At 69.7% G+C, this 57,056-nt stretch carries 47 protein-coding genes (1 of these 47 cut by a window edge); 23 read left to right on the top strand and 24 right to left on the bottom strand.

The window, feature by feature from the left end; translation table 11 throughout:
- Positions 1-124: 124 nt before the first annotated feature.
- Positions 125-1,351 (bottom strand): multifunctional CCA addition/repair protein, encoded by a 1,227-nt coding sequence (locus tag U8331_RS13760; protein WP_481131568.1) that lies wholly within the window; start codon positions 1,349-1,351, stop codon positions 125-127.
- 261 nt (positions 1,352-1,612) lie between these two features.
- Positions 1,613-3,538 carry a lytic transglycosylase domain-containing protein gene (locus U8331_RS13755; protein WP_481133002.1) on the bottom strand — a complete coding sequence of 642 codons (1,926 nt, stop codon included), beginning with the start codon at positions 3,536-3,538 and terminating at the stop codon, positions 1,613-1,615.
- Between the two features lie 350 nt (positions 3,539-3,888).
- On the opposite strand from U8331_RS13755, the gene U8331_RS13750 reads away from it, so the two are divergent.
- Together U8331_RS13750 and U8331_RS13745 are read left to right on the top strand one after the other, a co-directional pair.
- The gene (locus U8331_RS13750) at positions 3,889-4,686 is read left to right on the top strand and encodes a sulfite exporter TauE/SafE family protein (protein ID WP_481131567.1); all 798 of its coding nucleotides are present in this window, start codon (positions 3,889-3,891) and stop codon (positions 4,684-4,686) included.
- Positions 4,687-4,804: 118 nt separating this feature from the next.
- The gene (locus U8331_RS13745) at positions 4,805-7,744 is read left to right on the top strand and encodes a TonB-dependent receptor (protein ID WP_481131566.1); all 2,940 of its coding nucleotides are present in this window, start codon (positions 4,805-4,807) and stop codon (positions 7,742-7,744) included.
- A gap of 183 nt (positions 7,745-7,927) precedes the next feature.
- On the opposite strand, the gene U8331_RS13740 is transcribed toward U8331_RS13745, so the two are convergent.
- The 4 genes from U8331_RS13740 to U8331_RS13725 form a co-directional block, all read right to left on the bottom strand.
- A complete protein-coding gene (locus U8331_RS13740; protein ID WP_481133001.1) occupies positions 7,928-8,665 on the bottom strand; it encodes an endonuclease/exonuclease/phosphatase family protein in 738 nt (245 codons plus the stop codon).
- Between the two features lie 83 nt (positions 8,666-8,748).
- Positions 8,749-9,612: a thiol:disulfide interchange protein DsbA/DsbL gene (locus tag U8331_RS13735; RefSeq protein ID WP_481131565.1), complete on the bottom strand. Its 864-nt coding sequence runs from the start codon at positions 9,610-9,612 to the stop codon at positions 8,749-8,751.
- A gap of 94 nt (positions 9,613-9,706) precedes the next feature.
- A complete protein-coding gene (locus U8331_RS13730) occupies positions 9,707-10,369 on the bottom strand; it encodes a thiol:disulfide interchange protein DsbA/DsbL (protein ID WP_481131564.1) in 663 nt (220 codons plus the stop codon).
- 137 nt (positions 10,370-10,506) lie between these two features.
- Positions 10,507-11,433 (bottom strand): c-type cytochrome, encoded by a 927-nt coding sequence (locus tag U8331_RS13725; protein ID WP_481131563.1) that lies wholly within the window; start codon positions 11,431-11,433, stop codon positions 10,507-10,509.
- A gap of 114 nt (positions 11,434-11,547) precedes the next feature.
- Here U8331_RS13725 and yihA point away from each other — a divergent pair, with 114 nt between their 5' ends.
- The 3 genes from yihA (at position 11,548) to ppc (ending at position 16,635) form a co-directional block, all read left to right on the top strand.
- Positions 11,548-12,153 carry a ribosome biogenesis GTP-binding protein YihA/YsxC gene (gene yihA / locus U8331_RS13720; protein ID WP_481131562.1) on the top strand — a complete coding sequence of 202 codons (606 nt, stop codon included), beginning with the start codon at positions 11,548-11,550 and terminating at the stop codon, positions 12,151-12,153.
- Positions 12,154-12,289: 136 nt separating this feature from the next.
- Complete coding sequence (locus U8331_RS13715; protein ID WP_481131561.1) at positions 12,290-13,666, top strand: glutamate--cysteine ligase; 1,377 nt, start codon at positions 12,290-12,292, stop codon at positions 13,664-13,666.
- Positions 13,667-13,878: 212 nt separating this feature from the next.
- Entirely contained in the window at positions 13,879-16,635 is a 2,757-nt protein-coding gene (ppc, locus tag U8331_RS13710) for a phosphoenolpyruvate carboxylase (protein ID WP_481131560.1), read from the top strand.
- 33 nt (positions 16,636-16,668) lie between these two features.
- Here the strand turns inward: ppc and U8331_RS13705 are convergent, their stop codons facing one another.
- The gene (locus tag U8331_RS13705) at positions 16,669-17,055 is read right to left on the bottom strand and encodes a DUF6165 family protein (protein WP_481131559.1); all 387 of its coding nucleotides are present in this window, start codon (positions 17,053-17,055) and stop codon (positions 16,669-16,671) included.
- A gap of 115 nt (positions 17,056-17,170) precedes the next feature.
- On the opposite strand from U8331_RS13705, the gene U8331_RS13700 reads away from it, so the two are divergent.
- The 4 genes from U8331_RS13700 to U8331_RS13685 are packed head-to-tail and all read left to right on the top strand — an operon-like array spanning position 17,171 to position 19,903.
- Positions 17,171-17,446 carry a metal/formaldehyde-sensitive transcriptional repressor gene (locus U8331_RS13700; RefSeq protein ID WP_481131558.1) on the top strand — a complete coding sequence of 92 codons (276 nt, stop codon included), beginning with the start codon at positions 17,171-17,173 and terminating at the stop codon, positions 17,444-17,446.
- Between the two features lie 22 nt (positions 17,447-17,468).
- On the top strand, positions 17,469-18,578 hold the full coding sequence (locus U8331_RS13695; protein ID WP_481131557.1) for an S-(hydroxymethyl)glutathione dehydrogenase/class III alcohol dehydrogenase: 1,110 nt from the start codon (positions 17,469-17,471) through the stop codon (positions 18,576-18,578).
- 52 nt (positions 18,579-18,630) lie between these two features.
- Positions 18,631-19,461 (top strand): S-formylglutathione hydrolase, encoded by an 831-nt coding sequence (fghA, locus tag U8331_RS13690; RefSeq protein WP_481131556.1) that lies wholly within the window; start codon positions 18,631-18,633, stop codon positions 19,459-19,461.
- Positions 19,462-19,474: 13 nt separating this feature from the next.
- On the top strand, positions 19,475-19,903 hold the full coding sequence (locus tag U8331_RS13685) for a pyrimidine dimer DNA glycosylase/endonuclease V (RefSeq protein ID WP_481131555.1): 429 nt from the start codon (positions 19,475-19,477) through the stop codon (positions 19,901-19,903).
- Positions 19,904-19,933: 30 nt separating this feature from the next.
- Here U8331_RS13685 and U8331_RS13680 read toward each other — a convergent pair whose 3' ends face one another.
- The 5 genes from U8331_RS13680 to U8331_RS13660 all read right to left on the bottom strand — a co-directional run bounded on the left by U8331_RS13680 (position 19,934) and on the right by U8331_RS13660 (position 26,794).
- Positions 19,934-20,608, bottom strand: coding sequence for a Dph6-related ATP pyrophosphatase (locus tag U8331_RS13680; RefSeq protein WP_481131554.1), 675 nt, complete (start codon positions 20,606-20,608; stop codon positions 19,934-19,936).
- Positions 20,609-20,699: 91 nt separating this feature from the next.
- Positions 20,700-21,044, bottom strand: a complete 345-nt coding sequence (locus tag U8331_RS13675; RefSeq protein ID WP_481131553.1) for a hypothetical protein — start codon at positions 21,042-21,044, stop codon at positions 20,700-20,702.
- Between the two features lie 400 nt (positions 21,045-21,444).
- Complete coding sequence (locus U8331_RS13670; protein ID WP_481131552.1) at positions 21,445-24,912, bottom strand: amidohydrolase family protein; 3,468 nt, start codon at positions 24,910-24,912, stop codon at positions 21,445-21,447.
- Positions 24,913-25,240: 328 nt separating this feature from the next.
- Positions 25,241-26,188 carry a DegV family protein gene (locus tag U8331_RS13665; RefSeq protein WP_481131551.1) on the bottom strand — a complete coding sequence of 316 codons (948 nt, stop codon included), beginning with the start codon at positions 26,186-26,188 and terminating at the stop codon, positions 25,241-25,243.
- A gap of 198 nt (positions 26,189-26,386) precedes the next feature.
- A complete protein-coding gene (locus U8331_RS13660) occupies positions 26,387-26,794 on the bottom strand; it encodes a DUF1761 domain-containing protein (RefSeq protein WP_481131550.1) in 408 nt (135 codons plus the stop codon).
- Between U8331_RS13660 and U8331_RS13655 the strand changes: the two genes are divergently transcribed.
- A complete protein-coding gene (locus tag U8331_RS13655; protein ID WP_481131549.1) occupies positions 26,793-26,933 on the top strand; it encodes a hypothetical protein in 141 nt (46 codons plus the stop codon). The genes U8331_RS13660 and U8331_RS13655 overlap by 2 nt on opposite strands.
- A gap of 159 nt (positions 26,934-27,092) precedes the next feature.
- Here the strand turns inward: U8331_RS13655 and U8331_RS13650 are convergent, their stop codons facing one another.
- Together U8331_RS13650 and U8331_RS13645 are read right to left on the bottom strand one after the other, a co-directional pair.
- The gene (locus U8331_RS13650; protein ID WP_481133000.1) at positions 27,093-28,400 is read right to left on the bottom strand and encodes an amidohydrolase family protein; all 1,308 of its coding nucleotides are present in this window, start codon (positions 28,398-28,400) and stop codon (positions 27,093-27,095) included.
- A 26-nt stretch (positions 28,401-28,426) separates the two neighbouring features.
- On the bottom strand, positions 28,427-29,866 hold the full coding sequence (locus U8331_RS13645) for an amidohydrolase (RefSeq protein WP_481131548.1): 1,440 nt from the start codon (positions 29,864-29,866) through the stop codon (positions 28,427-28,429).
- 235 nt (positions 29,867-30,101) lie between these two features.
- Here U8331_RS13645 and U8331_RS13640 point away from each other — a divergent pair, with 235 nt between their 5' ends.
- Positions 30,102-30,689 carry a lysozyme inhibitor LprI family protein gene (locus U8331_RS13640; RefSeq protein ID WP_481131547.1) on the top strand — a complete coding sequence of 196 codons (588 nt, stop codon included), beginning with the start codon at positions 30,102-30,104 and terminating at the stop codon, positions 30,687-30,689.
- 464 nt (positions 30,690-31,153) lie between these two features.
- Positions 31,154-31,696 (top strand): DUF924 family protein, encoded by a 543-nt coding sequence (locus U8331_RS13635; RefSeq protein ID WP_481131546.1) that lies wholly within the window; start codon positions 31,154-31,156, stop codon positions 31,694-31,696.
- 92 nt (positions 31,697-31,788) lie between these two features.
- Here the strand turns inward: U8331_RS13635 and grxD are convergent, their stop codons facing one another.
- A complete protein-coding gene (grxD, locus tag U8331_RS13630; RefSeq protein WP_481131545.1) occupies positions 31,789-32,718 on the bottom strand; it encodes a Grx4 family monothiol glutaredoxin in 930 nt (309 codons plus the stop codon).
- Positions 32,719-32,788: 70 nt separating this feature from the next.
- Between grxD and U8331_RS13625 the strand changes: the two genes are divergently transcribed.
- The gene (locus U8331_RS13625; RefSeq protein WP_481131544.1) at positions 32,789-33,676 is read left to right on the top strand and encodes a polysaccharide deacetylase family protein; all 888 of its coding nucleotides are present in this window, start codon (positions 32,789-32,791) and stop codon (positions 33,674-33,676) included.
- Positions 33,677-33,821: 145 nt separating this feature from the next.
- On the opposite strand, the gene U8331_RS13620 is transcribed toward U8331_RS13625, so the two are convergent.
- Genes U8331_RS13620 through U8331_RS13610 form a run of 3 tightly spaced genes read right to left on the bottom strand, consistent with a single transcriptional unit; the run spans position 33,822 to position 36,418 of the window.
- Entirely contained in the window at positions 33,822-34,511 is a 690-nt protein-coding gene (locus tag U8331_RS13620) for a methyltransferase domain-containing protein (protein ID WP_481132999.1), read from the bottom strand.
- A 20-nt stretch (positions 34,512-34,531) separates the two neighbouring features.
- On the bottom strand, positions 34,532-35,140 hold the full coding sequence (locus U8331_RS13615) for an SGNH/GDSL hydrolase family protein (protein ID WP_481131543.1): 609 nt from the start codon (positions 35,138-35,140) through the stop codon (positions 34,532-34,534).
- Between the two features lie 27 nt (positions 35,141-35,167).
- Entirely contained in the window at positions 35,168-36,418 is a 1,251-nt protein-coding gene (locus U8331_RS13610; RefSeq protein ID WP_481131542.1) for a pyridoxal phosphate-dependent aminotransferase, read from the bottom strand.
- Between the two features lie 339 nt (positions 36,419-36,757).
- On the opposite strand from U8331_RS13610, the gene rsgA reads away from it, so the two are divergent.
- The 3 genes from rsgA (at position 36,758) to U8331_RS13595 (ending at position 41,595) form a co-directional block, all read left to right on the top strand.
- Complete coding sequence (rsgA, locus tag U8331_RS13605) at positions 36,758-37,876, top strand: ribosome small subunit-dependent GTPase A (RefSeq protein ID WP_481131541.1); 1,119 nt, start codon at positions 36,758-36,760, stop codon at positions 37,874-37,876.
- Positions 37,877-37,940: 64 nt separating this feature from the next.
- Positions 37,941-39,206, top strand: a complete 1,266-nt coding sequence (locus U8331_RS13600; protein ID WP_481131540.1) for a flavohemoglobin expression-modulating QEGLA motif protein — start codon at positions 37,941-37,943, stop codon at positions 39,204-39,206.
- Positions 39,207-39,285: 79 nt separating this feature from the next.
- Positions 39,286-41,595 carry an NADP-dependent malic enzyme gene (locus U8331_RS13595; protein WP_481131539.1) on the top strand — a complete coding sequence of 770 codons (2,310 nt, stop codon included), beginning with the start codon at positions 39,286-39,288 and terminating at the stop codon, positions 41,593-41,595.
- Between the two features lie 218 nt (positions 41,596-41,813).
- On the opposite strand, the gene U8331_RS13590 is transcribed toward U8331_RS13595, so the two are convergent.
- Positions 41,814-42,266, bottom strand: a complete 453-nt coding sequence (locus U8331_RS13590) for an REP-associated tyrosine transposase (RefSeq protein WP_481131538.1) — start codon at positions 42,264-42,266, stop codon at positions 41,814-41,816.
- Between the two features lie 303 nt (positions 42,267-42,569).
- Here U8331_RS13590 and aceE point away from each other — a divergent pair, with 303 nt between their 5' ends.
- The 3 genes from aceE (at position 42,570) to U8331_RS13575 (ending at position 46,552) form a co-directional block, all read left to right on the top strand.
- On the top strand, positions 42,570-45,275 hold the full coding sequence (gene aceE / locus U8331_RS13585; RefSeq protein WP_481131537.1) for a pyruvate dehydrogenase (acetyl-transferring), homodimeric type: 2,706 nt from the start codon (positions 42,570-42,572) through the stop codon (positions 45,273-45,275).
- A 210-nt stretch (positions 45,276-45,485) separates the two neighbouring features.
- On the top strand, positions 45,486-45,755 hold the full coding sequence (locus U8331_RS13580; protein ID WP_481131536.1) for a hypothetical protein: 270 nt from the start codon (positions 45,486-45,488) through the stop codon (positions 45,753-45,755).
- A 152-nt stretch (positions 45,756-45,907) separates the two neighbouring features.
- On the top strand, positions 45,908-46,552 hold the full coding sequence (locus U8331_RS13575) for a hypothetical protein (RefSeq protein WP_481132998.1): 645 nt from the start codon (positions 45,908-45,910) through the stop codon (positions 46,550-46,552).
- Between the two features lie 155 nt (positions 46,553-46,707).
- On the opposite strand, the gene U8331_RS13570 is transcribed toward U8331_RS13575, so the two are convergent.
- The 5 genes from U8331_RS13570 to U8331_RS13550 form a co-directional block, all read right to left on the bottom strand.
- Entirely contained in the window at positions 46,708-47,025 is a 318-nt protein-coding gene (locus U8331_RS13570) for a DMT family transporter (protein ID WP_481131535.1), read from the bottom strand.
- Between the two features lie 123 nt (positions 47,026-47,148).
- Positions 47,149-47,730 (bottom strand): TetR/AcrR family transcriptional regulator, encoded by a 582-nt coding sequence (locus U8331_RS13565; RefSeq protein WP_481131534.1) that lies wholly within the window; start codon positions 47,728-47,730, stop codon positions 47,149-47,151.
- A gap of 256 nt (positions 47,731-47,986) precedes the next feature.
- The gene (locus U8331_RS13560) at positions 47,987-48,367 is read right to left on the bottom strand and encodes a T6SS amidase immunity protein Tai4 family protein (protein WP_481131533.1); all 381 of its coding nucleotides are present in this window, start codon (positions 48,365-48,367) and stop codon (positions 47,987-47,989) included.
- 10 nt (positions 48,368-48,377) lie between these two features.
- A complete protein-coding gene (locus U8331_RS13555) occupies positions 48,378-49,091 on the bottom strand; it encodes a hypothetical protein (protein ID WP_481131532.1) in 714 nt (237 codons plus the stop codon).
- The gene (locus tag U8331_RS13550) at positions 49,088-49,675 is read right to left on the bottom strand and encodes a pesticin C-terminus-like muramidase (protein WP_481131531.1); all 588 of its coding nucleotides are present in this window, start codon (positions 49,673-49,675) and stop codon (positions 49,088-49,090) included. The genes U8331_RS13555 and U8331_RS13550 overlap by 4 nt, the downstream gene beginning before the upstream one ends.
- Positions 49,676-49,836: 161 nt before the next feature.
- Here U8331_RS13550 and U8331_RS13545 point away from each other — a divergent pair, with 161 nt between their 5' ends.
- The 4 genes from U8331_RS13545 to U8331_RS13530 all read left to right on the top strand — a co-directional run.
- Positions 49,837-51,438 (top strand): S41 family peptidase, encoded by a 1,602-nt coding sequence (locus tag U8331_RS13545; RefSeq protein ID WP_481131530.1) that lies wholly within the window; start codon positions 49,837-49,839, stop codon positions 51,436-51,438.
- Positions 51,439-51,496: 58 nt separating this feature from the next.
- Positions 51,497-52,303 (top strand): hypothetical protein, encoded by an 807-nt coding sequence (locus U8331_RS13540; RefSeq protein WP_481131529.1) that lies wholly within the window; start codon positions 51,497-51,499, stop codon positions 52,301-52,303.
- Positions 52,304-52,492: 189 nt separating this feature from the next.
- Complete coding sequence (locus U8331_RS13535) at positions 52,493-55,291, top strand: TonB-dependent receptor (RefSeq protein ID WP_481131528.1); 2,799 nt, start codon at positions 52,493-52,495, stop codon at positions 55,289-55,291.
- A gap of 29 nt (positions 55,292-55,320) precedes the next feature.
- Positions 55,321-57,056 carry the 5' portion of a metallophosphoesterase gene (locus U8331_RS13530; protein ID WP_481131527.1) on the top strand. The gene runs 454 nt beyond the window's last position, so the window shows 1,736 of its 2,190 coding nt (coding positions 1-1,736); it begins with the start codon at positions 55,321-55,323; its stop codon lies beyond the right edge, outside the window.

Raw genomic sequence — 57,056 nt, 5'->3', positions numbered from 1 at the left:
GTTCCACGATCGCGGCTGAAGCCGCTCCTGCAAAGGCACGAGCGTCAGCGTAGGAGTCCTTCGCGGATCAACGGCTCGGGATGACCACGTCGGGCCGGAACCGCGCAGAGCCCGTGCTGCGCCCTTACGGCTTCTTCCCGGTCGCCTCGGCCACCGCGCGGATCCGCGCTTTGCGCATCGCCTCGCCGATCGCCGGGCCCTCGAGCCCTTCGGGCAGGTCGGACGCCCGCACCGAGCACGCCGCGGCATGCGCCGCGCGTAACAGGTCGCCCGACCGGTACGGCTCGTCCTGCAACCCCGCACGACCGCGCTTGTCGGCCTCGCAGACGAGGGCCAGCTGACCGATGCGCTCCGGCTTGCGGAACCCGTCGCAGCGCTCGATCAGTTTCACCGCCGTGCTCGCGCGCAACTCGTCGAAGCGATGCACGTTGAGGTGCTCGCGGCAGCAGGTGACCGCCAGCTGACGGTGCGCGGTCGGCACCTTGAGCCGGTCCGACAACTGCCGCACCGGCGCCACGCCGCCCTGCTCATGCCCGATGTGCTTGGGCAGCACCTCCTCCGGCGTGAGCGCCTTGCCCAGGTCATGGGTCAGCGCGGCAAACCCGACCAGATCGTCGCCCGGCGCCAGCCTGGCCGCCATATCGCAGACCAACTCCACGTGCACGCCGGTGTCGACCTCCGGGTGGTACTCCGCGCGCTGCGGCACCCCGTACAGCGCATCGACCTCGGGCAATACCACCGCCAGCGCGCCGCAGTCGTGCAGCGTGCGCAGGAACGCCGACGGCCGTTCGCTCGCGATCGCCCGGCGTAGCTCCTGCCAGACCCGCTCCGGCACCAGCTCGGCCAGCTCGCCGGAGGCGACCATCTCCCGCATCAGCGCCATCGTCTCGCCGGCGACCCGGAATCCCAGTGATCCGAACCGTGCCATGAAGCGCGCCGCCCGCAGTACCCGCAGCGGATCCTCGACGAACGCCTCGCCGACATGCCGCAGCACCCGCGCCTCGACGTCGCGCGCGCCGCCGAACGGATCGACCAGATGGCCGTCCGCGTCCTGCGCGATCGCATTGATCGTGAAGTCCCGTCGCGCCAGGTCCTCCTCCAGCGTCACCGAAGGATCGGCATCCACGACGAAGCCCCGGTAGCCGCGTCCGGATTTCCGCTCGGTCCGCGCCAGCGCGTACTCCTCGCCCGACGCCGGATGCAGGAACACCGGGAAGTCCCGCCCGACCGCCCTGAACCCCGCCGCCTCCATCGACGCCTGTGTTTCGCCGACCACGACCCAGTCACGGTCGCCCGGCTCCAGCCCCAGCAACCGGTCACGCACCGCACCGCCAACGAGAAAGGTCTTCATGACCGCCATCATGCCCGCACCCGCGCGAACATCGGAGCGCCGACACCTCGCAACCGCGCAACCATGCTCCCGTGGCGCGCCGATACCGGCAGAGGACCCACCCATGACGTAGCGCGCGAGGGTGGCGGTGGGGCTGCGGAGAGCCGGCCATGGATGGCCGGCGTCCCGACTTAAAGACAGGATGTCGTCACGAGGGCGGAGCAGCCCCACCGCCACCCTCGTGCGCGGGCCTCACAACCGCAGCGCACCCTCCCAGACGCATCACTCCGCAACCGGACAAACAAATGTCTTCCGCGGCCCGTCCACCCGTCCTTCCATCCGGTCGGTCAACCGCAACGCGTCGCCATCCAGCAACCAGTCGTAGATCACGCTGAACGCCAGCACCCGCGCCACGTAATCCCGCGTCTCCGCGTACGTGATCGTCTCGATCCAGAAATCCGCATCCATCCCCGGCCGGTCGTTCTGCCACCGCCGCAACGGCGACGGCCCCGCGTTGTACCCCGCGATCGCGAAATACGGCTTGCCTCCGTACTCGTCCAGCATCTGCCGCAGATACGCCGTGCCCAGCACGATGTTGGTGTCCGCGTCGTACAGGCTCTCGCCACCGCTCCAGGGCTGTCCGATCCGTCGTGCCACCGCCGCACCGGTCGAGGGCAACACCTGCATCAACCCGCGCGCATCCGCGCCCGAACGCGCCTGCGGATTGAAGATGCTCTCGGCCCGGATCTCCGCCGCCACCCACGCCGGGTCGATCCGGTTGCGCGCCGCCTCGCGGCGGATCGTCTCGTCGTGGTGCAGCTGGAACCGCAGCGTGTAGTAACTGCGCTCGTCCGCCTCCAACCCGAACACACCGCGGTCGAACCAGCCATTGACCTGCGCCACCTCCACCGCGATGCGCCGCTGGCGGTCGTCGAACCGCTCCAGCGCATCGCGCCACTCGGCCGCCGCCCAGCCGTAGCGCTCCAGCCGCGCCAGCCCGATCGCGCGCTGCAACGCGGGATCGCTGGCGACCGCGGCCTTCGCCGCGCCGTCGGCATCCACCTGTTGCGGGCACAGCGCGTACGGCTGGCCGAGCCGGTCGGCGGCGAGGAAACCGTGGAACTCCGGCTCGCGCGCCGCCGCGGCGTAGCGCGCCTGGGCGGTCGCCGCATCGCCGGTCAGCTCCGCCAGCCGGCCCTCGAAGTACTCGTAGGTCGAATCGCTGCGCTGCTTGTCACTCATCCGCCGGATCGCCGCCAGCGCCGCCGGCCAGTCCGAACGCGCCATCGCCTCGCGCACCTGCCACTCGTGCAGCCGCTCGTCATAGCTGGCGTCCGGCACCGCGGCGAGCCGGCGTTCGGACTCCGGCAGCAGCGAGGCCGCGGTCCACAGCGCGATCATGTACAGCGCGCGACCGCGGTCGGCCTCGGTGAACGCCAGCGCGGTGGCGTACCGCGGCAACAGCGCCTCGGCCCGGTCGGGATCGCTCTTGCCGAGTTTCGCCAGCCCGTGCGAGGCGACCAGCCGGCTGCGCGCGGTCTTTGGCCATTGCAGCGCGCGCTCGTGGGGCGCGTCGATGAAAGCAGCGTAATCCCCGGCCAGTGTCCGCTGGTCCGCCGGCAACCCGCGGGCGATCGAACGCATGACGCCGGGTTGCCACGCCGCCGCGGCTTCGTCGAAGCGCTGCCAGCGCATCGCGTCGGTCAGCCCGCCACGTTCGGCCAGTGCGGCGAACACCGGGTCGCAGTCGTCCGGCAGCGACTTGCCCTCGCTGCCGTTCCATATCGCCTGGGCGTCGGTGGTCCATTGCGCATCGGCGCGGCCGAGGTCGAGTTGCGCCTCGAGCTTCGCGCAGCGCAGCTTGGTCGAGTCGACCTCGTCGCTCCAGGCCGCGAGGAACGCGGCATCGTCGTCGCGCCGCGCGCTGGCGGCGAGCCACAGCTCGCGGAAGGCCCCGGCGACCGCGTCGCCACGGTAACGCTGCAGGAAATCGGACGCGCGGTCGGCGCCAACGCTGTCGATATTGCGGCGCAGGCTGGCGTACTCCACCCATCGATACAGCGGGTGGTCGGCGAGGTCACCGTAACGGGCGGCGTCGAACGCGCCGCGTTCGGCCGCGGTGATGGCCGCGCCGACCTGCACCAGGCGCGGGTCGACCTGCGGCGCGACCGGCGTCCCGGGCGCCGGTGCGGCGACCGGCGTGGCCATGGGCTGTACCGCCGCGGGTTCGGCCGGCGGAACGGGGTTGGACTGGGCGCAGGCGGCCGTCGCGAACGACGTGGCCAGCGCGGCGAGGACGAGGGGGAGGGGGCGCGGGTGCATCGTGGAAAGATAGCCGGCGCCGGGTGAACGGTTCAGCGCCTGGCATTCACGTCGCCGTCGTGCCGGACTAACGCGCAGGGACCCCGGCGGGACCGGCCCGGCCGGCACCGCTAAGCTGTCGCACGCCTGCCGCGCGCCTCCGCATCGCGCGGGTCCGGCGGGCATTCCCGTTCCGTTGTCCGATCGACCGGTCGTCGCCTCGCCGCCGGTGGTCGCCCGTCCTGAGAGGAGTCCCGATGTCGATTGCCTGGTTGCTGTTTCCCCTGCTGGGCGTGGTCGCCGGCGTGCTGGCCGGTCTGCTGGGCGTCGGCGGCGGACTGGTGCTGGTGGCGGCGCTGGCATGGCTGCTGCCGCTGCTGGGGATCCCGGTCGAGGCGGCGATGCACGCGGCCCTGGCCAGCTCGCTGGCGAGCATCGTGTTGACCGCGGCGGCGTCCGCCCGCGCCCACGCGCGCCGCGGCAGCGTGTTGTGGCCGACGGTGGCGTGGATGGTGCCGGGCCTGTTGCTGGGCGGCTGGCTCGGCAGCGGCGTGGCGGTGCGGGTCGACGACGACGTGCTGCGGTACGTGGTCGCCGGGTACTGCCTGCTGGCGGCGGCGCAGTTGCATTTCGGGCGGACGCGGGTCGGGGCCGGCGAGGCGGTGGTGCCGCGTGGCCTGCCGATGACCGGCGCCGGCGTCGGCATCGGCGCGCTGTCGGCGGTGGTCGGCATCGGCGGCGGCAGCATGACCGTGCCGCTGCTGGTCTGGCGCGGGGTCGCGCCGGTGCGGGCGGTCGGTACATCGTCGGCCTGCGGGGTCGCGATCGGCCTGGCCAGCGCGCTGGGGTATGCCCTGCATGCCCCCGAAGGCGCCCTGCCGCAGCACGCGGTCGGCTACGTGTACCTGCCGGCCGCCGTCGGGGTGGCGATCGCCTCCGTGCTGGCGGCACCGTTCGGTACGCGCCTGGCCCACCGGCTGCACGGGGACGTGCTCAAGCGGGTGTTCGCCTTCTTCCTGGTCGCCGTGGGGCTGAGTCTGCTGCTGGGCGGGTGAGCGGCAGGGAGGGTGCACTTTGCCGGTTGTGGCGGGATGACGAATTGTTTACAACCAGCAGACGCCGCAAACAGGGGTGCGGCGCCCTTGATCGTTTTTTCTACGGAGAGAGAAGTCGATGAACGCACCCCGTCGCCACCGCCTGGCGAAAGCCGTCTCGTTGTGCCTGATCGCCGCCGCCCCGGGATGGGCCGTCGCGCAGGACGCCGAGCCCGGCGCCACCACTCTGGACACCGTGCAGGTCACCGGTACCCGCATCAAGAAGGCCGAGATCGAGGGCCAGGTGCCGGTGCAGACCCTCAGCCGCGAGGACATCGAGCGCACCGGGCTGACCTCGGTCGGTGACATCCTGCAGGAGCTCACCGGCGCCGGCTCGGCGCTCAACACCAAGTTCAACTCCTCGGGCAACTTCGGCTTCTCGCCCAACGGCGACGGCGTCGGCGCCGGCTCGGCGCAGGTCGACCTGCGCCACCTCGGCGCCAAGCGGGTGCTGGTGCTGGTCGACGGCATGCGCTGGGTCAACGAGTCGTCGGCGTCGGGCGTGGGCGCGACCACCGACCTCAACACCATCCCGCTGGCGATCGTCGAGCGCATCGACGTGCTGGAGGACGGCGCCTCGTCGCTGTACGGCTCCGACGCGATCGCCGGCGTGGTCAACATCATCACCCGGCGCAACTTCGAGGGCGGCCAGGTCAGCGTCAACGTCGGCCAGTACGGCGAGGGCGACGGCACCAGCACCGGCGTCGACCTTGCCTGGGGCATGAACACCGACCGCAGCAACCTGTTCATCGGCGCCAGCTACATCGAGCAGGACGAGATCCTCGCCAACACGCGCGAGCAGGCGAGCGTGCCCATCCCGGGTACCGGGGTGGCGTTCGGCAGCTCCGGCACGCCGCAGGGTCGCTTCATCTTCATCGACCCCGATACCGGTGCCGCGCTCGACCTGACCCCCAACGACGGCGCCACCGATCCCTTCTACGACCCGGGCCAAACCGGCTGCGAGCGCACCGACGACTACCACTGCTTCGGCACGCCGGACCGCTTCAACTTCGCCCAGTACAACATGCTGCTGACGCCGTCCAAGCGCATGGGGCTGTTCGGCCAGTACCGCTTCTACTTCAACGACACCGTCCACGCCTACGCCAAGGCGCTGGTCAACCGCCGCGAGTCGGTCAACCAGGCCGCGCCGGAACCGATCTTCCTCGGCGCCGACGCCGGTACCGGCAACCCGATCTCCGACGGCATGTTCATCTCGGCCGACAACCCGTACAACCCGTTCGGCTTCGACCTGGTCTCGGTCGACGACCCGGCCACCCCGGAGAACGAGCTCAACTTCATCATGCTCGGCCGGCGCCCGGTCGAAGGCGGCGCGCGCGTGTTCGAGCAGGTGGTCGACACGCAGTACTTCGGCGCCGGGCTGGAGGGCAGCTTCGACGCCGCCGACCGCACCTGGTTCTGGGACGTCAACGTCGCCGCCAGCCACAACGAGGCCGAGCAGACCAACTACGGCAGCTACGACATCCGCAACATCGCGCTCGCGCTGGGTGATCCGGACGCCTGCGCCGAGGTGGCGGGCTGCGTGCCGCTGAACCTGTTCGGCGGCGTCGGCACCATCACTCCGGAAATGCTCGCCTTCATCCAGCCGGTCGTGCACGACCGCAGCGAGCAGGATCTGGCGCAGTTCACCGCCAACGTGTCCGGCGACCTGTTCGACCTGTGGGCCGGACCGCTGTCGGCCGCGGCCGGCGTGGAGCATCGTCGCTATGAAGGTTCCTACACCCCCGACCCGCTGACCGTCGCCGGCTTCTACAACGGCGTGCCGTCGCTGCCGACCTCGGGCGAGTACGACGTCAGCGAGGCCTACGTCGAACTCAACGTGCCGCTGATCACCGAAGGCGCATTCGGCAAGAGCCTGGACCTGAGCCTGGCCGGGCGCTACTCGGACTACTCCACCTTCGGCAGCCAGTTCACCCCGAAGTACGGCCTGCGCTGGCAGGTCGCCGACGAGCTGCTGGTGCGTGCGACCTACTCCGAAGGCTTCCGTGCGCCGTCGATCGGCGAGCTGTACGGCTCGCCCAGCCGCGCCGACCTGCAGATCGACGACCCCTGCCTTGTGGGCACCGACGGCAGCCCGGCCACCGGCGACCCCGGCAACTGCGCCGCGCTCGGCGTCCCGCCCGGTACCGAGCAGACCAATTCGCAGATCTCCGTCACCACCGGCGGCAACGAGGATCTGGACCCCGAGACCGCGCGCAGCTTCACCGCCGGATTCGTGTTCAGCCCGTCGTTTGCCAGCGGCACGGCGTGGTCCGACCGGCTCGACCTGGAAGTCACCTACTACCGCCACAGCATCGAGGGCGCGGTGCAGGCGATCGACGCCCAGACCCAGCTCGACCTGTGCGTGGAGACCCTGGATCCGCTGTACTGCGACGGCATCACCCGGTCGCCGGTCGGCGGCATCAACGCCTTCAACAACCGCCTGACCAACCTGGGCTCGATCAAGACCGACGGCTGGGACGCCGACCTGTTCTGGACCCTGCCGGAATCCGACGCCGGGCAGTTCAAGGTGATCTGGCAGAACACCTTCGTGACCCGCTACGAGGCGGTCGGCGCCGCGGGCCAGGTGCAGCCGCGCCGGATCGGCATCGAAGTCAACGACAGCGCGATCCCGGACTGGACCTCCACCGCCACGCTCGACTGGCGCCGCGGTCCGTGGAACGCCTCGTGGAGCGTGCGCCACATCAGCGAACTGACCGAGGACTGCGGCGACGCGGCATCGTTCCCGGTCTGCAGCGACGGAGCGGTGGTAGGGCAGGACGACGATGGCAACGATATCTGGGCCGGCACCAACACGCTCGAAGCGATGACCTATCACGACCTGCAGGTCGGCTACCGGTTCGACATCCTCAAGAGCCTGCAGCTCACCGCGGGCGTCAACAACGTGCTCGACGACGACCCGCCGATCTGCCTGTCGTGCTCGCTCAACGGCTACGACGCCTCGACCTATGACATCCCCGGCGGGCGGTATTTCTACCTGCGCGCCGACCTGCGGTTCTGATCGGGAAGCGGAAAGGAAACGGCCGGTGCAACCACCGGCCGGCTTCCTTTCGTCAGCGCATGTCGGTGCGCCCGTAGGAGCGGCTTCAGCCGCGATCGTGGAGTCGGCGCGGGCGGACCATCATCCAATCGCGGCTGAAGCCGCTCCTACAACGCCCGGAATACGCCACAGGCCATCGAGCGCCTACCGCAACGCCTGCTCCGGCACGTCCAGCTCCAGCGACAGCGCGAGGTGGTCCGACATCGCCGCGGGCATCGCGCAGGCGTCCGAGCAGGCCAGGCCATCGCTGATCAGGATGTGGTCGATCGCGCGCTGCGGGCGCCAGCTCGGGAAGGTCGGCACCACGCACGCGGGCGGCTGCAGGCGGGTGGTGCGGAACAGCACCTGCATCTCCGGTCGCTCGATCGGGCAGTTGAAGTCGCCCATCAGTACCGCATGCGGATGGTCGTGCAGCAGTTCGGCGATGAATCCCAGTTGCGAAGCGCGCGAGGCGGCGCCGAGCGAGAGGTGCGCGACCGCGACCACCAGCCCTTCGTCGCCGTCCCCGAAGCGCGCCATCAGCACGCCGCGGCCGCTGATCCGGCCCGGCAGCGAATGGTCGATCACCTCGCGCGGCTCGAGCTTGCTGAGCAGTCCGTTGGCGCTGGAGGCGACCCCGCCGACGCGGCGGTTGGGCTGGTGGCTCCAGTAGTCGAAGCCGCCGCGCTGGGCGAGGTAGTGGGTCTGGTTGGTGAACCCCGAGCGCAGGCTGCCGGGGTCGCTCTCGTTGAGCCCGACGATGTCGTACCGGCCGGCGAGCTGGGCGATCAGGTCGAGGCTGCCACGCTTGTTGCCGGCCGGCAGCACGTGCGACCAGCTGCGGGCGACGTAGTCGTGGTAGCCGCGGGTGCTGGAGCCGGCCTGGATGTTCGCGCTGAGCAGGCGGAGCCGGCGCGTGCCCCCGGTCGGGGGCACGGCGGGGTCGTGCGGGTCACTGCCGGTGCTGGCCATACCCGCCGCGGTACTCAGTCCGCGCTGCCGTCGGCGGCCGCGGCATCGGCGGCGGGTGCATCGGTGGCGGCCGGTGCCGCTGCGGCGGTGCCTCCGCGCTCCATCGCGATCAGGTGCTCGGCGATGCGCAGGTTGTCCTCGTGGCTGTTGCCGGTGATGCGGTACTTGCCGTCGACGATCAGCACCGGAGTGGAGTCGACCCCGCTGCGCTGCAGGAACTGGCGCGCCTGGTTCATCCGCGCGTTGACCGCGAAGCTCGACATGGTGCTGGCGAACTGGGCCGGATCGACGCCGTACTGGGCGTAGAACTGCCCGAGCTGCTCGGCGGTCGGCAGCGGCTGCACCGGCAGGCTGCGGTCGACATGGACGGCGCGGAACATCGCGTCATGGCTCTGCTCGGCCACGCCCAGCGCCTGCGCGGCGTAGAACGCCTTGGCGTACGGCTCCCAGTAGCCACCGAACGGCGCGGCGACCGGGACGAAGTCGACGTCGGCCGGGAGCTTGGCGGCCCAGCCGCTCACCAGCGGCTCGAAGCTGGCGCAGTGGGGGCAGGTGTAGCCGAACACCTCGACCACCTCGATGTTGCCGGTGCCGGGGCGGAACGGCGTGCCGCCCGGAATCTCGACGTAATCGGTGCCGGCCACCGGGGCGGGGCCGGTCGGCGGGACGATCGGACCCGGCGTGCGCGCCGGGGCCTCGGCAGCGGCGCTGGCGGCGGCCGGCGCGCCGGCAGGCGTCGCGGTCGCGGCGGTGCCGGCCGGGGCGGTCTGGGCGGCCGGGGTGGTCGGGCCCGGGGCGTCCTGCGAGCAGGCGGCGAGGGCAAGGGCGGCCGCGAAGGTCAGGCCGAGGCGGTGCAGCAGGGCCGGGCGGAAGGTCATGGTGGATCTCCGGAGCGGGAAAGAAGCGGATGGGTTGGCCGCGAACGGGCCAAGGATACCGATCGGGGTGGTGGGCCGGGTGACGCCGGCGGCGTCAGCGGGACGGGCGGCGCGCCCGTTCGCGGGCGACCAGCGCGTCGGCGATGCGCAGGCGATCGGCGAAGCTGTCGCCGAGGACGCGATAGCGGCCCGCCACGATCAGCGTCGGCGTGCCCTCGACGCCGCTGCGGCGGATGAAGTCATGGGCGCGGCCCAGCCGGGCATCGGTGTCCGCGCTGGCCATGGCCGCCGCAAACTGCTCCGGATCGGCACCGTAGCCGGCGTAGAACCCGGCGATCTCGGCCGGCGTGGCACGCATGACCGGCAGGCTCCGCTTCTCGTGCAGCGCGCGGAACACGTCGGCATGGGTGCGCTCGACCAGCTCCAGCGACTGCGCGGCATAGAAGGCGCGCGCATACGGAATCCAGTAACCGCCGAACGGCGCGGGCACGAGCACGAACGAGACATCCGCCGGCAGCTTCGCCGCCCAGGCGCTGACCAGCGGCTCGAAGTGCGCGCAGTGCGAGCAGGTGTAGCCGAACACCTCGACCACCTCGATCTGCCCCGGGGCACTGCCGAACGGCTCGCCGCCGGGAATCTCGATGTAGTCCACGCCGGCGACCGGCTCGCCCGCCGGCGCGGCCGCCCGCGCGGGAACAATGGCGAGGACCAGCGACAGCAGGGACAGCAGGGCCACGCGCGACAGCAACGACATCATCAGGAATCCCTCGGTGATGGCGGGCCGAAACGGTAACTCGGGCCCGGAAACAAAAACGCCGACCGTGGGGACACGGCCGGCGCAATGAACAACAGGAGTATGCGGTGGGACCGGCGGCGGTGCCGGAAGTTCCGCCATCAACCCCGGGTCGGTTCGGCCACGGCTCCGGCTTCGGGCTCGACCGGTTCGGCCGCCTCGCTGCCGGTCCCGGCCGATCCGGCGGCCGGAGCCTCCGCCGGCGCCGCGGCGGGCGCCGCCACCGGGCTGGCCGCCGGCGCCACGGCGGCGACCGGGGCATTGGCCGCGGCCACGTCGTTGGCGCGCGGGTGCAGGCCCTGCAGGTAGCTCGACAGCGCACCGATTTCCTCGTCGGTGAGCTCGCTGGCGATCGTCGCCATCACGTTGAACAGGCGCGGATCGTTGCGGGTGGTGTCGCCCGCGCGGTACTCCTCGAGCCGGCGCTGGGTGTAGACCGCCTGCTGGCCGGCCACGTGCGGATAGGCCGGGCCCGGGTTGCCGAGGCCGTCGGGGCCGTGGCACGCCATGCACGCGGGGATGCCGCGCTCGGCGTCGCCCGACAGGAACAGCTGCTCGCCGATCTCGAAGAACTTCATGCCCGCGTACGGACCGGTGGCCACCACGGTGTCGTCGGCCACGCCGGCGCCGGAGGTCTGGGTGGCGTAGTAGGCGCCGACGTCACGGGCGTCCTGCGGGCTCAGCATGTCGGCGAACGGCTTCATCACCGCGGCCATGCCGCTGTTGCGCTCGCCGCTCTTGAACAGGGCGATCTGCTGGGCGATGTAGCGCTCGCTCTGGCCGGCCAGGCGCGGGTACTGCGCATCGGTCGGGTTGCCGTCCAGGCCGTGGCAGGCCGCGCAGGTGCCGGCGAGGGTGGCGCCCTTCTGCGGGTCGCCCCAGGTCGTCTGCTCGACGGTATCGCTCAGCGGTGCGGTCTCGATCGGCGGGCTGTCGGGGATCGGGGTGACCGTGGTCTGGGCGTAGGCGACGGCGGCTGCCGCGAGGGCAGACAGGCCGACGATGCCGAGGACGCGGGCGTGGCTCATTGGGCTGGGCTCCGGGAAAAGCTGGAATGACGGCCATGAAAACGGGCGTCGGAACCGAGGAATTATCGTCGCCGCGGCTAACGGGGTCAACGCGAGCCATGCGATCCTAGGCGCATGGCCAATCCCCTTGCCCGCGCCCAGTACATGCTGGCGGCGCACAATCCCCGCCAGCTGCCGCCCGACGGCGGTTTCGAGGTCGCCTTCGCTGGCCGTTCCAACGCCGGCAAATCCAGCGCACTGAACGCGATCTGCCAGCAGAACGCGCTGGCCCGGGTATCCAAGACCCCCGGACGGACCCAGCAGCTGGTGTTTTTCGACATCCCGCCGACCACCGACCGCTTCCTGGTCGACCTGCCCGGCTACGGCTACGCCAAGGTGCCCAAGGACCTGCAGGCGCACTGGCAGGCATTCATCGATGGCTATTTCCGCACCCGCGAGGCGCTCAAGGGCCTGGTGGTGGTGATGGACATCCGTCATCCGCTGAAGGACTACGACCGCCAGATGCTCGGTTACGCGGTCAGCCGCGGGCTGCCGGCGCACGCCATCCTGACCAAGGCCGACAAGCTCGGCCGGGGTGCGCAGGGCAATGCGCTGCTGGCGGTGCGCAAGGAGATGAAGGCCGAGTACGGCGACGCGGTCAGCGTGCAGCTGTTCTCCGGCGAGTCCAAGCAGGGCGTGGACGAGGCGCGCGCGGTGATCGGCGGCTGGCTGGAGCTGTAGGCCGCGACCATCCCGCCTGCGGGCTGCAGCGTTGCGGGAGACGACGTTTCCCGCACACCCGCGCTCGCTACACTGCGGCGTGCCGGCGATGGCGGGAGTACCCGTCCGTCGCCGCTTCCCGTTCGATGAGGTGTACGTGTCCGGTCCCAGCCAGGTCAAGGATGTTCCGATCGAGTCCGGTCCCGCCGGTCGCGCCCAGTTGCTCGAGTACCTGGTGTGCGGCGCGCGCCTGCGCGATGACTGGAGGATCGGCACCGAGCACGAGAAGTTCGGCTTCCGCACCGACGACCTGCGTCCGCCCGCGTTCGATGGCGAGCGCGGCATCGAGGCGCTGCTGAAGGGGCTGGTGCGGTTCGGCTGGGCGCCGGTCGAGGAGCACGGGCGCGTGATCGCGCTGACCCGAGACGGTGCGTCGGTCTCGCTCGAGCCGGCCGGACAGCTCGAACTGTCGGGCGCTCCGCTGGAGACCCTGCACGAGACCTGCCGCGAGGCGGCCAGCCACCTGCGCGAGGTGCGCGCCGTGGCCGAGCCGCTCGGGCTGGGCTTCCTCGGCATGGGATTCCAGCCCAAGTGGCGACGCGACGAGATGCCGTGGATGCCCAAGGGCCGCTACCGGATCATGCGCGAGTACATGCCCAAAGTCGGCGACCTCGGGCTGGACATGATGACCCGCACCTCGACCGTGCAGGTCAACCTCGATGTATCGGGCGAGGCCGACATGGTGAAGAAGTTCCGCGTCTCGCTCGCGCTGCAGTCGGTCGCCACCGCGCTGTTCGCCGACTCGCCGTTCACCGAGGGGCGGCCCAACGGCTACCTGTCGTACCGCTCGCACATCTGGACCGACACCGACGCCGGCCGCACCGGGCTGCTCGACTTCGTGTTCGAGGACGGCTTCGGCTACGAGCGCTACGTCGACTACCTGCTCGACGTGCCGATGTACTTCGTCTACCGGGACGGCCGCTACATCGACGCCTCCGGCCAGTCATTCCGCGATTACCTCGACGGCCGGCTGCCGGCTTTACCCGGCCAGACGCCGACGCTGCAGGACTGGGCCGACCACAGCACCACCGCGTTCCCCGAGGTGCGGCTGAAGAAGTACCTGGAGATGCGCGGCGCCGACTCCGGGCCGTGGAGCCGGATCTGCGCGCTTCCGGCGTTCTGGACCGGGCTGCTGTACGACGATGCCGCCCTCGATGCCGCCTGGGACCTGGTGCGCGACTTCAGCCTCGGGGAGATCCACGCGCTGCGCGACGGCGTGCCACGGCAGGCGTTCAAGCTGCCGTTCCGGAAGGGCACCGTGCTCGACCTCGCGCGCCGCGCCCTGCAGATCGCGGCCGGCGGCCTGGCGCGCCGCGCCCGCCTCAACGAGAACGGCAGTGACGAGACCCTCTTCCTCGGCCCGCTGATGGAGCTGGTCGAGGCGGGCGTCACCCCTGCCGAACGCAAGCTGGAGCTGTTCCACGGGCCGTGGGGCGGGAGCGTCGACCCGGTGTTCAAGGAATTCGCCTACTAGTCCGTACGCACGGGTGTCTGTAGGAGCGACGTAAGTCGCGACCTGTACATCGCCGGATGAAAGCCCCGACCCATCGGCTGCAACGCCGCTCCCCCGGGGTGGCTCCGGGTCACTCCACAACCGGCGGGTGACGCCGTGCCTTCCAGGTTCGGCGGGTCGCGACTCACGTCGCTCCTACGGTCATCAACGCCCCCTGCGTTACCGTGGGCGGCATGACGAGCCCACGCGAAAACATCCCCGATCCCGCCGAGGAACCCCTGCGCACCGTCGAGTTCGGTGCGACCGACACGCTGCTGCGCGAAGACGTGAAGACCCTCGGCGCGCTGGTCGGCGGCATCCTCGCCGAGCAGCGCGGCGATGCCTTCCTGCAGCAGGTCGAACGCGTGCGCCGCGCGGCGATCACCCGGCGCGAAGCCGATGCCCCGGTGGCGGAACTGGCCGAGGCGCTGGCCGGTACCGGCCTCCCCGCGGCCAGCGATCTGGTGCGCGCGTTCTCGACCTACTTCCAGGCCGTCAACCTGGCCGAGCGGGTGCACCGCATCCGCCGCCGCCGCGACCACGAGCGCGCCGGCGACGGTGCCCAGCCCGGTGGCCTGCGCGCGGTGATCGGCGAGCTGGTCGCGCAGGGCGTCGGGGCCGACGAACTCGCCGCGCTGCTGCCGCGGCTGCGGATCGAACCGGTGTTCACCGCCCACCCGACCGAGGCGGTGCGCCGGGTGCTGCTGCACAAGGAGCGCCAGATCGTCGCCGCGCTGGTCGAGGACATCGACCGCTCGCGCACGCCGGCCGAACGCCGCGCCGGCCAGGAGCGCATCCGCCTGGCACTGACCGCCAGCTGGCAGACCGCCGAAGCCGCGGTTGCCAAGCCGAGCGTCGGCGACGAGTTCGAGCACGTCGGCTTCTATCTGTCCGAAGTGCTGTACCGGGTGCTGCCGGTGTTCCACGAGGCGTTCGAAGCGGCGCTGCGCGAACACTGCGGCGGCGACTGGACGCTGCCGGACGTGCTCGGCTTCGGCAGCTGGGTCGGCGGCGACATGGACGGCAACCCCAACGTCGGCGCCGACACCATTGCCGCGACCCTTGCCGCGCAACGCCGGATGGTGCTCGACGCCTACCGCCACGACCTCGACGCGCTGGCCGAGCTGTTGAGCCAGTCGACCAGCCGGGTCGCGGTCGACGCCGCGGTGATGGCACGGGTCGACGCCTACCGCGCGCAACTGCCGGACGCCGCCGCCAAGCTGCATCCGCGCCATGCCGACATGCCGTACCGCAACCTGCTGGCGCTGATGACGGCGCGCCTGTGGGCGACCAGCCACGACGAACCGGCGGGCTATCCCGATGCGGCCGCGTTCGAGGCCGACCTCGCCTTGATCGCCGACAGCCTGCGCGCGCACGGTGGCGAGCACGCCGGCGGCTTCGCGGTGCGACGGGTGCAGCGGCGCGCGCGCTGCTTCGGCTTCCACCTCGCCAGCCTCGACCTGCGGCAGGATTCGCGCATGCACGACGTCGCGATCGCGGCGCTGCTTGGCGATGCCGGCTGGGCGGACCGCGATGCCGACGACCGCGCCGCACGCCTGCATGCGCTGATCGCCGATCCGGCCGCGGCGCAGCACACCGGCGACGACACGGCGCGCCGCAGCCTCGACGTCTTCCGCACGGTCGCCGCGCTGCGCCCGCGCTACGGCGAGCGCGTGTTCGGCCCTTACATCATCAGCATGAGCCGTACCGCCGCCGACGCGCTGGCGGTGCTGGCGCTGGCGCGCATCGCCGGCTGCACGGAAGGCGGCGAGGTGCCGCTCGACGTGGCGCCGCTGTTCGAAACCGTCGACGACCTGCAGGCCGCCGAGGCAACCCTGCGGGCGCTGTTCGCCGACCCGCTCTACCGCCGCCACCTGGCGTCCCGCGGCGACCGCCAGGTGGTGATGCTCGGCTACTCCGACAGCGCCAAGGACGGCGGCATCATCGCCTCGCGCTGGGCGCTGCAGCAGACCCAGATCGCGCTGGCGGCACTCGCGCGGGAGAGCGGCATCCGGATCGACTTCTTCCACGGCCGCGGCGGTTCGATCAGCCGCGGCGGCGGCAAGACCGAACGCGCGGTGGTCGCCGCGCCGCGCGGTTCGGTCGATGGCCACCTGCGGCTGACCGAGCAGGGCGAAGTGATCCACCGCAAGTACGGCATCCGCGCGATCGCGTTGCGCAACCTCGAGCAGACCACCGGCGCGGTGCTGCGCGCCAGCCTGCGCCCGCGCCCGCCGGAACCGCGCGAGGGGCGCTGGCGCGACATCGCCGCACGGCTCGCGGCCGACTCGCGCGCGCACTACCGCGCGCTGGTGCACGAGCACCCCGATTTCCCGGCGTACTTCCGCGCTGTGACCCCCATCGACGTGATCGAACGGCTGCGGATCGGCTCGCGCCCGAGCAAGCGCGGCGGCAGCGGCGATGTCGACCAGCTGCGCGCGATCCCGTGGGTGTTCTCGTGGGCGCAGAACCGCTCGGGGATGACCGCGTGGTACGGCGTGGGCACCGCGCTGCAGCACGCGATCGACGCGCACGGCTGCGAGGTGCTGGCCGAAATGGCGCGCGACTGGCCGTTCTTCGGCACCCTCGCCGACGACGTCGAGATGGTGCTGGCCAAGTCCGACCCGGCAATCTTCGAGCGCTATTCGCAGCTGGCCGCCGGCCTGCCCGAAGGCGACCTGCACGCGCGCCTGCACCCGGGCATCGCCGCCGAGTTCGCACGCACCCGCGAGGCGATCCTCGCGATCAAGGACGAGGACGACCTGCTCGCCCGTGACCCGCGCCTGCGCCAGTCGATCCGCCTGCGCAATCCCTACGTCGACCCGATCAGCCTGCTGCAGGTGGACCTGCTGGCGCGCTGGCGGACGGGCAACCGCGAGGACGACGGCCAGTTGCAGGTGCTGATGGCGACCGTCAACGGCATCGCCGCCGGGATCCAGAACACCGGCTGAGGCCCGCCGGGCCTGGACGCTGCCGTGCGCCGGCTAGGCCTGGTACTGCTTTTCCTCGACGAACCGCGAGCCGGCCAGCTGGTTGATGCGGTTCTTGGCCGCGACCCGCTCGCCATTGCGCGCCGCCACCGCCCGCGCGAGTTCGACGAACGCCGCATCGAAGGCCCGCACCGCCTCCTTCGCGCGCAGCGCGTCCTGCACGTCCCACATCCGCTCGTTGGCGTCCTTCAGTTCCGCGTACACCGGCGCGAGGTCCGGCCGGGCCGCCAGTTGCGCCTGCCACAGCGGCAGCAGGCCATCGAGTTCGACCCCGACGTGCTCGAGCTTGGCCGCGTCGCGGATGCGTTCGGACTTGATCTGCAGGATCGAGACCTTGTCGGCGAGCTCGCCGACGGAAACGGGGACGAGGATGGTCTGCATGGCGGCCTCACGCGTGGGGTCGCCATGGTAAGCCCGCCCGCCGGAACCGCAGCGGTGATGACGCCGGCGACGGGTCGTCCTATACTCCCCCCCACTATGAAGCCTGGCGGTGCGCATGCCCCACTCAGCCGAGGAAAAGAAGAAGGTCCTCGCCCGCATCCGTCGCGTCCGCGGGCAGTGCGAGGGGCTGGAGCGCGCGCTCGAGGCCGGCGCCGATTGCGGCCCCGTGCTGCAGCAGATCGCCGCCATCCGCGGCGCGGTCAACGGGCTGATGAGCGAGGTGCTCGAATCGCACCTGCGCGAGCAGTTCGGCCAGCCCGCGGCCGACGCCGACGACCGCCAGGCGCGGGTGGCCGAGATGACCGGCCTCATCCGCTCCTATCTCAAATGATTCCCCTTGCAGGAGTAACACCATGAAGACCCGCGCCGCCGTCGCCTTTGCCCCCGGCCAGCCGCTGCAGATCGTCGAGCTTGACCTCGAGGGGCCGAAGCAAGGCGAGGTGCTGGTGAAGATCACCCACACCGCGCTGTGCCACACCGACGCCTTCACCCTGTCGGGTGAGGACCCGGAAGGCGTGTTCCCGGCGGTGCTCGGCCACGAAGGCGCCGGCATCGTGGTCGAGGTCGGCGAGGGCGTCACCAGCGTCAAGCCCGGCGACCACGTGATCCCGCTGTACACCGCCGAGTGCGGCGAGTGCCTGTTCTGCAAGTCGGGCAAGACCAACCTGTGCGTGGCCGTGCGCGCGACCCAGGGCAAGGGCGTGATGCCCGACGGCACCCCGCGCTTCAGCTACAACGGCGAGCCGGTCTACCACTACATGGGCTGCTCGACCTTCAGCGAGTACACCGTCGTCGCCGAGGTCTCGCTGGCCAAGGTAAACCCGGAAGCCAACCCGGAGCACACCTGCCTGCTCGGCTGCGGGGTGACCACCGGCATCGGCGCGGTGCACAACACCGCGAAGGTGGCCGAGGGCGACACGGTCGCGGTGTTTGGCCTCGGCGCCATTGGCCTGGCGGTGATCCAGGGCGCGAAGCAGGCGAAGGCCGGCAGGATCATCGCGATCGACACCAACCCCGACAAGTTCGCGCTGGCGAAGGAGATGGGCGCGACCGACTGCGTCAACCCGAAGGACTTCGACAAGCCGATCCAGCAGGTCGTCGTGGAAATGACCGGCTGGGGCGTCGACCACAGCTTCGAGTGCATCGGCAATGTCGAGGTGATGCGCGCGGCGCTGGAGTGCGCCCACCGTGGCTGGGGCCAGAGCGTGATCATCGGCGTCGCCGGCGCCGGCAAGGAGATCGGCACCCGGCCGTTCCAGCTGGTCACCGGGCGCAAGTGGATGGGCACCGCGTTCGGCGGGGTGAAGGGCCGCAGCCAGCTGCCCGGCATGGTCGAGGACGCGATGCGTGGCGACATCGATCTTGCGCCCTTCGTGACCCACACGCTGCCGCTGGAGCGCATCAACGAAGCCTTCGACCTGATGCACGAGGGCAAGTCGATCCGCGCGGTCATCCACTACTGAGCCGTCACCGGCCGCCGTCGACACTCGGACACGACCGGACATGGAGACACCCATGCAACGCATCGAACAGCACGCCTGCTTCGGCGGCACCCAGGAAGTCTGGCAGCACCCGTCGAGCACGCTCGGCTGCCAGATGCGCTTCGGCGTCTACCTGCCGCCGCAGGCCGCGCAGGGGCCCTGCCCGGTGCTGTACTGGCTGTCGGGGCTGACCTGCAACGAGCAGAACTTCATCACCAAGGCCGGCGCCCAGCGCTACGCGGCCGAGCACGGTCTGGTGCTGGTCGCGCCCGACACCAGCCCGCGCGGCGACGAGGTGCCCGACCAGGAAGGCGCGTGGGACCTCGGCCTCGGCGCCGGGTTCTACCTCAACGCCACCCGTGAGCCGTGGTCGAAGCACTACCGCATGCACGACTACGTGGTCGATGAACTGCCGGCGCTGGTCGACGCGCACTTCCCCACCACCACCGCGCGCGCGATCAGCGGCCACTCGATGGGCGGCCACGGCGCGCTGGTGATCGTCCTGCGCAATCCGGGCCGCTACCGCAGCGTTTCGGCGTTCTCGCCGATCGTCGCCCCGAGCCGGGTGCCGTGGGGCCAGCAGGCATTCGACGCCTACCTCGGCGAGGACCAGAAAACGTGGAAGCAGTGGGACGCCTGCGAACTGCTGCGCGACGCGAAGGAGCGCCTGCCGCTGCTGGTCGATCAGGGTGACGCCGACGAGTTCCTGCAGCGCGAACTGCGGCCGGAGCTGCTGCGCGACGCCTGCGCCGCGGCCGGCCATCCGCTGACCCTGCGCATGCAGCCTGGCTACGACCACAGCTACTACTTCATCGCCAGCTTCATCGGCGACCACATCGCCCACCACGCCGCCGCCCTGAAATAGCAGCAGCATCGCGATGCGCCTGTGGAGCCTGCACCCGCGTCATCTGGATGCCAAGGGACTGGTGGCGCTGTGGCGCGAAGGGCTGCTCGCGCGCAAGGTGCTGCACGGCTGCACCCGCGGCTACACCCGCCATCCGCAGCTCGACCGCTTCCGCGCGCACGCGCAGCCGCAGGCCGCGATCGACGCCTACCTGTCTGCCGTCTGCGACGAGGCCGATGCGCGCGGCTATGCCTTCGCCCGCGACAAGCTCGGCCCGCTGCAGGCGGTCGATCCGATCGCCGTCAACAGCGGCCAGCTCGAGTACGAATGGCGGCACCTGCTGGCCAAGCTCGGGCACCGCAGCCCGGTGCTGTTCGAGCGTTGGAGCGGGATCGATTCGCCCGACTGCCATCCGCTGTTCCGGCCGCGACCGGGGTCGGTGGAACCGTGGGAACGGCTGTAACGCGGCGGGCGGCGGCGCCGGTCCCGGAGGTCAGCGCGCCAGCGCGAAGTCGGTGAAGGCGAAGCGGCGGTCGCGCAGTACGGTTTCGCCGCGCTCCAGCCGCAGCGGCACGGCGAACATCGGGCCGTCGTGCACCAGCGTGTGGAACTCGCCGTCCTCGCCGCAGGGGTCGCAACCGGCGGGCAGCTCGTCCAGCAGCGCGGTATCGAAATCGCGGCCGCTGAAGCCGGCGTCGAGCTGCTCGGTGTCGACGCAGCACAGCGTCGTGCGCAGGCCGGCGGCGATCATGTCGCGCGCGAGCGTGGCGGTGTCGCTGCCGAACAGCGGGGTCTCGATGTGCCAGCCGTGGCGCGCGAGCAGCGCCTCGCGCCAGGCGCGCACGTCGGCCAGCCGCAGGTCGCCGAACGCGATCGTATCGAGCCCGGGCCAACGCTCGCGTGCCTCGGCCAGCGCCGCCGCGAACGCAGCCTCGTAGGTGGCGTTGTCGCAGCGCGAGGGAATGGTCGACTCGACCAGCGGCAGCCCGGTGGCCGCCGCCTGCGCGTGCAGCACCTCGCGCCGGATGCCGTGCATGGCGATGCGGTCGTAGTCGGCGGTGACGGTGGTGAGCAAGCCGAGGACGCGCACGTCGTCGCGCTGGCGCAGGGTGTGCAGGGTCCACGCGGCGTCCTTGCCGCCGCTCCATGCGAGCAGGATGTTCTTCATGCCGGCATTGTGCCGGCGACCGACCGGCACGGCACGTCTTCCACGCCGCATGCGCCCGCCGTAGGAGCGACGTAAGTCGCGACTGCCGGCCTCAGGCCGCGGTCACGTCGCGCAGTTCCCACGCGCTGCCGGCCAGCAGGCGCAGGCGCTGCTTGAGCACGGTGCCGGGGATGGTCGAGGTCACCACCAGGTCGATGTGCAGGTCGTCCTGTTCGCCGTGGACCGTTGCCGCCGGATCGGTCACCCCGAGCGACGGGTCGACCTCGTCCGGCTCGTCCTGCTTCATCCGCCAGCGGTCGAACAGCCGGTCGCTGCGCAGCGCGTCCTGCAATTCGGCAGCGAAGCCGGGGCCGCTTTGCGCGGTGAACGACAGGTCGGGGTCGGCGCCGCGGGCGCGGCTGCCGTCGGGCAGGCTGATGTAGTAGCGGGTGGCCATCGGGGTTCTCCTGGGGACGCCTGCAGTCTGGGCAGCGCCGCATGGCGACTTCGTGAATGGGCGGTTTCGGATCTACGACAATCCGTCCGTAGGAGCGACACAACCGGTCGAGCGTCCACGTCGGCACACGGCTCTTGTAGAGCGGCTTCAGCCGCGATCGTGGAATCGGCGCGGGCGTCCGGTTATCCGATCGCGGCTGAAGTCGCTCCTGCACCCCGGAGGAAGTCCCCTTGGGGGGCAGGAGCCCGGAAGCCCGCTCGGTATGCGCTGGGTACGGGCAAAGCCTGGACGGCCCGGACCAACCACCAGGACCCTTCGGAACATCGCGGCCCAAACCACCACCCTGACCCTCCGGAGCATCCGGACGCGGCCGCACAAGGCGGCCGCGCCGGAGACTCCGTCAATCCAGGTGAACGTGCGCGCCGTGCGCCTTCGGACAGTGACAGACCGCGGTCGGGCCGAACTCCAGGCCGAAGGTCTGGCCGTCGCGGTGGCGCTGCCAGTAGAACTCCGGCGCCGGGGTGGCGTCGTTGCCGATCTCCGCCATGTCGGCATCGACGTCGAACAGGCGGCCGTCGACCATCACGTAGCGGGTCTCGATGGTGTTGCGGATCTCCTCCAGCGGGTTGCCGTCGAGCACCACCAGGTCGGCCTGCTTGCCGACCTCCAGCGAGCCGATTTCATCCGAGAGCCCGAGATAGTCGGCGCCGTCGATCGTCGCCGCGCGCAACGCCTCGAAGTTGCTGAAGCCGCCCTGGGTGAGCATCCAGATCTCCCAGTTCGGGCTCAGACCCTGCAGCTGGCCGTGGCCGCCGACCTGGATCCTGATGCCTTCGTCGCGCAGGTGCTTGGCGGCTTTGGCCACCTCGATGTGGTAGTAGTCCCAGTCCGGCGCGATCTCGCGGCGGATGCTGCGCGCATCGAGCGTCTCGCGCGGGAAGAAGCGGTTGAGCTTGTCGTTTTCCCAGACGTTGTCGCGCGCATACCACCAGTACTCGCCCGACAGGCCGCCGTAGCTGACCACCAGCGTCGGCGTGTTGCGCACATCGGTTTGCTTCCACAGGTTGACCACGTCCTTGTAGAGCGGCGCGACCGGGATGTTGTGCTCGATGCCGGTGACGCCGTCGAGGATCATCGTCATGTTGTGGTGGAAGGTGGAGCCGCCTTCCTCGACCACGAGCATGCCCAGCTCGCGCGCGGCGGTGTTGATCTGCTGGCGCTGCTCGCGGCGCGGCTGGTTGTAGCTCTTCACCGAGAACGCGCCGTTGGCCTGCATCCGGCGCAGGTGGCTGCGGGCGTCGTCGAGCGAATTGACCACCGCCTTGAAGTCGCCGTCGGCGCCGTACAGGATCGTGCCGGTCGAGAAGATCCGCGGGCCGACCATGCGCCCGGCCTTCTGCAGCTCGGCCTCGGAGAACACGAACTCGGTGGTCGCCGACGGGTCGTGCATGGTGGTGATGCCGAACGCGAGGTTGGTGTAGTACGCCCAGTTCTGCTGCGGGACCACGCCCTGGCCGAAGTGCGCCGCGTGGGCGTGGACGTCGACGTAGCCGGGCAGGATGGTCTTGCCGGTGGCGTCGATGACATTCGCACCGGCGGGAACCTCGACCGAACCTGCCGGGCCGACCGCGATGATCTCGTCGCCGCGCAGGACAATGGTGCCGCCCTCGATCACCTCCTCGGTGTTCTCGGCATCGCGCATGGTGACGATGCGCGCGTTGGTGAACGCGACCACCTCGTCCGGCGCGTCGACCGGCACCGTCAGCCCGACCGCGATGCCGCCCCCGTGCACCGGCTTGGCGATCTCCGCCGGCGCGCCGGGCAGGAACGCGAAGCTCTCATCCAGCGCGCGCGAGTGGTAGCGGTCGCCGACCATCCAGTGCAGCGACTGCGAGTCCGCCGCCCAGTGCAGGTAGCTGCCGACGTCGGCGCTGACCTGCGACACCGGGATCGCCTTGCTGTCCTTGGACAGCTCGACCGCCTTGCCGGTCTCCACCATCGGTGCCACGTAGGCGTTGAACAGCTCGGTGAAGGCGACCCACTTGCCGTCGGGGCTGACCTGCACCGAATCGACGTACTTGAGGTCGAACACCTCGCGCGGCTCCTCGCCGTGCAGGCCGACCGACATCAGCTTCTTCTCCAGCCCGCCGCCGGTCAGGTAGTAGACGCGCGAGCCGTCGGCGCTGAACTGCGGCGCCGAACCGCGCTCGGCCACCCGCACCGCCTCGCCACCGCGCGCCGGCATCACGTAGATGCCGCGGTCACCCGACCACAGGCTGCCGGTCAGGCCGCCACCGCCGGACTTGCTGTAGACGATGTGGCGCGCGTCCGGCGAGAACCGCGGGTGGTAGTAGAAGCCCGGGTCGGCGGTGACGCGCGTGCCCTTGCCGCCACCGTTGGCACTGCGCACGTAGATCGCGCCGAGCGCCTCGTCCGACCAGGTGGTGTAGAGCAGCTTGTCGCCGTCGGCACTGAAGCTCGGCTCGTATTCGTACAGGCCCTCGTTGCCGGTCAGGCGCTGCGGCTCTCCGCCGGGCAGCGACTTGCGCCACAGCTTTCCGACCGCGTGGAAGACCAGCGTGTCGCCGTCGGCGGAGGTGGCCACGTCGCGGATCATCTTCGGCGCGAACGTGCCTTCGGCGATGTCCTGGTCGAAGCGCAGCGCCTCGGTGACGGTCTGCTCGACCTGCGCGGTGAACGGGATCCGCGTCGGCTCGCCGCTGGCCATGTCGACCCGCCACAGCTTGCCCTGCGCCCAGATCACCACGGACTTCGAATCGGGCATCCAGTCGAAGCCGGTGTACGGCCCGAAGATCGCCCAGGCTTCCTGCTGATCGTGGCTGAGCCCGTCCCACACCGGCCGCACCTCGCCGCTGTCGAGGTCGAGCACGTGCAGCACCGACTTGTCGCGGATGCGCTTCACGAACGCCAGCGACCTACCGTCGGGCGAGGGCTGCGGCCGCACCGCGCCGCCGGGCGTGGCGATGACGGTGTCGGTCGTGCCGGTCTGGCGGTCGAGCCGCTTGATCGCGTAGATCACGTCGTGCGGGTTCTTGTTGTACTCGAACGACTCGCCGCCGGTGACGTCCTGCGAGTAGTACAGATAGCGGCCGTCGGGCGACAGCGCCGGCTCGCCGAGGTCCTGCTGGTCGTTGATCTTCTCGACCAGTTGCAGGCCGGCGCCGCCGCCGCTGGCGTGGTACATCCACAGTTCGCCGGCGCCGAGCGACCGCTCGGAGGTGAAGTGCTTGCGGCCGATGATGAAGCGCCCGTCCGGCGTCCACGCCGGGTTGTTGAGCAGGCGGAAGTCCTCGTTGGTCACCTGCACCGGGTCGCCGCCGTTGGCATCGACCGTCCACAGGTTGTTGCCGCCGCCGCGGTCGGAGGTGAAGGCGATGCGCGAACCGTCGGGCGACCAGCGCGGCTGGATCTCCCACGCCGGGCCGGACGCGATACGGCGCGCGGCGCCGCCGGTCACCGGCATCCGGTACAGGTCGCCGAGCAGCGAGAACACCAGTTCGCGGCCGTCGGGCGAGACGTCGACGTCCATCCAGGTGCCTTCGTCGGTCTCGAAGCGCACGACCTTGGTGGGGCCGTGCGCGGCGCTGACGTCCCACTTCGCTTCATCGGCCTCTTCGCCCGGACGGCTGACGCCCTTCGCGGTGTCCGGCGCGGCCTGCGCCGGGTCGGTGCCGACCGGGTCGAGCGCGTCCTGTTCGAGCTGGACCGGGTCCTCCCCGGTGTCGCTGGTGTTGCGGTCGACCGGTGGCTGCGGCGCCGGCGGCGGCGGGTCCTGCGCCAGCGCGGGCAGGGCGAACGAGGCGGACAGCGTGGACGACAGCGCGATGGCGAGCAGGCGACGGGTCATGGGCAGGCACGGATGGCGGACGAATCCCGCAGCCTAGCCGCCCCGCCGGCGCCGCACCTAGGCAGAAAGTCCCGGTTCGGCTTTGCCGATGGTGTTGCGTGGGTGCGTGCCGGTGTGCACCGGACGGAACGGCACCCGTAGGAGCGACGTTAGTCGCGACCCGCTGAGCATCGGCACCGGCGGGATAGTACGGGCGGCGGAAATCCGCGGCCGCGCGACCGGAGCCCCGCGTCGATCGCGGCGTGTGTCGCGCGGTCAGTGGGATCGCGACTTACGTCGCTCCTGCATACGTGGGACCACCGTGGATATCGCCCGGCGTCCCTCGGCGTCACTCCTCGAACTTCGCCGCACTTTCGGTGGCGAAGCCCACCACCACCGCGCCCCGGCCGACGTTGACCATGCCGGTCAGGCTCATCACGCTTTCGAACACTTCGATGTTGTGTTCGCTGCAGGCCGCGCGCAGCGTGTCGTAGCCGGGCAGGGCGCGCATCTCGGCGAGCTCGCCGCCGTAGCTCAGGCACACCGTCGGCGTCATCAGCCCGGCCCGCACGCGCTTGGCGGTGAACTCGAACAGCTTCTGCACCGCCGGCTCGAAGCCCTTGATCTTCGCCACCGGGCCGGTCTCGCCGTGCTGGCAGTGCAGCACCGGCTTGATGTCGAGCGCGCTGCCGAGCGCGGCGCTGAGCAGGCCGACGCTGCGGTCGCCCTTCTTGCGGGCACGGGCGCGAAGGTAGTACAGGTCGCGCGGCACCAGGTAGCCGTGGGTGTGCAACGCCAGGTTCTCCAGCCGCGCGCGGATCTTCGGCGCGCCTTCGCCGGCCGCGCGCAGGCGGATCGCCTCGACCGCGGTGATGCCCTGGGCGGCGAACAGGTTCTGGGTATCGACCACCCGCAGCGCGAACGGCGTGGTGTTGCCCGCCGCGGCACGCGCGGCCTTGTAGTCGTTGAGGATCGCGAAGCTGGCCTGCTGCGCGTTCTCGTTGATCGGGCTGCGCGACTTGGTGATCGTCATGCAGAACACGTAGTCGTAGTCGATGACCAGCCGCTCGAGGAACAGGTCGCGGATCTGCTGCACCGTGTAGGGCGTGGTCTCCGCCTCGGCGCCGCGCTCGGCGACGTGGGCGTGCAGGAACTCCAGCGTGGCCTGCTCGTTGCGGTGGTCGGCCAGCACGGCCTCGCCAATGCGCACGGTGATCGGCAGCACCGCTACTTCGTGCTGTTGCAGGTATTCCAGTGGCAGATCACAGGCCGAGTCGACAACCAGTCCAATGCGCATGGCTCCCCCGGGCGGCCGTCAAGGCGCGCAAAACGTGACGCGCAGCATAGCGTCACGTGACGGGTGTCGCACTATGCGAGACCGGAGACCGGAGACCGGAGACCGGAGACCGGAGGCCGGAGACCGGAGGCCGGGCTGGTCCGGCGGTCGCCACCGTCGGCGGGCTACCCGGCGCGGACGCCCGCCGTCCAGGCTCCGTCAGTCCCAGGCGCCGAGGATCAGCCCGTACAGGGCGAACTGCAGGATGTGGTAACCGCTGTCGATCATCCACAGCTTCACGCTGCGCTGGGCGAACGCGTAGTTGATACCGAAGCTCATCGCCACGAAGAACAGTCCGACCACGAACCCCGCCCCGAACCCGTCGGCGGCGCTCGCCGCCGGCGGCAGGGCGACCGAGAACATCAGCGCGGCGAGCAGGCTGCAGACGAACGCGACGGCGAAGATCCGCGCCGGGTGGGGCGGGGCGCTGTCGGCATCCACCCCGGCTTCGCGGCACCAGGCCTTCTTGAACAGCGGCCCGTACCAGAGCCCGCCGAGCAGGAACGCGGACGCCGCGGCGGCGAGGATGGCGAGCCAGTTGAGGTCGAGCAGCGGGAAGGGCGGCATGGTCTTGGTCCCCTGGAAGGTGGGCGCAGCTTACCCGTGGACGCCGCCGGACGGACGGCGGGGCTGGGACGGCTTTCGCGCGGCCGGCGAACTGGCGTCGTCGCTGCAGGCCACCCTGCTGCAGGTGGGGCTCCTGTAGGAGCGGCTTCAGCCGCGATCGTGAATCGTCCGCCCGCACCGGCTCCCGATCGCGGCTGAAGCCGCTCCTACAAGGAGCCGCTGGTCGTGCGGAACAGATAAAACCAGGCCCGCGCGGGGCGGGCCTGGATGCTCGCAGCGGGTCGTCAGCCGCCAGCCCTCAGCGGCTGTCGGCGGCCGGATAGGCCCGCGGCAACCCGCCATTCCCCCGCGGCGCCTGCGCACGCAGGTAGCGGTCGCGCAGTTCGGTCTGGCGGCTGCGCATCCCGATCGCCTGGCCGTCGAGCCAGACCTGGGTCGCCACCGCGTTGACCTCCAGCGGGTCGCCGCTCCACAGCACCAGGTCGGCGCGCTTGCCCGGCGAGATGCTGCCGAGCGTGTCGGCCACGCCGAACGCCCGGGCCGGGACCGAGGTCAGCCCGGCCAGCCCGTCCTCCCACGGCAACCCGTTGGCCACTGCGTTGCCGGCCAGCTGGCGGACCTTGCGCGCGTTGTGGGTGTCGCCGCCCTGGGTGAAGCCGACCGCGACGCCGGCGGCGTCGAGCCGGGCGGCGTTCTCCATGGTCGCGCCGATCTGGTCGAAGCTGGCCGGCAGGTTGGCCAGCGGGTTGACGAACACCGGCACGTCGGCCGCGGCCAGCTGCGGCGCCAGCTTCCAGGCCTCGCCGCCGCCGGCGATCGCGACCTTGACGCCGTGGCGGCCCGACCAGCGCAGCAGTTGGCGGATGTCGGCGGCGCGGTCGACTTCGACCACGATGCGGCCGTTCCCGTCGAGGTACTTCTTCAGCGTGTCGCGGCCGGCAGGCGTCAGCAGCGCCGCGTGCGAGCCGGCCGGGATGCGGCCATGGACCTCGTCGACCAGCTGGTCGAGCAGCATCCACTGCGCCGCGCGGGACCGGCCGCTGAGCTCGGCAGCATCGCTGCCGAGGTCGACGAACAGCACGTCGGGGCCGACCGGGTCGGGGCTGCCGTCGAGCCGCACCACCGCGCCCTGGCCGCCGATGATCGAGCCGCCCTCGGTGGCGCCGGCTTCCAGCAACGTCCAGCCGATGCCTTCGATCCGGGTCACCGGCACCAGCACCGAGGCCGGGTTGTAGGCCAGCGTCACGTCGAACTCGGGGCGCACGGTCATCTCGTGCGACTCGGCGCCGAGGCCGAGCGAGGCGTCGACGGTCGAGCGTTCGCCGGAGACCTCCTCCAGTCCGATCGCGGTGATGCCGCCGAACAGGGTCGGGGTCAGTGGCCGCGACTGCGCGTCGACCACCTGCGCCCCGGCCGGAGCCGACAGACCGGTGCCGACGGCGGCGATCACACCGTCGTGGACCAGCACGTCGGCGCCCTGCAGCGTGCCCTGCGGACCGGCGGTGTGGACCGTTGCGTTGCGGATCAGCAGGTCCTGCGCGTTCGCGCTCAGCGCCACGAACGACAGCGCGGCGGCGGCGAGGGATTGGCGGGCCAGCGACTTCATCGCGCCCCGGTTCAACATGCGGCGGCTCACAGCACACCTCCGGCCCGGATGGCGTCACCGGTCGACTGGCCCAGCATGAAGTCCGACTGCGGCTGCCGCGACGGGTCGTTGCGGTCGTACAGCCGCGCGCCGTCGATGTAGACCTGCTCGGCCTGCGCGTAGACGCTGAAGGGCGTGCCGTTCCAGACCACCACGTCGGCCATCTTGCCCGGCTCCAGGGTGCCGGTCTCATCGAGGATGCCCATCGACCTGGCCGGATTGGCAGTCAGCCACTGGATCGCGTGCTCGGGCGTGATGTCGATGCCGGCAAGCCCGGCATGCGCCATCACCTTGGCCGCCTCCTGGTTGAGCCGCTGGATGCCTTCCTCGGAGTCGCTGTGGACGATCGCGCAGCTGCCGGCGGGGCGGTCGACCAGCGCGATGTTTTCCTGGATGCCGTCGAAGGCCTCCATCTTGAAGCCCCACCAGTCGGCCCACAGCGCGGCGCAGGTGCCTTCCTCGGCGAGCCGGTCGGCCAGTTTGTAGGCCTCCACCGCGTGGTGGAACGCGGCCACCTTGAAGCCGAACTCGTCGGCCAGGTCGAGCATGGTCGCCATCTCGTCGGCGCGGTAGCAGTGGATGTGGACGAGGATGTCGCCGTTGATCGCACCGGCCAGCGTGTCGAGCTTGAGGTCGCGCTTGCCGCCGGTGTCGCTGCCGCTGTCGGGCTCGTCGTCGCTGAACCAGCTGCGCTTCTTCGGCGCGTCCGGCTTGTGCTTGGCGAGGTATTCGGCGGCGTCGATGAACGCCGCGCGATAGCCGGCGATGTTGCCCATGCGGGTCGACGGGCCGCCCTTGTCGCCATAGACGCGCTTGGGGTTCTCACCGCAGGCCATCTTCATGCCCCACGGCGCGCCGGGGAACTTCATCGCCTGGTAGCTGGTGGCGGGCACGTTCTTCAGCGTGACGCCGCGGCCGCCGACCAGGTTGGCCGAGCCCGGCAGCACCTGCAGCGAGGTGATGCCGCCGGCCAGCGCCGCGGCGAAGCCCGGATCCTGCGGCCAGACCGAGTGCTCGGCCCAGACGTTGGCGGTGACCGCGTTGGTCGCCTCGTTGCCGTCGCTGTGCGCGCGCACGCCGGGGCTCGGGTACACGCCCAGGTGCGAGTGCACGTCGATGATGCCGGGGGTGACCCACTTGCCGGTCGCGTCGACGCGGGTGGCGCCGGCCGGCAGGTCGAGCTCCGGGCCGACCGCGACGATGCGGCCGTCGGCCATCAGCACGTCGGCGTGGTCGAGCCGGGCGCCGGTGCCGGTCAGCACGGTGGCGTTGTCGAGCAGCACCGCCGGCGCGGCGACGCGCTGGTAGGTGCTGGGGTACGGGTCCTGGACGAACGAGGGCGCGGCGTCGTCGGCGGCGCGCACGGCGCCCCCGGCGATTGCCAGCCCGAGCGCGGCCGCGAGGGCGGCAAGCTGTGGTGACTGCATCGGTTTCCCCTTGGTGGCCGGCGTCGCGACGGTGGTCGGACGGACCTCGCCAACCTAGCCGGGCCCCCCCACCGTGCCAACCCTGACGATGGTCACGATCAGTGACCGATTGCGCAAACCCGGCGCGCGGCATCGCAGCCCCTGCGATGCCCGCGCGGCACACTGGGTGCCTCGAGGGAGAAGCAGCCAGCGGCCCGCCATGGGGGCGGGTCGGGAGACGCTGGGGAGACCGCACGTGGAACAACTGATCTATCTGCTCGCCGGGGCCGCGCTGACCTGGGCGTTCTATTTCATCCAGCGCCGGGTCGAACGCCGCGGCGAGGTCGATGCGATCGAGCGCAACCAGAAGCTGCTCGCGCTCAAGCAGGGGCTGGAGGACGCCAACACCAGCCTGGACGAACTGCGGCGGTTCGAGAGCCGCCTGATCGACAAGGCCGAGACCGCGGTCAGGATCGCCGACCGCTATGTCAGCCAGGCCGAGCAGGTCGCCCGCGAGAGCGACGAGCCCGTCCTCGACGAGGACGCGATGAACCAGCGCGCGATCGACTCGTTCCAGCACGTCGACGCGCGGCTCGATGCGCTGGTCGCCCGCCTGCGGGTCGAGCTCGACGACGGCGGCCTGGCCGCGTTCGACGCCGTGCACCTGGCGTGGCTGGGCTACCGCGAGCGCTACGCCCGGTTCATCGCCGAGTCCTACTCCGGCGGCGCGATCCAGCCGCTGATCCACGCGGTCACGCTGGAAAGCATCACCGCCGCGTGGATCACCGAGATCGAGACCCAGCTGGGAGAAGACGACATCGACGGCGAGGAGGACGCGGCGTGACGCGTCGCCACGCGCCCTGTCGCCACGCAGCCTGCCTCATGCCCTGTTCCACGCGTGGCCACGCACCTGCGCCATGCCGTGCCCCGCGCGTCGCCACGCCACCTGCGCACGCCCTTGTAGGAGCGGCTTCAGCCGCGATCCGGAATCGTCCGCCCGCGCCGCTTCCACGATCGCGGCTGAAGCCGCTCCTACAACAGCCCTGAACGCGCAGCCGGAGCCACCTTCACCCCCGTAGGAACGACGTCAGTCGCGACCTTTACATCCGGCCGAAGCGTCGAAAGGTCGCCTGCTGGCGGTGATTCGGGATCCCACCCCGGCGCCTTCGTCGCAGCCGGCCGTCTTCCTCTCCGGCCGGGTTCGGCGGGTCGCAACTTACGTCGCTCCTGCGAACGGACACGCACGGCGTGGTGACATTGACGCCGGGCTTGCTACGGTATTTGCCCACCCAGCCCGAGGAGCCCCGCATGGACGTGACCGCCGAGGATGTCGTCACCTTCTGGCGCGAAGCGGGCCCTGACCGCTGGTTCAACGGCGGCGAGGAGTTCGACGCGCGCTGCCGCGAGCGCTTCCACGACGCCCACATGGCGGCCTCGCGTGCCGAGCTCACGCACTGGGAAGAGCAGGCCGAAAGCGCGCTCGCGCTGGTGCTGCTGCTCGACCAGATCCCGCGCAACATCTTCCGCGGCAGCGCCCACGTCTACGCCACCGACCCGATGGCGCGCGCCGTCGCCGAGCGTTCAATCGGGCATGGCCACGACATGCAGGTCGAGCCGGAGCTGCGTCCGTTCTTCTATCTGCCGTTCATGCACTCGGAAGCGATGCTCGACCAGCAGCGCTGCGTCGAGCTGTACCAGTCGCTCAACACTCCCGGCGCCGACAAGTGGGCGCTGCACCACCGCGGCATCGTCGAGCGCTTCGGCCACTTCCCGCACCGCAATCGCCTGCTCGGGCGGCCGACCACGCCGGCCGAGCAGGCGTGGCTCGACGAGGGTGGTTTCGGCGGGTGAGCCGGCCTTTTGCACTGCGCCTTCGTGGTGTGCCGAAGTCTCGGGCATGCGCCGGCTCAACTTGTAGGAGCGAATCCGGGCCGCGAACCGCCTCAGTACCTCGGCACGTGCGAGTCGACCTGCTCGCTCCAGGCGTCGATGCCGCCTTCGACGTTGTGCAGGTTGGTGAAGCCTAGGCCGCGGAAGTGTTCGGCGGCCTGCGCGCTGCGCTTGCCGTGGTGGCACATGAACGCCAGCGGCGTGTCCTTCGGCAGCGCCTCCAGGTGCGCCAGCGAGTCGCCGTCGAGGGTGGAGAACGGCACGTTGATCGACGCCTCCGCGCGCTCCTCGGCCGGCCGCACGTCGACCAGGGTCAGCTCGCCGGATGCGGTCTTCCCGGCGGCCTCGGCGGCGGTGATCGTGGCGACCTTCGGCGGCGCGTTGGGGTTGTCGATGACCAACCCACGACCGCGCTCGTCGTCGACCCAGTCGATCTTCAGCCCGCGTGCGCGCTGGGCGCTGGCGAGGTCGAACTGGGCGCGCAGGCCTTCGGCCTCGGTCGCGATCGCCCCGTTGTCGACCGGCGCCAGCTGCAGCTTGGCGTTGAAGCGCGGGTCGACCTCGATCTGCAGTGCATAACCGTCGCCCGCATTCGCCACCGCTTCGCGCAGCATCTGCGCGGCGGCGGGGGTGATGGTGATCTGCGGCGGCGTGCGGTCCGGCGCCGGCAGGCCGAGCGCGGTGTGCAGCTCGCCGGAGTTGGCCATCTGCTCGATGATGTCGCTGCCACCGACCAGCTCGCCGCCGATGTACAGCTGCGGGATCGTCGGCCACTGGCCGTACTCCTTGATCCCTTCGCGGATCTCCTGGTCGGCCAGCACGTTGACGTGCTGGTAGTCGACGCCGGTGGCACCGAGCGCGGCGACCGCCTTGGCCGAGAAGCCGCATTGCGGCGCGCGCGGCTCGCCCTTCATGAACAGGACGACCCGGTTGTCGTTGAGCAGGGTCTGGATGCGCGAGTGCAGGGCGGGGTCGAGCGGCATGGCGGTGTCCGTGGAGCGGGGGAGGGCGCCAGTGTACCGAGCCCCCGGAGCCGCTGGCATGATGCAGGTCATGCCGAGCGCCCCGTTCCATCGCATCCCGCGCCACCCGCACGTCTGGTGGGCAGTGTTGCTGCTGTCGCAGGCGCTGGTCGCGGCGCTGTGGTGGCGGTTCGGCTGGGCGGTGGGGCTGCCCGCCATGCTGGCCAGCCACGCGGTCTTCTGGTGGGGCGTGATGAAGCCGGGCTCGGCCCTGTTCAGCCCGGTGCTGGCGCGGCTGCCGACGCGCGAGCCGCTGGTCTGGCTGACCATCGACGACGGCCCGTCCGTTGACACCGCCGCCTTCCTCGATCTGCTCGATGCACACCGCGCCCGGGCGACCTTCTTCGTCGTGGGCGAGCGGGTGCGGGCGCGACCGGAGCTGCTGCGCGAGATCGCCCGGCGCGGTCACGGCATCGGCAACCACAGCCACTCGCACCCGCAGGCGTGGTTCTGGGCGCTTGGGCCCGGCGCGATGCGCCGGCAGGTGGGCGACGCCCAGGCGGCAATCGCGGAAATCACCGGCACCGCGCCGCGATGGTTCCGCGCCGTGGTCGGCATGGCCAACCCGTTCACGGCCGCGCCGCTGCGCGAACACAGGCTGGCGAGGGTGGCGTGGAGCGCGCGCGGCTTCGATGCGGTGGCCGCCGATCCCGCGGCCGTGGTGGCGCGGATCGAACGCGACCTGGCACCCGGCGCGATCGTGCTGCTGCACGAGGGCGCCAGGCATGGTCGGAATGTCGAGGTGCTCGCGCTGCTGCTGCAGCGGCTGGAGGTGCTGGGCTACCGCACGGTGTTGCCGGAAGAAATCGAGGCGGAGTCCTCCGCGGATGCTGGCCACGAAAAGGCACCGCCCCGCGACGGAGTCCGGGCCGCAAGCCGGCGGCAATCCCGCCCCAGGCGCATGCCGGAGCCTCTGTAGGAGCGGCTTCAGCCCCGATCGTGGAGCCGGCGCAGGCGAACGATCATCCGATCGCGGCTGAAGCCGCTCCTACAAAAGCTCCGAGCGGTGGACACGCGGGAGTGATCCCCCACCCGTCGCTCCAACAGGCGCACGCGCCAGGGCGCTATGCGGGCTTCACCGCCACCACCCGCCAGTTGTTGAACGGCGTATTGCCGTACAGCGGGATGAACTCGGACTGCAGTCCGGCGCCGTCGAACAACGCGCGCAGGGCGTCGGCGTCGGGGTAACAACCGGGGCCGGCGTTCATCCATCCGAGCGTGCGCGAGAGCACGTCGATCGCGCGGGTCACGCGTGCGCGCCGGCCGCCGTCGTCCAAGCCGGTTCGGATCACCAGCTTGGCGCCCGGTTCAAGCATGGCTATGGCGGCTTGCAGCGTGCGCTGCTGGGCATCGGCGGGAATGAACTGCAGGACGTCGAGGATGGCGACGCTGCCGCGATGGCCCAAGCGGTCCAGCGAGAAATCCGCCGCGGCCAGGTCGACACACTCGAACCCGACGTCGGCCAGCCCCTGCCGCCGCGCCGCGCGCCGGGCGCGATCGACCTTGCCGGCGTCGTTGTCGACCCCCCGGTAGCGCAGCCCGATGCCGTCGCCACGCAGCGCGTGGGCGAGCAGGCCCAGCCCGCACCCCAGGTCGAGCAGCGGCGCGGTGGTGCCGCGCAGCGCGTCGCACACGCCGGGGTACAGCGGGTCGCTGCCGAGCTTGCTGCGGCTGTAGAAGTAGTCCCAGCGGTTGCCGAGCGCACGTTCGGGAGCGAACGCGGCGGCAATGGCGCGGGCGTGTTCGCGCGCCATCGGGCGCGTGGCGTCGGTGGTCATTCCGCGCCCAGCAGCCCACGCGCGACCGGCAGCGCCTGCCGCGCCCACAGCGCGTACATCGCCGCCGACGGGTGCAGACGGTCGTCGACCAGCATGTGCGGCTGGCCGCCGAACTCGCGGCTGACCGCGGTGATATCGACGAAGGCCACCGCGTGCCGCGCGCACAGCTCGGCGGCCGCGCCGTTGTAAGCATCCAGCTCGCCGGCGATGCGGGTGGGATCGCGCTCCTGGCTGGCGGCGAACGGGGTCACGCCCCAGTCCGGGATCGACAGCACCAGCAGCCGGTCGCCGCGGCCGCCGGCCAGCACCATCGCCCGCCGCAGCAGGTCGTGGAACTCGCCGCGGTAGTCGGCCACGCCACGGCCGCGGTACTGGTTGTTGACCCCGATCAGCAGGCTGACGAAGTCCCAGCGGCCGAGCGGTTCCTCGGCATCCATCGCGCCGGACAGCTCGTCGGTGGTCCAGCCGGTGGTGGCGATGATGCGCGGCTCGGCCAGTTGGATGCCGTGCTCGCGCAGGCCGCGCGCCAGTCGCACCGGCCAACGGTCCGCGGGCGCGACGCCTTCGCCGATCGTGTAGCTGTCACCGAGGGCGAGATAGCGCATGGCGGTCTGCTCCTGTGGCGGGTGCGGTCAGGCGACCGCGGCGCGGCCGGTCGTGTTGGCGTCGGCACGCCGCTGCAGCACCCGGTCGATCCGCGCGAACACCTCGCGCAGGTCGTCGGGTTGCGGCAGCAGGGTGACGCGGAAATGGTGGCGGTACGGCACGTTGAAGCTGGAGCCGGGCACCACCAGCACGTCCTCGGTCTCGAGCAGTTCGAGTGCGAAGGCGTGGTCGTCGAAGCCGCGCGCGGCCGCGCCGGTCACCGCCGGGAATGCGTACAGCGCGCCGGCCGGTTCGACCAGCTCCAGGTGCTCGCTGCGGGCGACGCTGTCGACCACCGCGCGCCGCGCCTCGTACAGTCGTCCGCCCGGCGCGCACAGCGGTGCGATGGTGTCCTCGCCGTGCAGCGCGGCCTCGATCGCGAACTGGCCGGGCACGTTGGCGCACAGCCGCAGCGCGCCGAGCAGGTCCATCGCGTGGTGGAACTCGCCGCTGGCGATCGGGTCGCCCGACAGCACCGCCCAGCCCACGCGCCAGCCGCAGGCGCGGTGCACCTTGCTCAGCCCGCCGAACGACAGGCACGGCACGTCGCCGGCGAGCGGTGCCAGCGGCTGGAAGGTCGCGCCGTCGTACAGGATCGAGTCGTAGATCTCGTCGGCCATCAGCAGCAGGTGGTGGCGCGCGGCGATGTCGACGATGCGCTCGAGCAGCTCGCGCGGGTAGGTCGCGCCGGTCGGGTTGTTCGGGTTGATCAGCACGATCGCGCGCGTGCGCGGCGTTACCAGCGCCTCGATCTCGTCAGGGTCGGGCAGGAAGGCGTTCGCGGGCTGGCAACGGTAGTAGACCGGGCGGCCGTCGTTGAGGATCGTCGCGGCCGACCACAGCGGGTAGTCGGGCGAGGGCAGCAGCACCTCGTCGCCCGGGTTCAGCAGCGCTCGCAGCGACAGGTCGATCAGTTCGCTGACGCCGTTGCCGACGAACACCCGCTCGGCGCTCGCGTTGGGCGTGCCGCGCTGCTGGTGGAACGCTGCGATCGCCTCGCGCGCGGCCGGCAGGCCCTGCTGGTGGGTGTAGGGATCGGTGTCGGCGATGCGCCCGGCGATCGCCTGCTGCAGGTGCTCCGGCGCGCGGAAGCCGAACGCCCCCGGGTTGCCGATATTGAGCTTGATCAGCGTCCGGCCCTGTGCCTCCAGCTCGCGCGCCCGGCGGGCGAGCTCGCCGCGGATTTCGTAACGGACTTCGGACAGGCGGGCACGGGTCTTGAGGCTGGGCGGCGACATCGGAGCGGTGCGGAGTGGGGGTGGCGCCAGCCTAGCGGAAACAGACGTAAGCGCGGCGGTCGTTGCGCGCCTAACGGGTTGTCATCGGGCGTTCTATCGGGCCCGCCGTGAACCTCCAAAGGCCCCATGCGCAACCCCCGGCTTCTGTAGGAGCGGCTTCAGCCGCGATCGTGGAGCCGGCGCGGGCGAACAGCCATCCAATCGCGGCTGAAGCCGCTCCTACAAAAAGCCCGGTCATCCGAACCGCCGGCGGTGCGCTCCGGATAGGAGTGACCTGCGCGCCGCCCCATCACCGCACCCCGCTAGAATCCGCCCCATGACCACCCCGCGCCCGGAAACATGACCCCCGACCTCGCCCTGCAGGCGATCGGCTGGCCGCTCGACCCCGACGGCCGGCCCGCGGTCGCCGAGTGGCGCGAGACGCTGTCACAGCACCCCGCGGCACGCCCGGTCCGCGTGGTCGAGCAGCACCGCAGCGGCTACGTGGTCGCCGACGGCCCGGACAACAGTTTCACCGTCGAATCCCTGCCCGAGTGGCAGCGCCCGCCCAGCTACAAGAAGGGTGGCATCCCGCCCGAGCAGCGCGCCGCGGTCGGCGACTGGGTGCTGATCGAACCGGCGACCGAGAAGGACCAGATCGTCGCCCTGCTGCCGCGCCGCAGCGCGATCAAGCGCGGCGCCGCCGGCGAGCACTACAAGCAGCAGCTGATCGCCGCCAACGTCGATACCGTGTTCGTCGTCTGCGGCCTGGACGCCGACTTCAACCCGCGCCGGATCGAGCGCTACCTGCTGCTGGTGCAGGGCAGCGGTGCCGAGCCGGTGGTGGTGCTGACCAAGGCGGACGAAGCCACCGACGTTCCCGGCTCGCTGGCGGCGCTGGTGGAACTGGCGGCGCAGAACGTCGCGGTGCGCGCGGTCAATGCGCGCGACCCCGACAGCGTCGCCGCACTCAAACCCTGGCTGAAACCCGGCCGCACCGCGGTGCTGGTCGGCAGCTCCGGCGCCGGCAAATCGACCCTGACCAACACCCTGCTGGGTATCGAGCGGATGAAAACCGGCGAGGTCCGCGAGTCCGACGCCCGCGGCCGCCACACCACCACCCACCGCGCGCTGATCCCGCTGCCGACCGGCGCCTGCCTGATCGACACCCCCGGCATGCGCGAGCTCAAACCGACCGGCGAGGAAGACGTCGGCGAGAACTTCAGCGACGTCGAGGCGCTCGCCGCCGAATGCAGGTTCCGCGACTGCAAGCACCTGAAGGAGCCCGGCTGCGCGGTGCGCGCCGCGATCGAAGGCGGCCGGCTGGACCCGCAGCGGTTCGCGAACTACCTGAAGCTCGGCGAGGAAGTCGCCGGCGCCGCCGACAAGCTCGCCAACCGCCGCGCGCAGAACGCGGAGAAGAAGGTGATCAGCAAGGCGCTGTCGAAGCGGCTGGACGAGAAGTACGGCAAGCGGTGAGCCAGAGCCCGGAGTAAGCTCCAGCCAACGCGCACCAGCGCACCCGTGCGAGCCGCCCCGCCGGATGACCGTCGCCGATTTCCCGCCCGACATCGCCCACCACGCGGCGCTCGACGCCCGCATGGTGGCCGCCGCCAGCGAGATCCGGCTGCTGAGCCTGGCCAGCTGGCCCGCGGGGATGGAGACCGACTTCGTCGCCGACCATGCCCGTGGCGTGGCCCGTCTGCCGCGGATCGACTACCCGCGCCACGACTTTTCCGACGTCCGCACCGAGCTGGCCGCGATCGCCGCCGAAGCCGACCCGGACCACCCGCTCGGCCAGTACCTCATCGACTCCACCGCCAGCTGGGACACCGCCGCACGGCTGTGCGAGCACCTCGGCACCGCGGCCGTCACCGACCTGTCGATCCAGCTCTACGGCAGCCCGTTCGATCCGCTGCCCGGCAACGGGCCCGATGCCCGCGTCGCCGCGCGCCACTTCCTGTCGATCGCCGACGAGTTCGACCGCGAGCTGCTGGCGCCGTCCGAGCACGTCACCATCTCCGCCACCGCGCTCCAGCTGCAACTGCAGCGCGACCTCGACGACTACTTCAACGAGCGCGTGATCGAAGTCGTGCTCGACCCCGACCTGATCGCCAAGGCCGCCGCCGGCGCCACCCGCATCCGCCTGCGCACCACCGCCGCCTTCAGCGACTACGACCGCGACCAGCTGCTGCAGCACGAGGCCTTCGTGCATTCGCTCAGCGCGCTCAACGGCCGCCGCCAGCCGGTGCTGGGCAGCCTGGCACTGTCCTCGCCGCGCGCCACCGCCACCCAGGAAGGGCTGGCGACGTTCGCCGAGCAGATCACCGGCAGCATCGACATCAGCCGGATGAAGCGGCTCAGCCTGCGGATCGAGGCGGTGGCGATGGCGCTGGAGGGCGCCGATTTCATCGAGGTGTTCCGCTACTTCCTCGATGCCGGCCAGAGCCCCGAGGAAAGCTTCGCCTCGGCCCAGCGCGTGTTCCGCGGCGTGCCGGTGACCGGCGGGGCGGCGTTCAGCAAGGACGCGGTCTACCTGCGCGGCCTGATCGGCGTGCACACCTTCTTCCGCTGGGCGCTGCGCCAGCACCAGTTGCGCCTGTGCCGCTGGCTGTTCGCCGGCAAGATGACCCTGACCGACGTGCAGCGCTTCGCCCCGCTGTTCGAGGACGGCGTGCTGCTGCCGCCGCTGTGGCTGCCGCGGTGGATCGCCCGCGCCAACGGCCTGGCCGGCGTGCTGGCGTTCTCGCTGTTCGCCAACCGGATCCGGCTGGACGCGGTCGACGACAGCGGTTTCCTCGACGTCTGAGCGAAAGGCCGACCGCCGTGCCGGCGCGTACATGCCCTGGTGGCTAGAATCACCGGTTCCCCAGGTCCGTGCCCCGAAGATGTCCAACAGCAACGATTCCAAGCAAGCCGACGATTTCCGGCAAGCCGCGCTCGATTACCACCGGGTCAGCCCGGCCGGGAAGATCAAGGTCACCGCGACCAAGCCGATGGTGACCCAGCGCGACCTGGCGCTGGCCTATTCGCCGGGCGTGGCGTTCGCCTGCGAGGAAATCGCCGCCGACCCCGACTCCGCCCGCGACTACACCGCGCGCGGCAACCTGGTCGCGGTGGTGTCCAACGGCACCGCGGTGCTCGGCCTGGGCGACATCGGCCCGCTTGCCGGTAAACCAGTAATGGAAGGCAAGGGCGTGCTGTTCCAGAAGTTCGCCGGCATCGACGTGTTCGACATCGAGATCGACGAGCGCGACCCGGACAAGCTGGTCGACATTATCGCGTCGCTCGAGCCGACCTTCGGCGGCATCAACCTCGAGGACATCAAGGCGCCGGAGTGCTTCATCGTCGAGCGCAAACTGCGCGAGCGGATGAACATCCCCGTGTTCCACGACGACCAGCACGGCACCGCGATAATCGTCGGCGCCGCGGTGCTCAACGCGCTGCACGTCGCGGGCAAGAACATCGGCGACATCAAGCTGGCGACCACCGGCGCCGGCGCGGCGGGCATCGCCTGTCTGGACATGCTGGTCGCGCTGGGCGTGCGCAAGGAAAACATCATCGCGTTCGACCGCGAGGGCGTGATCTACACCGGCCGCCCGAACCTCGACCCTGACAAGGCGCGCTACGCCGCCGACACCGACAAGCGCGAGTTGGCGGAGATTGTCGCCGGCGCCGACGTGTTCCTCGGCCTGTCGGCGGGCGGCATCCTCAAGCCGGAGATGGTCGCGACCATGGCCGAGCGGCCGATCATCCTCGCGCTGGCCAACCCGTACCCCGAGATCCTGCCGGAGGACGCCAAGCGCGCCCGCCCCGACGCGATCATCGCCACCGGCCGCAGCGACTACCCCAACCAGGTCAACAACGCGCTGTGCTTCCCGTACATCTTCCGCGGCGCGCTCGATGTCGGCGCACGCGAGATCAACGAGGCGATGAAGCTGGCCTGCGTGCACGCGATCGCCCAGCTGGCCCGGATGGAAGCCGGTGACCTCGCCGCGGCCTACGGCGGAGACGTGCCGACGTTCGGTCCCGACTACCTGATCCCGCGCCCGTTCGATCCGCGCCTGCTGGTGATGCTGGCGCCGGCGGTGGCCAAGGCCGCGATGGAGTCGGGGATGGCGGCCCGGCCGATCACCGACATGGAGGCCTACGAGGAGACGCTCGGCCAGTTCATCTGGCGCACCGGCCTGCTGATGAAGCCGGTTTACGACCGCGCGCGCTGCGACCGAAAGCGCGTGGTGTACGCCGAGGGCGAGGAGCACGTGGTGCTGAGCGCGGTGCAGACCGTGATCGACGAAGGGCTGGCGTTCCCGATCCTGATCGGCCGCCCCGAGGTCATCAACGCCCGCATCGAGAAGCTCGGCCTGCGCATGCGCCAGGGCGTCGACTTCGAACTGACCAACATCCACTCCGACCCGCGCTTCGACGAGTACTGGCAGCAGTACCACGCCCTCACCGAGCGCCGCGGCGTCACCATCGAGGCCGCCAAGAGCCTGCTGCGTTCGCGCCCGAGCCTGATCGCCGCGTTGATGGTCGAGCGCGGCGAGGCCGACGCGATGATCTGCGGCGTGGTCGGCCGCTTCCACAAGAAGCTCGGCTACCTGCGCAGCGTGTTCGATTTCGACCGCGGCGTCACCGGCACCGCGGCGATGACCGGCGTGATCAACGACGCCGGCGCGTGGTTCTTCCTGGACACCCACGTGCAGCTGGACCCGACCGCCGAGCAGATCGCCGAGGCGACCCTGCAGGCGACCTACCGGCTCAAGCTGTTCGGCGTGGAGCCCAAGGTCGCGCTGCTGTCGCACTCCAACTTCGGCAGCCACGACAATCCCTCGGCGGCCAAGATGCGCCGCGTCCGCGAGATCCTCGCCGAGCGCGCGCCGAAGGTGGAGGTCGACGGCGAAATGATGGCCGACACCGCCTGGAACGACGCCCTGCGCCGCCGCATCTTCCCCAACACCACCCTGCACGGCCGTCCGAACCTGTTCGTGATGCCGAACCTCGACGCGGCCAACATCACCTACAACATGTTCCGCGTCGCGACCGACGGCGTCGCGATCGGCCCGATCCTGATGGGCCTGGACAAGCCCGCGCACATCCTGACCCCCGACTCGACCTCGCGCAGGATCGTCAACCTCACCGCCATCGCCGCGGTGGACGCGCAGATCCGCGCGAACAGGGGTGGCGTGCGCGGGTAAACGCCCGCATCCGGAGCCGCGGCGTGTTCGCGGCTCCCGCCTGCGGGCGGTATTCCCCGGTTCTTGCGGTTCCGTGTCCGCGGGTTTCCAGGTGCCAGGTTTGGCGGGGCCAAAGCCTTTGTAGGAGCGGCTTCAGCCGCGATCGTGGAATCGGCGCGGGCGAACGACCGTCGGATCGCGGCTAAAGCCGCTCCTACAACATCCCGACAAGAGCGCCGTCACACCCAGACCGCATCCCAGAACGGGTAATCCCCCACCCGCCGCACCAGCCCCGCGCGCACCGGATTCATCACCACATGCCGCGCCGCGTCCACCAGCTGCTCCTCCGCCCGCAACGCCCGGTCGTGGTAAGCCGGCGCCCACACCGACGCCCCGACCCCCGGATGCGCCTGCCGCAGCATCCGCGCGCTGCGGCCTTTCAGCCGCCCCATGCAGGCCGGCAGCGAGTCGAATCCGCCAAGCTCCACCAGCCCGTGCCAGTGGTCCGGCATCAGCACCCACGCCAGCAACCGCGAGCGCTGCCATGACGGCGCGGCCGACATGACCCGGCAAGCTTCCGCAGCGACGTCCCAGTCGTCGAAGCACGGCGTGCGATCGGCCGTGGTGAAGGTGACCAGGTAGATCTGGCCGTTGAGCGAATGGCGGCCGATGCGCAGGCGGGCGTGTCCCATGCGGGCAGGGTGGGGCGGGTGCGTCGGCGCAGGTATCAGCAGGTTGCCCGCGCCCCGTCAGCAAATGCCCCGTGCCGTTGTAGGAGCGGCTTCAGCCGCGATCCGACAATCGTTCGCCCGCGCCGATTCCACGATTGCGGCTGAAGCCGCTCCTACAAAAGCACCAAAGGCCCACCTTCGCCCCATACGCCGCCGCATCCCCATTCCGCCAGCCCGGGCCAGCCCCGCCGCGACCCCCGCTGATAGAATCGAAGCAATCTCTCCACCCCCATTACGAGGCGCGGCCATGGGGCCGCGAGGCGCATGACCACGACCTACGAAAGCCCGTTCACCGACCTGCTGCAGAACGACCCGGACCCCACCGAGACCCAGGAGTGGATCGAGTCGATCGAGGCGGTCATCGCCCGTGACGGCACCGAGCGCGCGCATTCGCTGCTGCAGGGCATGGTCGAGGTCAGCCGCCGGGCGGGCGCCCACCTGCCGTTCGCGCCGACCACCGAGTACATCAACACCATCCCGCCGCACCTGGAGGCCAAGAGCCCCGGCGACGCCGCGATGGAGTGGAAGATCCGCTCGATCATCCGCTGGAACGCCATGGCGATGGTGGTCCGCGCCAACCGCAAGCCCGGCGACCTCGGCGGCCACATCGCCAGTTTCGCCTCCGGCGCGACCCTGTACGACGTCGGCTTCAACCACTTCTGGCGCGCGCCCAGCGAAGACCACCCGGGCGACCTGCTCTACATCCAGGGCCACAGCTCGCCGGGCATCTACGCCCGCTCGTTCCTGGAAGGCCGCATCACCGAGCAGCAGCTCGACTGCTTCCGCATGGAAACCGGCGGCAACGGCCTCAGCTCCTACCCGCACCCGTGGCTGATGCCGGACTACTGGCAGACCCCGACCGTATCGATGGGCCTCGGTCCGCTCGCCGCCATCTACCAGGCGCGCAACTGGAAGTACCTGGAAGGCCGCGGCCTGATGCCCAAGACCGACCGCAAGGTCTGGTGCTTCCTCGGTGATGGCGAGACCGACGAGCCCGAGTCCCTCGGCGCCATCTCGGTCGCCGGCCGCGAGGGCCTCGACAACCTGGTCTTCGTCATCAACTGCAACCTGCAGCGCCTCGACGGCCCGGTGCGCGGCAACGGCAAGATCATCCAGGAGCTGGAAGGCAGCTTCCGCGGCGCCGGCTGGAACGTCATCAAGACCATCTGGGGCAGCTACTGGGACCCGCTCCTCGCCCGCGACACCTCCGGCAAGCTGCGCCAGCTGATGATGGAAACCGTCGACGGCGAGTACCAGAACTGCAAGGCGTTCGGCGGCAAGTACACCCGCGAGAACTTCTTTGGCAAATACCCGGAGACCGCCCAGCTGGTCGCCAACATGAGCGACGAGGACGTCTGGCGCCTCAACCGTGGCGGCCATGACCCGCACAAGGTGTACGCCGCCTACCACGAGGCCGTGCACACCAAGGGCATGCCGACCGTCATCCTCGCCAAGACCGTCAAGGGCTACGGCATGGGCGAGGCCGGCGAGTCGCTCAACCCGACCCACGGCACCAAGAAGATGGACGACGAGTCGGTGCGGATCTTCCGCGACCGCTTCAACGTGCCGGTCACCGACGCGCAGCTGGCCGACGGCAAGGTGCCGTTCTACCACCCGGGCGAAGACTCCGAGGAGGTCCAGTACCTCAAGGCGCGCCGCGCCGAACTCGGTGGCTACCTGCCGCAGCGCCGCCGCAAGGCCAGCGAGCAGATCGCCGCGCCCAAGCTCGAGACCTTCGACCGCCTGCTCAAGTCCACTGGCGAGCGCGAGATCAGCACCACCATGGCGTTCGTGCAGGCGCTCAACATCACCCTGCGCGACAAGCAGGTCGGCCCGCGCTGCGTGCCGATCGTCGCCGACGAGGCCCGCACCTTCGGCATGGAGGGCATGTTCCGCCAGCTCGGCATCTACTCGCCGAAGGGCCAGAAGTACAAGCCGGTCGACCGCGACCAGCTCATGTACTACCGCGAGGACGCCGCCGGCCAGGTGCTGGAAGAGGGCATTACCGAAGCCGGCGCCTTCGCCAGCTGGATGGCCTGCGCCACCAGCTACAGCACCAACAACCTGCAGCTGCTGCCGTTCTACATCTACTACTCGATGTTCGGCTTCCAGCGCATCGGCGACTCCGCCTGGCAGGCCGCCGACATGCGCGCGCGCGGCTTCCTGCTCGGCGCCACCGCCGGCCGCACCACCCTCAACGGCGAGGGCCTGCAGCACGAAGACGGCCACAGCATGATGCAGGCCGGGCTGATCCCGAACGTGCGCAGCTACGACCCGACCTTCAGCTACGAGGTGGTCACCCTGCTGCAGCACGGCATGAAGCGCATGCTCGAGGACCAGGTCGACGAGTACTGGTACATCACCCTGATGAACGAGAACTACACCCACCCGGACATGCCCGAGGGCAGCGCCGAGGGGATCATCAAGGGCATGTACCTGCTGAAGGACGCCGGCAAGGCCAAGAAGGGCGAGCAGCGCGTGCAGCTGATGGGCAGCGGCACCATCCTGCGCGAGGCCATTGAGGCGGCCAAGCTGCTGGAGAAGGACTTCGGCGTGACCGCCGACATCTGGTCGTGCCCGAGCTTCAACGAGCTGGCCCGCGACGGCGCCGACGCCGAGCGCTACAACCGCATGCATCCCGAGTCCAAGGCCCCGCGCAAGCCGTACATCGCCAGCCTGCTGGACGGCCGCCAGGGCCCGGCGGTCTGCGCCACCGACTACATCCGCGCCTACCCCGAGCAGGTCCGCGCCTACGTGCCGATGCACTTCACCGTGCTGGGCACCGACGGCTTCGGACGCAGCGACACGCGGGCGAACCTGCGCTCGCACTTCGAGGTTGACCGGTTCCATATCGCGCATGCCGCGATCGCGGCGCTGGCGGCGGAAGGGAAGATGGCGGCGAAGGATGTGGCGCGGGCGATCAAAGAGTACAAAATCGAAACGGACAAGCCGAATCCGATTTCGGTTTGAGGTCCGGAAACAGGAACACGGCGGCCATCTGGCCGCCGTTTTCGTTCGTAGGGTCTGCTCTCGCTTCGAAGCGGGCATACGTTCCAGAACGCGCACGATCCGCCCCGTTTTCACCTCCTATCCACGTAGCCAACGCCAGCTGAAGGCGAGGACATGGCTTCAGGAAAAAGGCCGCTATATTCCGCAGACCCCAGACGAAGGAGAGGTGCAATGTTCCTGACCAAGCAACATCTGAGGACCGCGCGTACGCTCGGCGTGGCGCTCGTCGCTGCCGTGGGTTTTGCCGGCTGCGCCACCTACGACGACGAGTTTGCCGGCATCAACTCGCGCCTCGATCAGCTCGACACGCGGGTGCAGAGCGCGGCCCAGAGCGCCGAGTCCGCCAACCAGTCCGCGCAGCAGGCCAACCAGCGCCTGGATCAGATCGAAGGCCGCGTCCAGCAGCTTGAAGCGGCACGGGGTCGGAACCCGCGCGGCTAGTCGTTTGCGCAAGTCCCGACGCACCGCTTGATCTGGAGCCGGTGGCCTTGCTGGCCACCGGTCTCCTTTTGTCACTCCGCCCACCTCCAAGGAGCCGTCCCATCCGCACCTGCATACCCCCTGCAATGAGGGCCGCCCGCGGCGCGCTGCTGTTGGCGCTGGCGTTCGCGAGCTTCGGCGTGGCCGCTGCCGAGGATGCCTCCAAGCAACCCGTGGCCGCCGTCGACCAGCTTCCGCGAGGCCAGGACGTGTCCGACACGGTGACCGACCTCGCGGGCTGGGTGGTCGCAAGCGGTGACAGCCAGGGCTATCCGTTCGCGATCATGGACAAGGCGGCTGCGCAGATCCTGGTGTTCGGCGGCGACGGCCGGCTCCGCGGCGCGGCACCCGCGCTCTTTGGCTCGGCGGTCGGCGATCACAGCGCTCCCGGCGTCGCCGGTCTCGCGCTTCGCGAAATTCCGGGCCGGGACCGCACGACGCCGGCCGGTCGCTTCGTCGGCGGCTTCGGCCCGTCCATCGATGCCGGGCGCGTGCTGTGGGTGGACTACGATTCCGCGGTTTCCATCCACCCGACCGCGACCGGCGTCCCGGCCGAGCGGCGCGCCGAACGCCTTGCATCGCCCAAGCCCGACGACAACCGCATCAGTCACGGCTGCATCAACGTCTCGCCCAAGTTCTACGAACGGATTGTGAGCCCGACGTTCGAGCGCGGCGGGGTGTTCTACATCCTGCCCGACGAGGCACCGCTGGCGGAGACTTTCCCGGAGTTCGTGGAGAGCCGTGCCGAGCGTGATTGATCGATGGGGTGCACGGCCCGCTGGCCAGTAAAGGCCTACCAAGGTGATGGCGGAAGAAGAAGACGGCGGCCGCGTGGCCGCCGTTTTTGTTTGTTCGGGCAGCTTCCGACCCAAAGCGGACGTGGCGGGATGGCCCAAGGGCGGTTACGCAATGATCAGTGCGCAACCTTGAGCGTGATGACTCCAGCGACGATCAAGGCCACGCCTAGATAGCGAGCGATCGACGTCGGGTCGCCGTAATACAGCACGCCAACCAAGAACGTGCCCGCTGCACCGATGCCGGTCCACACCGCATAGGCCGTTCCGATCGGAATCTGCCGCTGGGCAAGCCACAGCATGAAGCCGCTGGCTGCCATGAAGCCCACTGCGACACCGATGCCGGACCAACGCGTCTCCGCGTTCTGCGCCATCTTCAGGCCAACCGGCCAGCCGATTTCGAATAGTCCTGCAAGGACGAGATAGACCCAGCTCATGATTTGTTCCCTTAGTGCCGTTGTGGCGGTGAGTAGTTCAGCGGTTTCGAAACGAATCGAGCGGCGCTGCGGCTTGTCTGGCAGGTCTCGCCGGTCCCAATCACGAGCAACGGAAAGAGTGTCTCAAGAGCGCACCGTTTTCTTGACCGTGCGGCGTACTCGTTTCGTGGTCACGAGGTGCTCGATGTCAGCAAAGTTCCGGTCCCACGCTTGCCGGCTCATGGGCATGAGTCCGAAATGCCGGAGGAAGAAGAGCCCCTCCGTGGCCAGAAAGGCCAGTCGGGCATTCAGGGCAGCAGGTTCGTCGACTGCATCAAGCTCACTGAAGCGTGCCGCGTACCATTTACGGACCCACTGCAGGTGTTGGGGCGACTGCAAGAGCGTCGCAACCAAAGCGGCAGAACGAGCAGAGCTGGAATCATCCGCTTGGGCGGTCGTCTGAATGTGCGCATGGACGCGAGCCTCGGCCGTGGCATCAAGCCCTGCCAAGCGGGCCACATCCGCATCGTAGGTAGTGCCCCAACGCTCAAGAAGGGCTTCGATCAGGGCTTCCTTTGTCCCGAAACAGGACTGCACACCGCCCTTGGTGACGCCCGCCGCCTTGGCGACGGCCTCGAAAGTCAGGCCGCCTGCGCCATCTGTGGCAATCACGGACTCAGCGGCGTCGAGGACCCCCTGTCGGTCGATAGTCTTCGGCCTGCCCATACAATATTCCAATACGTCTGTATCCGTACTTTATACGAATACAGACGTATTGGAAAAAACCGGAAGCTGGACTGCGGCGATGATAGTGGGCAATCAAGGCGGCACGTAGACCGCCTCGGAAGCCCTTCAAGTCGGCCGGGCAAACCCGATCGGGTTGTTCCGGCCTCTTGTCGCATTGCCCCAGCAGTCAGCCCTGCCGCTCCATCCACCGCATGAACTGCGACGGCCGCGGACGAGTGCCGCTGCGCCTGCAGCTTCAGCGGATGTTGCGGTCCAGCAGCCCTTCAAGCTCGGCGCTTCCCAGCAACTCGAGACACTTCATCGCGTGCAGCGGTTCGCCGTGCTTGCTGATGTAGGTGCGCGCGGCCGCCTTGCGGGCCAGCGCGGTTGCCTCTTGGTAGGTTTCGATCGGCAGGCTGCCGAACTCCAGATAACCCCCCGCCGCGGCGCTTGCATCGCGAGCTATGTCGGTATCGGGGTAGGCGGCGGCGAGGCACTGGCTGAGCGTGTAGCGGGTCAGCAGGCTCGCCTCGTTGTTGTCACCGGCAGCTATGGGTGCGAGTGTCCCCGTCGTCGCGCAGCTGGTGGAAAAGGCAGCAGTGAGCAAGGCGACGACGGCAGCTTGTACCGACTTCATCAACAAGAGCTCAATCATCCCGCATTGAGTTGAGCTGGCTGCCCTCACAAGAGCCGTCTCTGCCGAGCCGGCAAGGAACAGATGTGCCGACCAGAGGGCCAGCCGCCGTCACATCGTGGATCAGCAGGGCATGGAAGGTCTGGTAGGTGCCGACATGGGAGTCGTCGCCGATCCAGACCAGCCAATCCTCTTGGCCATTCAGGTCGAAATCGGCGGCCGCAACCCGTTCGATTCGCAGGTACCACTCTTCCGAATCCAGCATGGCAGCGTTCGGCTCGATCACGAGGGGGGCGTCGACCAGCGACTGAAATGAGAAGGCTTCATCGCTGGTGCGCGGACCCCGGGACGACGGGAAGGTACGGAAGTCCAGCCGGGTGGCGATCGCCGTGCCGGCATCAATACGGGTCTTGCGGACGGGGTGCGCGCGCTGCAGCAGCTCGACCGAATCGCAGACCACGTACTCCTGCAGGGCGAGCATCTGGTCCGGCCCGCCGCGGTTGAGCCGCGCCGAGTGCTGCAGGTAATCGCGGCAGGTCGAGATGGTCGCGCCGGAGCCCAGTGCCAAGGGCGATCTCGGCTCCGACATGGTCTGTTCGAAGTTCTCGAAAGCCCGGCGTAGGTCTTCATCGAAAATCTGTACGGTCGGTGCGACATTGCCAGTGGAGGCGCACGCTGACAGCGTCAGCAGTGCGGCTGCCAGCAGGGTGCGAGGGGCGGCGGTCATCGGGCCAGCTCCACGACGGGCGCGGTAAGGATCCCGCTCAGAAGGTCTGCTTCCAGGTGCCGCCTTGAGTCGTAGTCGTCACCGAAGTTGCGTAGCTCGGTGACGGCGCCTCGCCAGTCCTGTTGGCACACCGCTCGCCAGAATCGAGGCGCGGCGCTGGACAGGTCGCCGTACTGGAAGGCCACCGAAGCGATCACCGTCTGGGCCTCGGCGGGCAGGTCGAAGAACCCGGTCCTGTCGGTGTTTAGGTGCGATGCGCCGTAGTCGGAGGCCAGTTGGATGACGAACCGGTGCTTGAATGCCCTGTCGATAAGCAACGCGTCGCCGGCGCTGATCCGCAGCGGCTTCTCTGCCAGAAGCTTTGTCGCGTCCCGGCGCTTGGCGCCCAGGTAGGGTTCGAGCTGCTGGACCAGTCGATGTGGGAGTCCGAGCGCAACCAGTTCGGATTTGCGGCGTTGGCCGAGGTCGAAACCCGTGGCAATCGTGACGCCGCTTCCGCTCCCCCGGGCATTGGGAACGTAACCGTCCAGCTTGCGGCCACCTTCGCGGGCGGACAGGAAGGCGTAATCGATGAGGTTGGGCATGTCATCTCCTTATGACGTGGGATGCGGGGCATCCCGGGGCGCAGTCTCCGCTGCGGATGGGGTGATGGTACCTGCCCCGGTGCCGGCGACGCGACGCGCTTCATGCAGGAGGCGGCAGGAATTGCGTTGGTATATTGCCGGCACTACTGGGGAGTGGTGTTATGAACGCGAAGATCATCAGCATGGCGCTCGGCTTGGCGAGCGTCGTTTGCTTTGGCGCGATTTCGATATCGGCCCACGCAAAGGACTCGTCCGAGAAGGACCGTGCGACCACCGCGAAGCTGGCCCACGGTTTGCTCTCGGATACACGCCACGCCTATCGCCCCCGCTCACTCGATGACGCGCTTTCGAACGAGATTTTCGACGCATACGTGGAGGCGCTCGATCCCGATGACGTGCTCTTCGCACCAGCGGATCTGCAGGCGCTCGAAAAACATCGCTACAAGCTCGACAGCGCGATCAAACGTGGGGCGCTCGAGCCGATCTACGAGATCGCCGCAGCCCGCAAGGACGCCGGTAGCGAACCGCAGGACAGGAACGAAATATTCGAGCGGTTCCTCAATGCCTATGTGAGCACCAGCGATGGCGAAGGCTATTACAGAAGTCCATTGGTCGCGGCGCCGGCGCAGCCCGGTTCCACCGCGGACGAATCAGTCCCTCCAGTCTCTCCAGTCCATTCAACCGTGGTCGAGGCGGGCGGGGAGCGTATCGGGGTCATCAGCGTTGCCCACCTGAACCCGGCGCAGCACGCCGTCAGTGCGGAAGTCTCCAATGCCCTCGCCAGCTTCAGGCGGGAAAGCATCGAGGTTCTGGTGCTGGACTTGCGTGGCAACGAAGGCGGAGCCCTGCGCGAAGTCCTTGATCTGGCGGGGCTGCTTCTTGGGCGCGTGCCGGTGATGCAGATCCGCGAGGCGGGCGGGCGGCTCAGCATCGAAAGCTCAAGGGTGGCGCGCCAGTGGGACGGCAGGCTCGGTGTCCTCGTGGACCGCAGGACGGCCGCAGGCGCGGAGATGCTGGCGGCCGCGCTACAGGACCACAACCGCGCGGTCGTGCTCGGCGAGCAGACGTTCGGCCGCGGCACCATCCAGAACGCGGTCGACCTGGATGCGGGAACCGAGGGGCCGCGCCGTCATGGTTGGCTGTCGCTCACGATCGCGGAAGTGTTCCGGCTCAATGGGCATCCGCTGAACGGTGTTGGAGTCACTCCGGACTACGAACCCACGGCGTCGCCGAACCGGGCTGCCCGCACGGTGCTCTCGGAACCCATCGCTCCGGTCAGGGGCTTCGCGGCGATACCGCGGAATGTCGGTGCAGGCAGCGCTGCAATGCCGCAGGCGGAAGATCACGCGCCCGCAGCAGAAGCGGTCGATCCCCTGGTTGTCCACGCCGCCATGGTCGTCCACGGCCTCGCCGATATCCCACCGGTCGCGCCGCCGGCGGACTCTCCTGCGGAGGCGCAGCTGACGCGCTACGCGAGGGCGCTGCAGGCCCACGTCATCGCCCAATGGGTGTACCCCGAAGGCGCACTGGCCCTGGAGTCCTGCAAAACGCATGTCCGGCAGCTGCCCGGGGGCGAGGTCCTCGACGTCACGCTCGATCAGACCTGCCCGGAAGACGAGGGCTTTCGCCAGTCGATCCGGGCCGCCGTTCTCGAATCCAGTCCGCTGCCTTACACCGGGTTCGAGGATGTGTTCACGCGGAACGTGACGATGCACTTCAAGGCGGCTCTGGAACCGGTTGATTCATCCGGCGTCGCGCCTTGATGGCCGGTGCTCTTGAACTCGCGCGCCATGGAGAGACTCGGGGGAGCGGCACCGCTGCATGAAGCACAAACCCAACAAGTACTCGGCGAAGCTGCGGCTCCTCGTCATCCTCTGCTCGGCGTTCGTCCTGGCCTACTGCGTGGCGCAACTGGCCATCGGTTACACGTACATCCCGACCAGGCGCGGCGGCATCCTGTTGTCCGGCGTGTCGACCCTCTTCATTGCTTTCTCGTCAATGCTGTTCTGCACGGCCGGGGTGTCGTTGCTGGTGGACCACTACGATGAGCGTGACAACGAGCTGCTCTACCGGAAGGCGCGGGCGTGGATGCTCAAGGTCGGCCTGGTGTTCCTGATGCTGGCGCCAGTCCTGGAGCTGCTGCTTGCGGTCATGTTCATCTCGGCGGGGCACGAACCACTCACGTACCGCGGCTTCGCGGCGGACGTCACCCTGTACGACCCTGCACTGGCCGGATACCGGGAGAGCGTCGCAGCCCGGTCCGGTCATCCGGTGCTTATCGTGGTCCTGGTCCTGACGCTGCTTCTGGCGGCGATTGCGTGGCTCTCGGCGAAGTACCGGATTCCCGGCATGAAGGGCTTCCAAGGGCTGACGGCGGTTGCGCTGATGGGGATGGTGTCGGTGATGTGCCTGCTCGGCGCCATCGAGGATTTCGTCGCCGGGGAAGTCAGCCTGAGCCGTTCCGGCGCTGTCTATACGGCACTCGAGCATCCCGCCCAGTTCAACGCCATCCTTCTGACAAAGAGCCTGGCGGCGACGGTCAGCCTCCTGTTCAGTGCGGCCGGACTGGTGGTGCTGGTGTGGAAGGGACCGGCCGTCTTCGCAGGCCCCGAGCTCGAGAAGGACTGAGCGCCGGCGGAGGAGTGCAGCCGGTTTGTCCCTGTGTGGCGGATCGGCGGGGCCGGCACTTCACGAAATCCTAACGTCACATTCCCTTCGTAGCCTGCGCGGGCTCAGCAATGCCGAGCTGATCCGCGCCCTCGTTGGTTGGATCAGGTCGGCCGCTGCAGCGGACCCCCACGCAACCACGAGAACAGCATGTCGCACCGCATTCGCGCCGCCCTTGTTTCCGCGCCGCAACGCCGGCCGCTGAGCCGCATCATCCATGGCCTGCTGGTCGTCGGCATCGCATCCGTGCCGCTGCAGGCGCTTGCCCAGAGCGAAACGGACGCCGCGGCCGAACCGACGGAACTGGACGCCATCCAGGTGACCGGCAGCTACAGCCGCAGCCTCGAGCAGGCGGTGGACATCAAGCGCAGCAACGTCGGCATCTCCGACTCGATCGTCGCCACCGACGTGGTCGACTTCCCCGAGCAGAACCTGGCCGAGGCGCTGCAGCGCATGCCGGGCGTGACCATCGAGCGCAACAAGGGCCTGGGTACCGCGGTCAACGTCCGCGGCCTGCCGTCCGACTACACCCATGTGTCGATCAACGACCTGGCCACGGCCTCGGGCAGCGGCGGGCGCGACGTCGAGTTCGACATGTTCGCCTCGGAGATCATCCAGCAGGTGACGGTGCAGAAGTCGCCCATCGCCTCCGACGAGGAGGGCGGCATCGCCGGTTCGGTCAAGATCTCGACCGCACGTCCGTTCGACTACAGTGAGCGCAAGCTGGCGTTCTCCGCCGAGGGCGCGCACAACTCCATCTCCGGCGAGACCGATCCCAAGTTCTCGTTCCTGGCCAGCGACACCTGGGGCGACTGGGGCGCGCTGGTGTCGTTCTCCAAGGCCGAGCGCACCAACCGTACCGATGCCAACTCGGGCATCAACTTCCGCCCAATGTCGCGCTTCCTCGGCGCCGGTGGCGAGCGTGCGGCGCAGGCGGCCGAGGTGCTCGAGCGCGACGCCGGCATCGTGGTGCAGGACCCCTCCAACACCGACGAGACCGACCTGATCATCTTCCAGGACAAGGTCGGCGACCGCATCTACATCAACGAGCAGGACAAGTGGGGCGCCACCGCGGCGCTGCAGTACCGGCCGAGCAACGCCTTCAGCCTGACCTTCGACGCGATGGTCGGCGGCTACGACACCACCGAGGACGAGTACGACGCCGCGGCCTACTCGGCGTCCAGCCGCAGCACGCTCGACACCATCCACGAGTACGACGCCACCACCCTGTCCGAGTACGGCATGGTGGTGCTGCGCGACGTGTCCTACACCGCTACCCAGCACGAGTTCCTGAGCAAGGAGCGCATCAACCGGAGCGACTACGGCCAGTACAGCGCGGCGCTCGACTGGCGCGGCGACAGCTGGATGGTCGATGCGATGGTCGGCTACTCCGGCGCGGAGAAGACGCTGGACTACGCCAACCTGAAGCACGTGGCCTACGCGCCGTCGCGCACGCGCTGGACCGGCAACGGCGGCGAGACGATCCCCAGCGACGACCCGGCCACCATCGACATGTACGACGCGCCCGACAGCTACATCTTCGAGGCGTACGAGACCAGCCTGGAGAAGGTGACCGACGACAAGTACGCCGCGCAGGTGAACTTCCGCAAGGCGCTGGACCTGGCGTTCTTCCCGGCGCTGCACAACGTGCAGTTCGGCGCGCGCTATACCGACAAGTCGAAGGAGCGCCACCGCGGCGAGCTCAACATCAAGGGGCCGGGCGAAGGCGACGAGTCGTGGGCCGGCGAGCGCACCCTGGCCGACAGCGAACTGGAGTGGGTGAGCGACATCGTCCCCGGCGGCGAGTACGAGGCACGCGACCTGGCGTGGAGGCAGGTGTCCAACGACTACGCACGCGACACCTTCCGCTACGACGGCTTCCACACCCCGTTCGACGAGGGCGAGTACTACCGCGTCGACGAGGAAGCCACCGCGCTGTACGCGATGGCCGACTTCGCGTTCGACCTCGGCCGGGTGCCGGTGTCGGTCAACGCCGGCGCACGCTACGTCGACACCTCGGTGGTGTCCTTCGGCTACCACCCGATCCAGAACCCCGACGGCACCCCGGGCTTTACCGAGGATCCGGTGTCGCAGAAGGGTGACTACTCCGACGTGCTGCCCAGCCTGAACCTGTCGGCCGAACTGTCCGACGGCCTGCTGCTGCGCGCCGCCGCGTCGGAGGCGATGATGCGCCCGGCGCTGAGCGACCTGGCCTACAAGCGCACCGCCAGCTGGAGCTCGTTCCGCTTCACCGACGGCAACCCCAACCTGGCGCCGACCTCGGCCGAGCAGTGGGACATCGGCCTGGAAAAGTACCTGGACAACGGCGGCCTGCTGGCGGCGTCGTACTTCCAGAAGAAGATCGACGGCGTGGTCATCAACGCGCTGACCGGCGTGGTCGAGGACGTGGCGGTGTACAACGCCAACGGCACGCTGGCCGGCTACTACGACTTCGACGTCTACCAGCCGATCAACGCAGCCGGTTCCTACGACGTCGACGGCTTCGAGCTGATCGCGCAGCTGCCGCTGGGCATGCTGCACCACTCGCTGGACGGCTTCGGCATCAACGCAAACTACACCTCGCTCGACAGCTCGCTCGCCGGTGAGTCGTCGCTCGGCATCAGGACGCCGATGCCGGGCTTGGCCGAGCAGACCTACAACTTCACCCTGTACTACGACAACGAGCGCTTCGACGCGCGCGTGTCGTACAACTACAAGGACGAGTACGTCGAGAGCCTGGGCTACAACATGTACCCGATCTACCGCGACGGGTACGGCCAGACCGACATCTCGCTGGGCTACTGGCTCACCGACAACGTCAAGCTCAGCCTGAAGGGCATCAACGTCACCGACGAGGCCACCACCGGCTACACCATGGACCCGTCGTTCCCGACGATGTACGAGTTGTCCGGCCGTCGCCTCAGCCTCGGCGTGCGGGTCGACTTCTGACCCGGTAGCCGCGCGTTCCCGTGGGCTCGATGAAGGTCTGGATGTGGTTCGGCCATGCGCTGGCGGTGCCGGCACTGGCGGTGCTGCTGGCGGCCTGTGCCGCCGGGGAGGGCGGGCGGCAGGCGGTGCGCAAGGGGGCTGCACCGCTGCCGCCCGCGCCGGCCGCCGCGCCGGTGCGGATCGCCTTCATGCCGGACATCCACTTCCACGATGTCTACGCGGAGTTCCAGGACGGGTCGTTCCCGGGGGTGCGCAACCCCCTGAACGGCCGCAACGCCACCATCCGCACCATGCAGGCGCAGCTGACGTCCACGCGCCTGTTCAACGAGAACTACTTCGCGTTCATCGCCGCGCTCGACGACGCGGTCGCGCGCGGCGTGAAGCTCATCGCGTTGCCCGGCGACTTCTCCGATGACGGCCAGCCGGTCCACATGCGCGGACTCGCGGGCATTCTCGACGACTACGCGGCGAGGCACGGCATCGAGTTCTTCGCCGCGCCGGGCAACCACGACCCGGTGCGTCCGTTCGCCCGGGCCGGCGGCAAGGACGACTACCTCGGCCACGACCCCGCCACCGGCGCAACGGGCTTTCCGCAACCCGTCTACAGCCGCGGCGGCAACGCGGACTGCAGCACGCCTTATGCCGGCGAGTGGGCCCGGGTGGGCGCGAGCTACTGCACGCAGGAAGTGCGGCACCTGGGCTACGCCGGCATCACGCAGGCGCTGGCGCAGCACGGCTTCATGCCCAAGCCGCAGTACCTCTATTACGAAACGCCCTACAGCACCTACGGCTACGAGGACTACGACTACCCGACGGCGCTGGAGCAGGCCGACTGGGCAAACCGCCAATACGAGATCTGCCAGACCTACTGCAAGACGGTCACCGATACCTCGTACGTGGTGGAACCGGTCGAGGGCGTCTGGCTGGTCGGGCTGGACGCCAACGTCTACGTGCCCACCGGCCCCGGCGCCAACGACTTTACCGGATCGGGCAACCAGGGCTACAACGCCATGCTCCGCCACAAGCCGCACGTGATCGGGTGGTTGCGCAGTGTGCTCGCCCGTGGCGAGGCGCGGGGCAAACAGGTGGTCGCGTTCAGCCACTTCCCGATGGCCGAGTTCTACAACGGCGCCTCGGACGATATCGCCGCGTTGCTGGGGGCGGGCGCGATGCAGCTGGCGCGTCGCCCCGACGAGGACACCACCCGCGCGCTGGCCGAAACCGGGCTGAAGGTGCACGTCGGCGGCCACATGCACTTCAACGACACGGCCGTGCGTGATTACGGTGGCGACACTGCACTGTTCAATATCCAGACGCCCTCGCTGGCGGCCTATGTGCCGGCCTACAAGTTGATGACGCTCGACGGCAGCGACCGGATCGAGATCGAGACGGTGCGGCTGGACGACGTGCCGCGCTTCGACGAACTGTTCGACCTCTATCGCGCCGAGCATGCCTACGCGCGACATAGCGGCGCAGAGCCGGCGCCATGGGACCTGTCCATCCTGGATGCGACCAGCTACGGCGACTTCACCCATCGCTATGCCGGCGAGCTGGTGCGGCTGCGCCTGCTGGAGGACGACTGGCACTGCGACATGCGCGAACTCGTCAAGGGTCCGCTGACCGGCGCCGACCTACTGGTGCTGTCGCAGCTACGGACGGACGTCACGTTGGAGGAGCTGACCCGCACCGGCGCGCGGGGCGGCCTTTCCGCGGCGTTCTTCGATTGCCTGTCCGACGCGGGGGACAGCATCCCAGCCGGCACCGC

It is taken from the genome of Lysobacter sp. CC-YZS074 (assembly GCF_056739745.1).
Note: the sequence above shows the minus strand (reverse complement) of the source record. Positions and strands in the feature narration are given on the sequence as shown.

What these genes read in the sequence shown, in the direction of transcription:
- aceE (WP_481131537.1), top strand. Translation starts at nt 42,570, where the DNA reads ATGACCACGACCTACGAAAGCCCGTTCACCGACCTGCTGCAGAACGAC.
- U8331_RS13755 (WP_481133002.1), bottom strand. Translation starts at nt 3,538, where the DNA reads ATGGCCACGCCGGTCGCCGCACCGGCGCCCGGGACGCCGGTCGCGCCG.
- U8331_RS13555 (WP_481131532.1), bottom strand. Translation starts at nt 49,091, where the DNA reads ATGACCGCCGCCCCTCGCACCCTGCTGGCAGCCGCACTGCTGACGCTG.
- fghA (WP_481131556.1), top strand. Translation starts at nt 18,631, where the DNA reads ATGCAACGCATCGAACAGCACGCCTGCTTCGGCGGCACCCAGGAAGTC.
- U8331_RS13685 (WP_481131555.1), top strand. Translation starts at nt 19,475, where the DNA reads ATGCGCCTGTGGAGCCTGCACCCGCGTCATCTGGATGCCAAGGGACTG.
- U8331_RS13665 (WP_481131551.1), bottom strand. Translation starts at nt 26,188, where the DNA reads ATGCGCATTGGACTGGTTGTCGACTCGGCCTGTGATCTGCCACTGGAA.
- U8331_RS13635 (WP_481131546.1), top strand. Translation starts at nt 31,154, where the DNA reads ATGGACGTGACCGCCGAGGATGTCGTCACCTTCTGGCGCGAAGCGGGC.
- U8331_RS13570 (WP_481131535.1), bottom strand. Translation starts at nt 47,025, where the DNA reads ATGAGCTGGGTCTATCTCGTCCTTGCAGGACTATTCGAAATCGGCTGG.
- rsgA (WP_481131541.1), top strand. Translation starts at nt 36,758, where the DNA reads ATGACCCCCGACCTCGCCCTGCAGGCGATCGGCTGGCCGCTCGACCCC.
- U8331_RS13750 (WP_481131567.1), top strand. Translation starts at nt 3,889, where the DNA reads ATGTCGATTGCCTGGTTGCTGTTTCCCCTGCTGGGCGTGGTCGCCGGC.
- U8331_RS13700 (WP_481131558.1), top strand. Translation starts at nt 17,171, where the DNA reads ATGCCCCACTCAGCCGAGGAAAAGAAGAAGGTCCTCGCCCGCATCCGT.
- U8331_RS13620 (WP_481132999.1), bottom strand. Translation starts at nt 34,511, where the DNA reads ATGGCGCGCGAACACGCCCGCGCCATTGCCGCCGCGTTCGCTCCCGAA.
- U8331_RS13675 (WP_481131553.1), bottom strand. Translation starts at nt 21,044, where the DNA reads ATGGCCACCCGCTACTACATCAGCCTGCCCGACGGCAGCCGCGCCCGC.
- U8331_RS13660 (WP_481131550.1), bottom strand. Translation starts at nt 26,794, where the DNA reads ATGCCGCCCTTCCCGCTGCTCGACCTCAACTGGCTCGCCATCCTCGCC.
- U8331_RS13725 (WP_481131563.1), bottom strand. Translation starts at nt 11,433, where the DNA reads ATGAGCCACGCCCGCGTCCTCGGCATCGTCGGCCTGTCTGCCCTCGCG.
- U8331_RS13745 (WP_481131566.1), top strand. Translation starts at nt 4,805, where the DNA reads ATGAACGCACCCCGTCGCCACCGCCTGGCGAAAGCCGTCTCGTTGTGC.
- U8331_RS13645 (WP_481131548.1), bottom strand. Translation starts at nt 29,866, where the DNA reads ATGCAGTCACCACAGCTTGCCGCCCTCGCGGCCGCGCTCGGGCTGGCA.
- ppc (WP_481131560.1), top strand. Translation starts at nt 13,879, where the DNA reads ATGACGAGCCCACGCGAAAACATCCCCGATCCCGCCGAGGAACCCCTG.
- U8331_RS13735 (WP_481131565.1), bottom strand. Translation starts at nt 9,612, where the DNA reads ATGACCTTCCGCCCGGCCCTGCTGCACCGCCTCGGCCTGACCTTCGCG.
- U8331_RS13760 (WP_481131568.1), bottom strand. Translation starts at nt 1,351, where the DNA reads ATGAAGACCTTTCTCGTTGGCGGTGCGGTGCGTGACCGGTTGCTGGGG.
- U8331_RS13680 (WP_481131554.1), bottom strand. Translation starts at nt 20,608, where the DNA reads ATGAAGAACATCCTGCTCGCATGGAGCGGCGGCAAGGACGCCGCGTGG.
- U8331_RS13565 (WP_481131534.1), bottom strand. Translation starts at nt 47,730, where the DNA reads ATGGGCAGGCCGAAGACTATCGACCGACAGGGGGTCCTCGACGCCGCT.
- U8331_RS13535 (WP_481131528.1), top strand. Translation starts at nt 52,493, where the DNA reads ATGTCGCACCGCATTCGCGCCGCCCTTGTTTCCGCGCCGCAACGCCGG.
- U8331_RS13540 (WP_481131529.1), top strand. Translation starts at nt 51,497, where the DNA reads ATGAAGCACAAACCCAACAAGTACTCGGCGAAGCTGCGGCTCCTCGTC.
- U8331_RS13580 (WP_481131536.1), top strand. Translation starts at nt 45,486, where the DNA reads ATGTTCCTGACCAAGCAACATCTGAGGACCGCGCGTACGCTCGGCGTG.
- U8331_RS13670 (WP_481131552.1), bottom strand. Translation starts at nt 24,912, where the DNA reads ATGACCCGTCGCCTGCTCGCCATCGCGCTGTCGTCCACGCTGTCCGCC.
- U8331_RS13600 (WP_481131540.1), top strand. Translation starts at nt 37,941, where the DNA reads ATGACCGTCGCCGATTTCCCGCCCGACATCGCCCACCACGCGGCGCTC.
- U8331_RS13695 (WP_481131557.1), top strand. Translation starts at nt 17,469, where the DNA reads ATGAAGACCCGCGCCGCCGTCGCCTTTGCCCCCGGCCAGCCGCTGCAG.
- U8331_RS13610 (WP_481131542.1), bottom strand. Translation starts at nt 36,418, where the DNA reads ATGTCGCCGCCCAGCCTCAAGACCCGTGCCCGCCTGTCCGAAGTCCGT.
- U8331_RS13595 (WP_481131539.1), top strand. Translation starts at nt 39,286, where the DNA reads ATGTCCAACAGCAACGATTCCAAGCAAGCCGACGATTTCCGGCAAGCC.
- U8331_RS13650 (WP_481133000.1), bottom strand. Translation starts at nt 28,400, where the DNA reads ATGAAGTCGCTGGCCCGCCAATCCCTCGCCGCCGCCGCGCTGTCGTTC.
- U8331_RS13705 (WP_481131559.1), bottom strand. Translation starts at nt 17,055, where the DNA reads ATGCAGACCATCCTCGTCCCCGTTTCCGTCGGCGAGCTCGCCGACAAG.
- grxD (WP_481131545.1), bottom strand. Translation starts at nt 32,718, where the DNA reads ATGCCGCTCGACCCCGCCCTGCACTCGCGCATCCAGACCCTGCTCAAC.
- U8331_RS13560 (WP_481131533.1), bottom strand. Translation starts at nt 48,367, where the DNA reads ATGAAGTCGGTACAAGCTGCCGTCGTCGCCTTGCTCACTGCTGCCTTT.
- U8331_RS13615 (WP_481131543.1), bottom strand. Translation starts at nt 35,140, where the DNA reads ATGCGCTATCTCGCCCTCGGTGACAGCTACACGATCGGCGAAGGCGTC.
- U8331_RS13545 (WP_481131530.1), top strand. Translation starts at nt 49,837, where the DNA reads ATGAACGCGAAGATCATCAGCATGGCGCTCGGCTTGGCGAGCGTCGTT.
- U8331_RS13625 (WP_481131544.1), top strand. Translation starts at nt 32,789, where the DNA reads ATGCCGAGCGCCCCGTTCCATCGCATCCCGCGCCACCCGCACGTCTGG.
- U8331_RS13550 (WP_481131531.1), bottom strand. Translation starts at nt 49,675, where the DNA reads ATGCCCAACCTCATCGATTACGCCTTCCTGTCCGCCCGCGAAGGTGGC.
- U8331_RS13590 (WP_481131538.1), bottom strand. Translation starts at nt 42,266, where the DNA reads ATGGGACACGCCCGCCTGCGCATCGGCCGCCATTCGCTCAACGGCCAG.
- U8331_RS13655 (WP_481131549.1), top strand. Translation starts at nt 26,793, where the DNA reads ATGGTCTTGGTCCCCTGGAAGGTGGGCGCAGCTTACCCGTGGACGCCG.
- U8331_RS13730 (WP_481131564.1), bottom strand. Translation starts at nt 10,369, where the DNA reads ATGATGTCGTTGCTGTCGCGCGTGGCCCTGCTGTCCCTGCTGTCGCTG.
- yihA (WP_481131562.1), top strand. Translation starts at nt 11,548, where the DNA reads ATGGCCAATCCCCTTGCCCGCGCCCAGTACATGCTGGCGGCGCACAAT.